The sequence below is a fragment of the Coleofasciculus sp. F4-SAH-05 genome (assembly GCF_040222985.1).
GTDB classification, from domain to species: Bacteria; Cyanobacteriota; Cyanobacteriia; order Cyanobacteriales; family Coleofasciculaceae; genus Coleofasciculus; species Coleofasciculus chthonoplastes.
The window spans coordinates 1-40,654 of sequence record NZ_JAVKBY010000162.1 but is presented as its reverse complement, the minus strand read 5'-3'; the positions used below and the strand labels follow the sequence as shown (position 1 = coordinate 40,654).

Below are 40,654 nucleotides of genomic sequence, written 5' to 3'. Positions count from 1 at the left end.
AGGGGCGGGTTTAGGGATTAAATCATGAGACAACACCTCAAACCAAACAACGAAACCCGCCCTATCCCCACCGCTAAACCACGAAATACCGCCTAATATTTCACGCGATCGCATCCATTAATCGAATGTTTTCGGTGACGCTGGGCGGGTTTTGTCTGAATGTTATTAGTTTTCCCTTCAATTTTGCCCCTAAACCCGCCCCTACAGATTAATCGAATGTTATTGGTGGGAACGGGCGGGTTTTGTCTGAATGTTATTAGTTTTTCCATCAATTTTGCCCCTAAACCCGCCCCTACAGATTAATCGAATGTTATTGGTGACGCTGGGCGGGTTTTGTCTGAATGTTATTAGTTTCCCCATCAATTTTGTCCCTAAACCCGCCCCTACAGATTAATCGAATGTTATTGGTGGGAACGGGCGGGTTTTGTCTGAATGTTATTGGTTTTCCAGTCAATTTTGTTCCTAAACCCGCCCCTACAGATTAATCGAATGTTATTGGTGACGCTGGGCGGGTTTTGTCTGAATGTTATTGGTTTCCCCATCTATTTTGTCTCTAAACCCGCCCCTACTTATTCATTTATTGAAAAATTCCACCTTTCTCTATAAATTCTGGGATAATTAAACGATGCCAATCCAATTTTATTAACTCCGTATTCCCAAATCTCTGACTCAATACATCCACAGAACTGGTATTTTCCGTAATAATACTAACCAGAATCCGGATTGAACCAATGTGACTAAAAATTAGCACTTTATTCACGTCGCTCGTTTGTGTCACCTGAGCCAAATCAATCAAAAAAGAGAAAATACGTTGAGCTAATTGGGCATAACTTTCGCCATTTTCGGGGGCATAGTTTAAATCACCAGCGGCATATTCGGGAATAAATCGCAGTTTACCGCATTCTAATACGCCTAAGTTCCGTTCATTCAGTCGCTTATCTTTGCGGATACTACCCACACTGATATTGCCGCTAGTTATAGCAATATCTAACGTTTTATAGGCACGTTTTAACCCAGAGGCAAAGGCTAAACTGTACTCTGGATCAAGTTGAGTTCCTAATACTCTAGCTTGTGCTTCGCCTTCAGGCGTTAAGTCTACGTCTTGAGAACCCGCAATTCGCTTTTGGGCATTGACGGTGCTTTGAGCATGGCGGCATACGTGTAAGGTTACCGGAGTTGCTAAAATCAAGGGTTGCTTTAGGTGTTGGCGAATGTCTTGCCAACTGAGAATTTTGTTATTCGTCATTTGTCACTTGTCCGGGGGTCATCGGAGCAATCGCGCGATCGCAGAGCTATTCTTCGGTTTCTGGTGATTTTAAGTATAAGGGGGATGAGACGGAGGGTTTGACGTCTGGAGAGAATTCAGGAATAACCCTTTCCCAAAATTCTGTTCCTTCAAGACTGGCAGATACCACGCCAGCGACGATGCCAACTACCCCTAAAATTCCGACAACCATCGCCCAACGGGGTTGTTTGGCTAATCCAGAAATCACACCCTCTCGCTGTAGTCCCAACAATTTTAACCAATCCAGCACCGACTTGGGACGTGCTTCGGGTTCAAGTTTCATTCCCGCCAGAATCGCTTTATTAACACGTTTAGAAATGTGAGAATTAATCTGTTTTGGGGGAATTAAATCCGCCTTACCCTTTTGGCGATCGCTAGAGGTGGCGGGTAGCTTCCCGGTTAAGAGTACATACAGCGTTGCAGCCAGAGAATAGACATCCGTAAAGGTGCCGCGCGATCGCGTCTTCGACTTGAGTTCAATCGGGGCAAAGACTTCATCTTGCCATCCCAAGGTTAAGGGATACTCAAATTTCCCGCCCAGGTCAAAATCAATCAGTACCGCCTGATATTGACCCGCCCTCACCATAATATTGGCAGGTTTTACATTCTGATGCAGCAATCCCTGCTGATGGGCGGCAATCAGCGCTTCCCCCATCTGCTGGATATAACTCAACGCTTCCTTTTCGGGTAACACTCGTTGAGACAGGTTCCCTAGAGTCTTTCCCCGAATGTACTCCATCGCCAGACAAAAAAACTGTCCTTCAACGAACGTCTTGTACACCTTGACGACATGAGGATGCCGACAGCCTTCTAGCCGCCGCGCCTCATTGACAAACTTACATTTGAGACTTTCCCGACGTAAAGGAGTAAGCTTTTTGAGTCGATCCTCATTCAGCGTTTTGATTACCAGTTCGTTTCCTTGTGCATCTGTCGCTAGGTAGGTAATACTGAAACCCGCCTTGCCTAATGTTTTCTCAATGGTGTATTGACCATTGTGTAGTTTCTGCCCTATTGTCCACGCCATCGCCTGTGCATTTAAACCCTTTGTTCCTATTTTGGCAGATTTATTATTCGTTATTTGTCATTTGTCATTCGTTTCCCCCATCTTCCCCATCTCCCCATCTCCTCCATCCCTACTGCACCAAGGGAATCGCCACGATAAACTGAGTTCCCTTTCCATCCTGGGAAATACATCGGATTTGACCCTGGTGCTTTTCGACGATGATATTATGGGCGATGGATAACCCTAACCCTGTCCCCTTCCCCGTGGGTTTGGTGGTAAAGAAGGGATCAAATAAGTGATCCTGAGTCGCTTTTGGCATTCCGGGTCCATTATCGGCAATGGTAATCACCACCCACGGCGTCTGAGAAGCGCGATCGCACTCTGAAAGTATCCCCTGCTTCTGCCAATATTCCCCGCTTTGTACGGCTGTATAAATCGTAATTTGTCGCGGTTCCGGCTGATTCTCAAAGGCGTCAATTGCATTAGCAATCAGATTCATAAACACTTGATTAAGCTGACTGCCATAACATATTACAGGTGGCAACTCCCCATAGTTTTTAATCACCTGAATTTCCGGGCGTTCAGCTTTAGCTTTTAATCGATTGTGCAGAATCAATAATGTACTCTCTAACCCTTGATGAATATCAACCGGTTGCATCTGTTGCTCATCCAGACGTGAGAAGTTCCGCAACGACAGCACAATGTCTCGGATGCGGTTGGCTCCGATTTGCATAGACGACACCATTTTGGGTAAATCTTCAACAATAAACTCGATATCCTCGTCCTCGATAACGGCTTCAATCTCAGGTATTTCCACGGGACAATGTTTCTGGTAAAGCGCCAAAACTTGTAACACACTATTAACATACTCGCGAGTATGAACCAGATTGCCGTAGATAAAATTGACCGGATTATTAATTTCGTGGGCAATTCCAGCCAGCAGTTGACCCACGCTTGACATTTTTTCGCTTTGAATCAGTTGACTTTGGGTTTGTTTAAGCTTCTCCAATGCCTCTTCGAGTTGTTGTGCTTGTTGTCGCGCCTTCTGTTCTGATCGTTGCAAGGCTTCTTCTACCTGCTTGCGCTCGGTGATATCAAAGCGAATCGCTAAATATTGGTAGATTTCCCCCTGCTCATTCAAAAAGGGAACGACTGTAGTATCTACCCAATAATAGGTTCCATCCTTGGCTTTATTCTTAATTTCGCCTTTCCAGACTTTGCCCGATGCGATCGTCGTCCAGAATTCTTTAAAAAATGCTGGCGGATGATGACCCGATTTGATCTGGCGATGGGTTTTGCCAATTAACTCTTCTCGACGATATTGTGATATTTCGCAAAATTTATCATTGACATAGTGAATCACGCCCTGTTTATCGGTAAGCGCCACAATTGCGGCTCTATCTAACGCAAATTCTAAATCGGATAATTCCTTAAGTGTTCGCTCCAAATTCCTATTCACAAAGTTTTGCTGCCCAATCCCTAGATTCGCTAAAGTCTCTATACCTACAGCGTCTTTTAATCCTGTATTCATCCGTTCATTGGTTTGATAATTATAAGAACTCTCTTGCTGATGAAGCTTTTTGGCTGTCATTTTAGGTTTCCCTTTACTTAAGTAAATATATTTAGATTTACGGATTAACCACCGCTTTGAGGATATTTTAGGCGTTTGTCAATCAGTAAGATGTGATTTACTTCACCAATTGGGGGTATTTATCGTAAAAAAAATCGAGGAAATTTGAGTTTTGTATCAAATAGTATGGGATTTATTACAAACCGTTTGCAAACTTAATCTTTCCTTAAAATTTAATCAATCTTCCGGGTTGATGATTCATCGTTCAAGCTCTAATTTAATTTTTTCTCCCCCGGCTCCCAGACGTGCCATGGCACGTCTCTACATTGGCTTCCCCAGCGTTCGACTGAGCGCTCACGCCGAAGTCTTCGCCAGCTCCCCCAGCTTCCCCAGCTTCCCGGTGTCTCGGCTATTTGACTTGGCACGAAACTCTGGATTAGGCGCGTATACTGGTAAAATTTGTAGAAAGGCAGACACTATTGCATCATGCCTATAGCATCGGATTGATGGATTAGGTCAATTCTGTCCCACATTGCTGCAATTGATAATTGAGCAATAATACTTACTGTCTGTTTTGAGAAGAGGAGAACTACATTGAAGAAAATTCTGTCCATCATTTTACTTGCCGTCGCTGTGTTTGGTTTGGCATTCAGCCGTCCGGCTCTCGCTGCTGACACCGCAAAGGGTGCCACAATCTTTAGTGCTAACTGTAATGCTTGCCATATAGGGGGCAACAACATTGTTATGGCACAGAAGACCCTGAAAAAAGATGCCTTGGAGAAGTATGGCATGGACTCCATGGATGCAATTGTCTACCAGGTAACAAACGGAAAAGGGGCTATGCCTGCTTTTGGCGGACGCTTAAAGGCTGACCAAATTGAAAACGTTGCGGCTTATGTGTTAGAGCAAGCTGAAGCGGGTTGGTAATTCAGATCCGTCACACTGTAGAGACGTAGCATGCTACGTCTCTACATTCTTGTTTGGGGTGGGTTAATTCTTGGGAGCAGGGCGGGTTTATTCACATCTGTTGTCAGGAAACATAAGATCAATGATCATAGTCAAACCTGCCCCTACTGATACCAAATCCTGGTTAACTACCCCCTTTATGGGTGCTGAATGGGGTGTAGGGTGTGAGGAATAGCAGCCAAGGAATAAAGGGGGTGACAAAATCGTCAAGTTTACACCCATGGCGCTCCTACAAGTCTTCAAAAAACCAATCTTCCTTTAACACATCTTCACTCGATGCGGGAGGAGCTTCTGGGAAAAATTGTATGGGTTTATCCATTAAACGCGATATGACTTTTTTGGCATCCTGATACGTGTTAGGGAAAATTTCTACTAAGTAAGGTTTTAAACTGGGACTATCTGACAATTCATCTCGAATCTGTTGCCGAAATGTAGTGATTTCGGATTTCCACTTATTTTTATTGTATTCTTTTTCTGATTCCCAGTAACGCAGCTTGAGCAAGTGTTCCCAAAGTCGGGTCAAGAGACTTTTAACCGCTCTTCTGTTATTTTTTCCCATGCTTTCCAATTCATCCAATAAATTTTCCCAATCAACATGGGTAAATTCTCTGGAGCGGAGTTGTTGTATCGTTGTCTCTAGCCAGAGGTGATAATCTTTATTGTATAAGGTTGAGGTATTTTGCTCTGTTGATGTTTTCATCAGCTTTTGGCAATTATTGGGAAGGGGCGATATTAGTGGTAGAGACGTAGCCTGCTACGTCTCTACATAAATATTAAACTATGGCGCTGGGCGCGGGCGCAAAGCTTTGCGCCCCTACCTCCCCTACGGCTAACCACCAAGAGCGCTGGCACCGCCAACGACTTCCAGAAGTTCTTGAGTAATCGAGGCTTGTCGCGCTTTGTTGTACGACAGGCTGAGTGTGCCAATCAATTCGCTGGCATTATCACTAGCGTTGTTCATCGACGTCATCCGGGCGGCTAATTCGCTAGCGGCTGACTCTTGTAATGCCCGCAGAAGCTGGTTGTTCAAATACAACGGTAGTAAGGCATCCAGAATTTGGACTGGATCTTGTTCAAAGATCATGTCACGGGATAAAGCACGGTTTTCTGTCGTCACTTTTTCCCGTTGTACCTCAAAGTTACCGCCGCGAGTAGTGAGGCGGAAGATTTCATCATCTTGTGCCTCTAATCCTTGGGCGGTTAAGGGTAATAATGTTTGTACCACCGGGCGAGAACTAATTAAGGAGACAAACTTGGTGTAAACCAGTTCAACCCGATCCACTTCTTCCGATAGGAACAAGGAGAGCAATTCATCGGCAATCATTGAGGCTTCAGGTGCCGTGGGAATTTGTTCTAAGCCTGTGTATTTGGCGTCAATTGGCTGCTCCCGGCGCTCAAAATACTGGATCGCTTTGCGTCCGATTAAGACATATTTGTAGTCGATGCCTTCTTTGTGGAGTTCCTTGGCGCGGTTTTCGGCACGGCGGATCACGTTGTTATTGTAACCGCCACACAAACCGCGATCGCCAGATACGACGAGTATGCCAACAGACTTGACTTCCCGTTGTTTGAGCAAGGGTAAGTCGACGTCTTCAAATTGGAGACGGTTCTGCAACCCATAGAGAACCTGCGCCAATCGATCAGCAAAGGGACGAGTCGATGTCACCTGTTGTTGGGCGCGACGCACCTTGGCGGCTGCCACCAGACGCATCGCTTCGGTAATTTTCTGAGTATTTTTGACGGATTTTATGCGATCGCGAATCGCTTTTAAATTAGGCATAGTCTGTTTATGGTTAAGTCTTGATTGTCCAGGGTTCAGGACTTGTTACCCATGAACCCTGAACTCTGAACGAGGAACGTTACGCAGAGACTAAGAAAGTCTGCTTGTACTCAGCCAAAGCTTCCTTAAGCAGGTTTTCGGCGTCTTCGGTGAGGACTTTCTTATCCTTGATAATCTCACCAAACTGTGGCTTGCTGGTTTTTAAGTAGTCCCGCAGTCCTTTGGTAAAGGCGGTGACTTTCTCTACCTCAATGTCATCTAAGTAGCCATTGATTCCCGCGTATACCAGCGCGACTTGTTCATAGACGGCTAAGGGGGAGTATTGGGGTTGCTTGAGCAGTTCCCGTAACCGTACCCCCCGTGACAATTGGTCTTGAGTGGCTTTGTCTAAGTCTGAGGCAAACTGAGCGAAGGCTTGCAGGTCATCAAACTGTGCCAAATCCAGTTTCAGTTTACCTGCCACTTTTTTAATGGCTTTGGTTTGAGCCGCAGAACCCACCCGTGATACGGAAATACCGGGGTTAATCGCCGGACGTAGACCGGAGTTAAATAAGTCAGCAGACAAGAAGATCTGACCGTCAGTGATCGAAATCACGTTGGTGGGAATATAAGCAGATACGTCACCCGCTTGGGTTTCAATAATTGGCAGCGCGGTCATACTGCCCCCACCCAATTCATCATTCAGCTTGGCTGCCCGTTCTAACAAGCGAGAGTGGAGATAGAATACATCCCCAGGATAGGCTTCCCGACCCGGTGGACGACGCAGCAACAGGGACATCTGGCGATAGGCTTGGGCTTGCTTGGACAGGTCATCGTAGATAACCAGCGTCGCTTTGCCCTTATACATAAAGTATTCGGCAATCGAGGCTCCGGTATAGGGTGCCAGATATTGCAGGGTGGCGGGGTCACTGGCGTTAGCGGCAACGATCACCGTGTAATCTAATGCCCCTCTCTCTTCCAGGGCATCGACAACCTGAACCACGGTGGATGCCTTTTGACCCACGGCGACGTAGACACAGATAACGTCTTCTTCTTTCTGGTTGAGAATCGTATCGATCGCGATCGCGGTTTTTCCGGTTTGGCGATCGCCAATAATTAACTCCCGTTGTCCGCGTCCCACGGGAATCATCGCGTCAATCGCGGTAATTCCGGTTTGCAGGGGTTCATACACAGAACGCCGTGCAATAATACCGGGTGCTGAGGATTCAATTAGACGAGATTCGCCGCTTTGAATCTCTCCCTTGCCATCAATGGGTCGTGCCAACGCATCGACAACCCGACCAATTAGCGCCTCACCCACGGGAACCTGAGCGATTTTTCCGGTAGCCGTGACAGAACTCCCTTCCTGGATGTCGAGCCCTTCGCCCATCAGCACGACACCGACATTATCTTCTTCCAAATTCAGGGCAATGCCCACTGTACCATCTTCAAACTCGACCAGTTCCCCAGCCATGCACTGGTCTAAACCATAGACCCGGGCAATGCCATCACCGACTTGCAGGACGGTACCAACGTTAGAGACTTTGACCTCTTGGTCGTATTGTTCGATTTGCTGACGAATAATGCTGCTAATTTCGTCGGGTCTAATGCTTACCATTCAACTAATCCCTCTACTTTTTTGTCTTATGTCATTGGTCTTATGTCATTGGTCATTCGTCATTTGCCTCGTGAATTTAGCTTATGACTTATCACAGACGTAGACTGCTACATCTGGAACATGACGTTTGACATTTAAGTCGAACGACTCAAGCTCACACCAATACGACGCAGTTGTCCACGCAGACTGGCATCAACAACTTGAGACTCCACTTTAATAATCACACCACCGAGTAAATCGGCGTCAATTTGGGTATCTAGTTCTACATCTTGGGCATTGGTCATGGTGAGAACTTTCTGGCGCACCGCCTGCTTTTGGTCGTCATTGAGTTCAACGGCGGAGACGACTTCAGCTAAAACCGTCTGTTTTAACTCCCGCAAGAGTGCTTGATACTGCTTGCATACGTCTCTCAGAAACAGAATGCGCCGCCGCTCTACGAGAATCTTTAAAAAATTCACCATGTAGGGGTGAATTTGATCCCCGCTGATTTGTTCTAAGACGGCTTTTTTGTCCTCGGCTTTGACAATCGGATTGCCTAAAAATTGCTGCAATTCCTCTGATTCTTTTAACGTATCGAGCAACGCGGCAACATCTTCACCGAATTTATCCACGAGGTTATGTTCTTGAGCCACAGACATTAACGCCTCTGCATAAGGCTCAACGACTTCAGCACTAAATGAACTTCCTTTCATAACTTATCTAGCTCCTACTCGCTCGATGCTGCGGTCAACTAAGGTATGCTGTGCCGAGTCATCCAACTGACTTTTGAGTTGCGACTCGACACGCTCCATCGCTAGGGCAACCACTTGCTGGCGAAGTTGTGCGATCGCACGTTCCCGTTCTGAGTTTAAATCCTGAACGGCTGACGCTTTCATCCGTTCCACATCTTTAACCGATGCTGCCAAAACTGATTCTCTAGCGGCGTTGGCATTTTCTTCTGCTTTTGCCCGAATCTTTTCGGCTTCCGCTTGCGCTTGTGCCAGCTTTTGCTGAGCATCCGCTAACGAGGCAGCGGCGTCTTTTTGCTGCTTTTCGGCATCGCTGATGGATTCTTCAATACTGGAACGTCGCTCCGATAGGGTATTCCCTAAAAATGATCGCCCAAAGTAAATCAGTACCCCGATAATAATCACCAAATTAATTACATTGGTTTCTAAAATATCGAGGTTTAGACCAAATCCTCCTTCGGCGGTAGCTAAAATTGAAAAACTACCCATAATAGCCATATACACCTGCTTTAATTGAGAACTGCTATGTTGCTTTACTGCTCTTCTTGGGTAACGTTTAAACGGGCTAAAAATTTCGTCCGGCGTTATTTGTGATCACACCCCAGACAAAAGACTATTTGACATCTTCTGTCAACCAATTAAGTAATGTTTGCCTCGACAATGTTAAACGGGCTTTTTATGAATTCAGCACTACAGCTATAAACCTGTTCACTGATTACTTAACTGAATTCGACAGAGCATGATGCTGGCGTTCACATCAAGGTGTCGTGACCCGTCTAACGTAGACTTCAATGAGTCTTAGTCTGCACGTTCCGAGTACAGATATGCCTAAATATGCATAGTTCTGTATAGGTTTTTCAGAACGGTTAACCTCTCGCAAACCCCTGCTTCGCTACCCGGATAAAGCCGACATTACTTAACCAACTCTGGTCCAACAAGTTTTTCCAGAATCTGACGCGAAAGCGAATCCACTTCTTGTTCTAAGGATGTCATCGCTTCAGCTTTTTGTTGGTCAATTTCTTTTTGGGCTTGCTCTCGTTGTGCCTGGGCTTCCGCTTGAGCTTGAGCCATTTTATCAGCCGCTATTTTCTGAGCATCAGCTGTAGCCGCGGCAATCGTTGCTTGTGACTTGCGACGAGTTTCTGCTAGTTCTTGCTCATACTGTTTCGCCAGATTCTGAGCTTTTTCTAAGCGTTCCCGTGCTTCTAATCGGTTCTGGCGGATGTAGTCATCCCGTCCATCAATGGCGTTACTGAGTGGCTTATAAAAAACCGCATTCAATATCACCACCAAAATTAAAAATTGCAATGCCATCAGAGGTAGGGTGGCATCAAAATCAAATAACCCTCCTTCGGCTGCCTCTTCTGCTGCTTCAACAGCTAGTAAAATTGTCCAATGTATCATGATGTTTTGGTAATCCCACAGCGCACAAACAAAATTGTTAGCTTTTTAGTTGGGATGGGATAGCGTTTTAGATTTCAATAGTCCTCCAGATCAATAGCATCCAGACCTCAGTCATTGGGGTCTGAATGCTCTTGTGGCATCAAGGGTTACGAGAAGGGGTTGGCGAATAATAAGACGAGAGCAACCACCAAACCGTAAATTGTCAGCGCTTCCATGAATGCCAAACTCAGGAGTAAGGTTCCCCGAATTTTTCCTTCAGCTTCAGGCTGACGAGCAATCCCTTCTACAGCTTGTCCCGCCGCATTTCCTTGACCAATTCCCGGACCAATTGCCGCTAAACCAACAGCTAAAGCAGCAGCAATAACAGATGCAGCAGAAACTAATGGGTCCATGATATTTTCCTCGCTTTTGACTTTTTGACTAAATAACAAACAAACGTGCGTGAAACGCTTACCCTAAACCAATTCGCTAGACACAGCCGAATTTTTTGATTGTTCACGAGACGGAAGTGGCAAATCTTAATCACTAGCCTCAAATCGCTAATGATGGTCTTCCATCGCCTCCCCAATATAAGCCGCTGCTAGGGTAGCAAAGATCAGCGCCTGAATCGCACTGGTAAATAAACCCAATGCCATCACCGGGAGAGGTACGAACAGCGGCACCAACAGCACCAATACTGCCACCACCAGTTCATCTGCCAAAATGTTGCCAAACAGACGGAAACTGAGGGAGAGAGGTTTGGTAAAATCTTCCAGAACCTTAAACGGCAGCAGGATGGGAGTTGGTTGGGCATAACCAGCAAAATACCCCAAGCCCTTCTTGCTCAGACCCGCGTAAAAATACGCTAAGGAGGTCAGCAGCGCAAACGCCACTGTTGTATTAATATCACTGGTTGGTGCCGCTAATTCACCTTCGGGCAGCTCAATCAGTTTCCAGGGAACAAGCGCCCCAGACCAATTTGCCACAAAAATGAACAAAAATAACGTCCCCACAAAGGGCACCCAGGGACGATACTCTTTTTCCCCGATTTGATTTTTGGCTAAATCCCGCAAAAATTCCAGGGCATACTCCATAAAATTTTGGAGACCACTAGGAATGCGCTGAATGTTTCGGGTAGCAGCAATCGAGGCAATAATCAGAATGGCAATCACGACCCAGGAGGTAATAAACACCTGACCATGAACCTTTAAATTTCCGATATGCCAATACAGATGCTGACCAACTTCTAGTTCAGCAAGGGGGAAAGCATTATAGAACGCCAAACCATCTATCATCCTTCTTTCTTTCGCGGCTGGATACCTCGTCCATACTGTGTATGAGCGGTTAGAAAGCCGCGCCATAAACTACAATTGGAAACCCCTACCGTCTTGGATCTACTTGTTCCGGTGACATATTGATATGTATGCCAGCTTGGGCAGTTACAAGCTCAAAACGTTCAACCTGTACGATATGGGTTATTTGGTTGCCCGGTGAGGGGCGACTTCCGTTTCCGGAGTACAGACGTAGCATGCTACGTCTGTACGCCTCGCATAAGTTAACGGTCGGTACTTTCCAAACAGCACTGGCTTAACCCTTGTTTACCTGTTTAACTGCCTGGTTCTAGAGCTTGAAGCTGGCACGCACCCCAAGGTAGGAACTTTAACGCTTTCCGCTAACGTAGTCCTTACTGGACTTAGGCTGGTCAACGTAAGACTTTTTTTCAAGCCTCGTCCATAGCTAGGCTATGGGCGGGGTAGTTGACTTCCATTCCAGAGATTTCCCCAGCTATCTTCTATCTTTTGGTTGAAACGACTACACAAGACCCATTGACAATTGTCCATCGAACAATTTCTGAGTCTATTTCCTGCTTCATCCAAGGGAGTTATATCCTTTGTCCACAGGCGTTGAGTTCGGGTGTAGCCTACCCTACTGTTTGGATGCGTTGGCTGCCGTTACATAAGATTTACCCAAAGTTACCCCAAGCGTGGACATCCTTGGAACTTACTTCCTGCTTCACTCTGGCGGTGACGGCACTCAACCAGTCCACAGGCTAACACCACCTAACTGGTGGCTATCTCTCTCACCTACCTAGCTGTGGTTTTTGGCTGGATAGGTACACCAAAAAGTATACAGATTCTTGGCGGTAAATTCTATCGGGACAAATCTCTACCCAATTTTGGGCAACAATGGTTAAAGGTGTTCAGCTTTTTGGTTACAGCTACTCACCCTGACCATGGGAACTTACTTCGACGTAGGCAACAAGGTGCTTTGGAGCATATAAGCGATAAGCGCAGCTTTATACGTCAGAAATCCTAAAAATATGGGCAGAATGCGTAAACTCTGCCATTGACTGGCAACGACTAATAGCCCAATCAATAAAGCTAACCGAGTTGAACTCGGACGCCTCTTTTGGACACCTAACCGCTCAACGTCTTTCGCCAACATTCTCAAGTAAACCACACCAACGCACGCCCCGATCAAATAATTCAAGGCGATGTTGAGTGAGTAAGCAATCCAGACAGAGACAAAAATGACCCCTGTCATTGCCAGAGTGACCGACAACAACGCTTGTTTAAGTTGGTAGTACTCTTGCATTGAGGAATTTTCAGGGTAAGTCTGAGAACTCCCTGGTGGACTTTCCTCCGGTGTGGGCTTGGGTTGTACAGAGTTGTCTGACAAGTTCACAGGCAGCAGCAAACGCTAGTCCATCTAAATTTGGCTCGATCGCATCTAGCCATAGGCGATCATACCACGCCAAAGTAACAATACTTAAAGTATTTTTAATCGTTATTGGTCATTGGTCATTGGTCATTCGTCATTCGTCATTCGTCCTTTCCTTGCCCATCTCCCCCTACATAAGAAATGGGGTTTGGAGACCAAACCCCTACAACCCCATCTCCCTCATCTTCCCTATCTCCCCAATCCCCCACCCCCCATTCTCCTTTCCCTACAATAGATGTAGACCGTTACATAAGATCTACCCAAATCTGTCCACTTATGGACACATCTGGAACTTACTTCCTGCTTCACTCTGGCGGTGTCGGCACCTTCCCAGTCCACAGGCTAACACCACCTAACTGGCGGCTATCTCTCTCACCTACCTAGCTGTGGTTTTTGGCTGGATAGGTATACCAATAAAGTATACATACTCTTGGCAGACCCATTCTCTCAGAACAAATCTCTACCCAATTTTGGGCAATAATGGGTAAAGGTTTCCAGCCTTTTGGTTACAGCTAATCACCCTTCAGGATTCAAAACGTAATGCCAAAACTCGCCTACCTAGACTGTCAGAGTGGAATTGCTGGTGATATGTGCTTGGGAGCACTCGTGGCAGCAGGAGTGCCGTTAGAGTATTTAAGTGAAAAGTTAAAAGGGTTGGGAATTGACCATGAGTATCGGTTAGGGGCAGAATCAGTTCACCGCCAAGGTCAATTAGCTACTAAAGTCCATGTGAATTTGCTCACTCAAGCCCATCACCATGATCACGCTGAACCGTCAGACCATGAGCATAGCCGACATTTAGCAGATATTGAACATCTAATTACAACCGCTGGATTACCCTCACAAGTCGTCGATTGGAGTTTGGCAATCTTCCGCAACTTGGCAGAAGCAGAGGCTGAAGTTCACGGGATGACACCTGAAACCGTGCATTTCCATGAAGTGGGCGCGACAGATGCCTTAGTGGATATTGTCGGGACGTGTTTAGGGTTGGATTGGTTAGGGATTGATAGACTCTACTGTTCTCCCTTACCCACAGGAGGCGGTACAGTACAAGCTGCTCATGGTCGATTGCCTGTTCCTGTTCCTGCTGTTTTAAAATTGTGGGAATCTCGGCAAGTCCCTATTTATAGTAACGGCATCGATCGCGAATTGGTCACGCCCACGGGTGCAGCGATTGCTGTCACCCTTGCTACTCAATTTGGATCTCCTCCGGCAATGATTATTCATAAGATTGGTCATGGTGCAGGAACCAGTGAATTGGCGATTCCGAATATCCTGCGACTTTGGATTGGAGAAGCTTCAGAGTTGGGGATTCAGTTTCGAGGACAAGACGGCGCTAATTTTATCAGTGATTACCCTTGCCAAGAAACAGTTTGTGTGATAGAAACCCAAATTGATGACTTAAATCCCCAAGTGATTGGGTATGTCTTCGAGGTGCTATTTAATGCTGGGGCTTTGGATGTATTTACCCAAGCCATTGGCATGAAAAAATCTCGTCCTGGGGTATTACTCACGGTGATTTGCCCACCGGAAAAATTAACCGTTTGTGAAGATATTTTATTTAGAGAAACGACAACCCTTGGTATTCGCCACTTTACCCAGCAACGCACAATTCTGCAACGGGAAATTCGGCGAGTTGAGACCAAGTATGGCAAAGTGCGGGTAAAAGTTGCCAGTCGCGCTTCAGGAGTTCAAAACGCCATCGCCAATGTCCAACCGGAATATGAAGACTGTGCCGCGATCGCACGAGACTATAATTTATCCTGGCGGGAGGTGCATCAACTAGCACTCGATGCCTGGTATCGTGCTAATAATCCACCATTGCCATGATGTGGGGTGTCGGGTGTTGGGTGTCGGGTGTTGGGTGTCGGGTGTCGGGTGTTGGGTGTTGGGTGTCGGGTGTCGGGTGTCGGGTGTGGGAAAGCTGGGGTTGTAGAGACGTTCCGGTGGAACGTCTGGAAGCTGGGGGAGATGAGGGAGAACATTTAAAGTCGTTTAGAGTAAGCTGTTCGGCGTTTAAACCTTAATGTAAAAAATGGCTCTCATCCTTGTAGTACGAGCATCTTGCTCGCTACTAATATCCCATTTAAATGCATGACAGCTTAGAGCTTATCCGAGTAGTATGACACGTTGCTCCGTCTGAGTCCTTTAAACTGTAATTAATTGTTGGGTTCGGAAAGAAGTATGGCAGAGTATCAAAAGATCGAATATCGCATTGGCAAAGATGGCAAAATCACCGAAACCGTCATCGGTGCTACCGGATCAAGTTGTACCGAAACCACCAAAGGGATTGAAGCGGAGCTCGGAGATGTAGAAACCCAAGAATTGCTGTCAGAATACTATGAAGGTGACGAAACCATAACTACGGATCAAACCACGAGCCTAAATCAATATTAAGGGGAGCAGTAACATGGCTCATGATCCTAACCTATTGGGGCTTGGTTTACTGCTGTGGTTTGTCTTCACCACTTTCCTCATTAGTCGCTTTGGTCCCAAAAAAAGACCTGAAAACCATTCTGCCTCAATTTCAGTTGCTGACTCCACTCAAATCGCGGAATTAGAGGCACAATGTCAGCGGCTACGGTATGAACTCGAAGCGCGATCGCAGCAACTATCCACAGATATCCAAGATACCACCTTTGAACAACTACGCCCCCTACTGACCAATTATCCCACCGCTTGCCGGATGATTGAAGAACGCCCGGATTTACCGGCTAAAAATTTAGTCGCACTCTTGACTCCATTAGAAAATCTAATTCAGAGTTGGGGATATGAACCCATTGGTCAACCTTGGGAACAGGTTCCCTTTAATTCCCAACTACACCAACCTGATGTTGACGATATCACAGAAGGAGAACTCGTTTATATTCGATTTGTCGGCTATCGAGATCATGATCGAATACTTTGTCCCGCTAAAGTAAGTCGTAACCTACCCAGGGGAGTGTCACATTAATGAGTGTGTAGGGGCGGGTTTAGGGACTTTGTTTCGCTGTTAATGATAACTTTTGTGCAAAACCCGCCCTGACTAACTTTTGAGTGCGATAACTATTTGACAAATGACAAATGACCAATACAGTTGCCATTGACTTCGGTACGAGCAACACAGTCGTCAGTATACTCGAACCCGATACCAACAATCCCAAAACTATCCGACTCGGTTCACTCTCTCGCCTGTTTAAAACGAACTCAAGTGAATCGGATATCCCCGTCATTCCTACCCTAGTTTTTATCAAAGACAATAACCAAATACTTCTGGGAGAACAAGTTCGTTCCCAGCGCTTAGGACAATCTCAACCGACTCGCTTTTTCAAAGGCTTTAAACGAGATTTAGCGGCTGATTTTCAACCGCCTCCGCGTCTCATTAATGGTGAAGCTTACACCGCTGAATCAGTTTCCGAACAATTTATTCAAGCTATCTGGCAGCAACTCAAAGCCCAAAAAATTAACCCCTCTCAGCTTATTTTAACTGTACCTGTGGGCGCATTCGAGCGCTATTTAGATTGGTTTCGCGAGGTGGCACGTCGCCTGGATGTGGAGCAAATTAAGCTGGTGGATGAATCCACAGCAGCGGCGTTAGGCTATGCAGTACAGCGTCCCAGTTCCTTAGTATTAGTGGTGGATTTTGGTGGCGGGACACTGGATTTAAGTTTAGTTCGTACTGCACCCCAATTGGATGCAGCCAAGCACGAACGCGAAACAGTATTACGGGCAGAAGTGTTAGCGAAATCCGATGCATACATCGGCGGGGAAGATGTGGATAGTTGGATTGTTGAAGACTATTTGCATCAGCAAGGATGGTCAAGGGAAGAGATTGGTGAGGTGGGGTGGCAGAATTTATTAGAGTTAGCTGAACGATTGAAAATTCGCTTATCCAATACTCAGGAAGCGAAGGAGAGTTGGTTAGATGAGGAAACATTTACCTCATATAACTTGCAACTGTATCGGGATAAGTTAGAAGAGATTCTGGAAAATCGCCAGTTTTTGGAACAATTGCGGGAAGCGTTGGATGAAGTTTTGACGATTGCCCTAGGGAAAGGAATTAGTAAGAGTGATATTGAACAGGTGTTGTTAGTGGGGGGGAGTTGTTTAATTCCGGCTGTCCAGCAGTTGATCCGATCCTATTTTGGCAAGACAAAGGTTAAGTTAGATAAGCCCTTTGAAGCCGTGGCATACGGGGCGTTAGCGTTAAATCAAGTGGTGAGTGTGGATGATTATTTGCGCCACAGTTATGCCATTCGCTTATGGGAACCGTATGCTAAAAGTTATTCCTATTTCACCTTATTTGAAAAAGGGATGCAATATCCCTGTGAACGGGGAGAACCGTTAACCTTACAAGTCGCCATTGAAGGACAACGGGAAATACGTTTGGATATTGGCGAAGTGGCAGAAATGGCACAATCTGAAGTGACCTATGATAGCTTGGGACGGATGACCAGTAGTCAGTTATTCAAGCAAGCGGCGTATCGTTCCTTGGATAGCGATCGCGAACAGGTTTGTGTGGCACATTTAGATCCACCGGGACAAGTGGGAGTTGACCGAATTTCCGTTCAATTTGAGGTAGATGAACGACGGGTGCTAGTGGCGACAGTTAAGGATTTACAGACGGGGAAACTGTTAGTAGAAAAAGGCGCGATCGCGAAATTACAATAGGGCGTTTATTGGTATAATGTATAATACTAAATCCCGGTTAACTACCGCCCTCATAACCCAGACTACAGCGTGGCGGAAATACTGTAGGGGCGGGTTTAGGGACTAAATTCGGCTATTCACAAATAAATAAACAACAAAACCCGCCCTACCTTACAAATGACGTAGCTTGCTTCTCGATGAAAGCGAGTATGACAAATGACGAATGACAAATGACGAATGACGAATGACAAATGACGAATGACGAATGACAAATGACGAATGACGAATGACAAATGACAAATGACAAATGACAAATGACGAAAGTCAGTTATTGGTATAACGGTAAACTTATTCTAGGCGATCGCATCGAACTCGCCATCACTGATCCGGGTTTGATTTACGGCGCGACAACCTTTACCACCCTGCGCGTTTATCACCAGTCCCTCACCCACCCCTTAACTCATTGGGACGCCCATTGTGCGCGTTTACGTCACAGCTTGCAGGTGTTTGGCTGGCAATTCCCCGACTGGGAACGCATCCGCCACGGTGCAGAACAATTACTCCCCTCATTTCCGGTACTGAGAATTGTGGTTTTCCCGGATGGGCGAGAATGGATTACGGGGCGTCCTCTCCCCGCTGATTTAAGCGAACGCCAACAGCACGGAATAATTGCCTGGTTAGCGGAAGCGTCACACTTGCGCCGTTCTTTACCCACCTATAAAACTGGAAACTATCTGGGCGGATGGCTGGCGCTGCAAAAGGCTCAACAACTCGGCGATCAGGAGGCTATATTAGTTGATGATCAGGGGAATTGGTTAGAAACGAGTACAGGGAATCTTTGGGGCGCTAAAGACGGCTGCTGGTGGACACCGCCGATTGATGGGGGGATATTACCGGGAGTGGCGCGATCGCACCTGATTAGTCGCCTTGAACAACAAGGATTAAAAATTTGCCAAGTTCCCTGGAATCAGAAATTGGTGCAGGAGTTTGACGCGATCGCTTATACCAATAGTGTCATGGAAATCATCCCGATTCACACCGTTATCACGGCAGAGCAACGGTTTGGGTATCGTTCCCTTTCTGGTGGTTTAGCACCGTTGCAGCGTTTATTTGGGGAGTCTCAAAAATAATTACAACCTTTAATTATACCACATCAAGAGGAAATTTGCTAATTCCCCCAGTTGACCAAGAACCAACTTCGCCAAATAGTCTGATAGACGTTAACATTAGTTAATATAATCAGCCGATTCGACGCCATCACATCACATCCTAAGTCTTAGGAGGAAATCAGTAGTGAATAAGAAATGGAGAAATGCGGGGCTTTATGCACTACTAGCGATAGTAGTCATCGCCTTGGCAACAGCATTTTTAGACCAACCGTCCCAAACGCGGGAAACCTGGAGATACGACCAGTTCATTGATAACGTTAATAGCAATAAAGTTGAGATCGTTCAACTCAGTTCTGACCGCACTCAGGCAATGGTAACCACTCAAGACGGTTCCCAGTACCAGGTCAACCTGCCTAACGATCCAGAACTAATCAGTATTCTCACCAACAATAACGTAGATATTAAAGTTCGCCCTCAGAGTGATGATGGGTTCTGGTTCAGAACCCTGAGCGGACTCTTCTTCCCGATCCTGCTTCTGGTGGGTTTATTTTTCTTACTGCGGCGGGCGCAAAATGGTCCGGGTTCTCAAGCGATGAACTTCGGCAAATCTAAAGCCCGAGTCCAGATGGAACCGCAAACCCAGGTCACGTTTGGCGATGTGGCGGGGATTGAGCAAGCCAAGCTGGAACTCAACGAAGTAGTTGACTTCCTCAAAAACGCCGATCGCTTCACCGCCATTGGTGCAAAAATTCCCAAAGGGGTGCTGCTTGTTGGACCTCCGGGAACGGGTAAAACCCTCTTAGCGCGTGCTGTTGCTGGGGAAGCTGGTGTACCCTTCTTCTCCATTTCCGGGTCTGAATTCGTGGAAATGTTCGTGGGTGTGGGTGCGTCTCGTGTCCGTGACTTATTCGAGCAAGCCAAGAATAGTGCCCCTTGTATCGTATTTATCGATGAAATTGACGCCGTAGGTCGTCAACGGGGTGCTGGCTTAGGCGGCGGTAACGATGAGCGGGAACAAACCCTGAACCAGTTGCTGACGGAAATGGATGGGTTTGAAGGCAATACGGGTATTATTATTATTGCCGCCACCAACCGTCCTGATGTTCTGGATTCAGCATTATTGCGCCCTGGTCGGTTTGACCGTCAGGTGGTCGTGGATCGCCCCGACTACGCCGGACGTTTGGAAATTCTCAACGTTCACGCTCGCGGCAAGACCTTATCTAAGGATGTAGACTTAGAGAAAATTGCCCGTCGGACTCCTGGCTTCACGGGTGCCGATTTATCGAACTTGCTCAACGAAGCCGCGATCTTAGCCGCACGGCGCAACCTCACCGAAATCTCCATGGATGAGGTAAATGACGCCATCGACCGGGTATTAGCCGGACCTGAGAAGAAAGACCGGGTGATGAGCGAGAAGCGCAAGCGGTTAGTCGCGTATCATGAAGCGGGTCACGCCTTGGTCGGTGCGTTAATGCCCGATTATGACCCGGTGCAGAAAATTAGTATTATCCCACGCGGTCGGGCCGGTGGATTAACTTGGTTTACGCCCAGTGAAGACCGGATGGATTCTGGGTTGTATTCCCGTTCCTACCTGCAAAATCAAATGGCGGTGGCGTTGGGGGGACGAATCGCTGAGGAAATTATCTTCGGTGAAGAAGAAGTGACGACAGGGGCGTCGAATGACTTACAGCAAGTCGCCCGCGTCGCCCGCCAAATGATCACCCGCTTCGGAATGAGCGATCGCTTGGGTCCTGTGGCATTAGGACGGCAAAATGGCAATATGTTCCTAGGACGGGACATTGCCTCTGATCGCGATTTCTCCGACACCACCGCCGCGACGATTGATCAAGAGGTGCGTCAGTTGGTGGATGAAGCCTATCATCGGGCGAAAGATGTCTTAGTGGGTAATAAACACATCCTGGACAAATTATCTGCCATGCTGATTGAGAAAGAAACCGTCGATGCAGAAGAACTGCAAGAACTGTTAGCCGAAAACGATGTGAAGATGGCCGCGATCGTTTAATCCTCAGGTCGGTAATAATAATCTTTAAGGCAGCGTCAGCATACGCTGTCTTTTTTTGGTAACAACGTTCCAGACGTGCTAAGCCAAAACCCCCTCTCCCCCAGCCCCTCTCCCACGAGGGGAGAGGGGAGCAAGAAGGAAGAAAAAAGCGGTAGGGAAGCGGTATTCTAGATGTGATGACAGAAGCGTCTTTATGTGATAGTTCCCCTTCTCCTATGCAACAAAAGCGAAGCATCCTCTGTCCTCCCCCCTCTTCGTAGGGGGGAACGAGGGGGGTGGGAGAAGGGGTTAGGGGATGAGGGTGAAAAGCTGCCCCTGTCGAGCTTTTCACCTTAAGTTGACACAACCAGCCCCTACAATTCCGCTCCTACAATTGATGTATATAGCGCTTCGCACTGGTCTAGTTACACTTTGTTTGCACGAACATCCCATCTGGACTCAGCTTCAGAGAAGGGAGTTGTAAATACACCAGCGCGACCTGCTATAACTTATGATGAGTAAAGAGAAAATTATTTTTAGTACCGATTGGATTACGGTTAAGGAAACAGCTTGGGGATATCATTACCTAGAACGCAAGGGACGAGATTCTGTGGCAATATTTCTGATCAGAAAAAGTCAGAGTAACACCGGAGACTATGAAGTTTTGATTAGACAGCAGCCACTTTGTATCCATATTCCCGATATTAATCAAGAGCATAAACTCTATCCCTGTCCCATTACTGGGGGTATTGATGCAGGGGAGTCGCCAGAGGAAGCGGCGATTAGAGAGGTGCATGAAGAAGCGGGATTTTCGGTTCAGGTTCTGCCGTTGGGAAAGTATATTGTCGGAACTCAAACCAATGAGATTTGTTATATGTATTATGCTGATGTAACGGGTGTAGAACCGGAAAAAGCCCAGCAAGATGGCAGCTATTTTGAATCGATTAGCCATAATGAATGGCATCCGTTAGGTTACTTGAATCAATGCGATTATTCAGCTTGTCAGATTGGGTATTTTCGGCTCAAATCTATTCTTGGATAAGATACCGGGTGGTGGATTAGAATCGTAGGGGCGCACCGACGTGCGCCCTTTTACCGCACGCAAAAAAAGGGCTTTGTTTGTAGTAAGCACTTTAGTGCTTCAACGCCTAGCTTTAGTGGTTTAAACCAGGGTAAGCCAACCTAAAAAATCCCTTAACAGCCCTCATAACGTCCCCTTACGCTTGCGATTAAAATAAACGCTTAACCCCTCACCCCCAGCCCCTCTCCCACGCCGGGGAGAGGGGAGCAAGAAAGGTGGTATATTGCAGGCGTAGCCACCTACATTTTTTATCATTAATTGTTCCAATTCCCCTTCTCCAAGGAAACAAAAGCGAAGCATCCTCTGTCCTCCCCCGTGCAACAAAAGCGAAGCATCCTCTGTCCTCCCCCCTCTTGTAGCAGGGGGGAACGAGGGGGGTGGAGAAGGGGTTAGGGAATGAGGGGGAAAATATCGAAAAACCTCTACAACCCCATCTCTCATTCCTCCACTCCCACAATCGCCGCCAACGCCTCAGCATATTGCTGTAACTCCTTTCCCAGTATTAGCAACTCCTCATGCATCTGAGGTTCTAAAGACCAATTTTTCTCATGTTCTTTAGGACTCGTTGTGGCAGGTTTCTGGGCTTCCCAGGTTTGTAATAACGGATGCCATTTTGATAGAAATGGGCGCAATCCTTGATTAAGAACCGCAATGGCAATTCCGCCAACGGATTTAGAGGATATGCCAACATCGGGACCCGCGTCTCTGAGGATTTGCCGGGTAATCCCTGAATATTACTTCCAAGTGTAAATGCATCCTCAAATTGTCCTGCTGTAACCTGTCCTTTAATAATTTCTATCAGCGCTTCATCTTTATCAGTTTGATTATCGGGAATAGCAATTATGTTAGCCGTTGCAATCGCTTGGTCAAACCATCTCAGCCTAGTTTGCGCTTTAACTATTGTTAACAGAGATTGTGCTTTGCAGCGTTTGTCCTTAATTTGCAGTGCTGTTGTTATAGCATCGGTAAAATTTTCTTGCCATCGCTCAGCTTTCTGTGCCTGTACTGCTACAATCTCCTGGAGAATAATATCTTTATAATAGTAAGGGCTATTATCATAAATTCTATTTGCAGTTTCGAGGACAGAAATAAAATATATATCGTTACACTCTTCTTGGGTTACTATCCACGTCAAAAGTCTTTCTATAGATTTAGGGTTAAGATTTGCCAGTTCTTCAGTGGTCTTAAGGGCATCAGATAATTCACCAATCTCTGCTTGCTTACTAGCTATTCTAGAGAGGTAAATATACTTAACGTTGTCTTCAATGTTCCATGCAAATTGTTTAGCTTGACTAAATGAGATTCGTGCTTGCTCTCTATCCCCAATTTTTGCTTGCGCCTTGGCAAGATACATCCAGTAGTCTTCTAAGCCGCCTTGAAACTCAATTCGTTGCAGGGTTTCGCGGGCATCAGAAAATAGCCCTGTTTCTACCTGGTAATTGGCTATGTCAATCAAGACAGTCGTTCGAGTCTTTGGATTTTCAATCTTGTGTGTTGCTTCGAGAGCTTCGCTAAAGGTGGCTCTTGCCTCCTCCCTCTGTCCCAGTTTAATTTGCGCTTTGGCTATATCACCCATCCACCATACCCACCAACAGCTTGGAAAGGTTTGTCTTGTAATTTCAAGGACTTTGGCAAAAACAATTTGTGTTTCTTGACTATTCCCTTTTTCTAATTGCGCCTCTAGTATCTCTCTGAGTGGAAAAACTTGCTTGTGTTCTAAAATAATCCATTCTGCAATTGTAAGGGCGGCTTGCACCTTACCAACTTCGATGAGAAACATACAAAGCAAACCCGGAGCAGAATATTCAAAAAGCCTTTGATGCAAAGCGAGACAGGTTTCCTCACTCACTTCAAAAATATGAGCAAGGAAATATGCAGCATACTTGTGTTGCCAATCAGTAGCCCAATTGAGTTGAAAATGGGGCAAACTTTTCTGTTGTAATCTCTCCAACGCCTCCCGTGCGTCATCTAGCTTGCCCTGATCTTTCAATTCCCAAGCCAGGAGTAGATACCAAAGAATACAGCGCTCAATCTCATACTGATCCGCCAGTATCCATGCCCTTTTGAGACTGCCCGATCGCAACGCATCTAGTGGTGACTCTTGAGCATTTGTCTGCCCCAGTCTATGTGCGTGTACCAGCACAAACTCAGCCATTCTCTCTGCCTTGTCTTCCTCCGCAGCACTGAGCAAGGCAGCCTGCACCGTCTTTAGAGGTAAATCCGGTTCATCAGGCAATTGTTGCTGTTGGGCAGATGCAAAGTATGGGTTACGTGCGATCGCATACAACTCCTCCCACCGCTTCGCCTTTCCCAAGTGTTCGGCATAATGCCGCAATGCATAAGAACTAAGGTTGTCCTGCCATTTGGCACAATAGTCAATTAACTTAGCTTCCGCCAAACCAGCCTGACGCCCCAGCGCCCCTTTAAACTCCTGGGCGAGTAAGGGGTGAGCAAAACTATAACAACCCGTTTGAATACTAAACCACCGTGTCGCCTGCCAGGGTAAATCGGCTAAATCCCAGGCATTCAACTTAGTCAATTCCTGAATATCATCCTCGGATAACGCTCCCAACGCCACTGACAGCAACGCAAACAACTCCCGCACTTCCCGTTGTCGCTTAATCTCCTCAACTTGGGCAAGTTGGCGAAACTGTTCTTTCACATAAGCTTTGAACCCACCGGGACTATTCCGGAGTACCCCCTGCACATCCTGACACTTTATTGCCGCCTGTCTCAATTCATCAATCAGATAACGCAGGTAAAGCGGGAATCCCCCGGTTATCTCATCCAGCCGTTTAACAAAATCCTGATTCTGGCTATACGTCACTAACTCGCTGATTTGCCTTAGCCACTTGGGAATTGCTTCACGGCGTAACCGCTTCAGATACAATCTCTGAGCATTATCCGTCCAATTCCGCAGGTATTCCGGCTCATCCTCTGACTCGGCGCGTGCTGAAGCAATCACAAACACGCCATCCGGGAGCCAAGTAAAAAACGGCTCCAATGTTTCTGACGCCTCATCCAACCCATCCAACACAATCACCAGACGCTTACCCTCTGGCGAGACAGGTTTCTCCAGCATCCCTACCAGGATATCCCGCATCCGATTTGGATCATTAGGAAACTGCCCATTCCTAATGTTGTGATACAGATAGAGTTGTTTGAGTAAATGGCGATAGGCTTCAGACACCGAGCGCGTCTTTTGGTAACGATAACTAAAGCAGTGATAGGCAATGAAACAATTTTCCTGCTGAGTTTGTTGCCAATGGGACAACAGAGCCGATTTGCCAAAACCCGCCGCACTGGTTACTAACAGCACCCCCCTAGAATTGTGCTGCACAAAGTCATCAAGCTGACGCTGCTCCTCCTCCCGCCCTTCAAAGGGCTGCTGAATATACTCATGAACAATTCCCTTAACTTGAGCTTCTATCTCGTAGCCGATATATTGCTCACCAATAATCGAAATCGCAGATTCAGCCAGGGTTTGATTGAGGCGTGCAAATCCCTCTGACTCTTGCTCCAGCCGTTGAATAACTCGGATAGCTCGCAGCGATTGCTCAGCAAAAGGGCTAGGAATAATCGCCGGGTCAATTCCCAACCGGAACAGCACTTCCTCAAATTGAGCCGGATTCAGCCTTTTCAGACGCTGTAGTAGTTCGCCTCGACCATCCATTCAACCCTATCCACCTGATACCAACTTACCTTCTATCATGTCATGCTGAGTGTTTTATCATGTCATGCTGAGTGTTCTAAGCTGTCATTCTGGGTGTTCTATCCTGTCATTTTGGGCGTTCTATCATGTCATGCATTTAAATTGGGAATGGGTAGCGAGCAATTGGGAATGAGTAGCGAGCAAGATGCTCGCACTACTGGCGTGACCCAGCTAAAATGGTGCAATAGATTGGGTACGTAGTGAGGGCTTTAGCCCTCTACAGCTAGGCGTTAGAGAACTAAAGTTCTCACTACAAACAAAGTCCTATTTTAGCTGGGTCAGTCCACTACTGGCGTGACACACCTTAATTGATGAATTAACCATTAGCCCGGAAACCGTAGGGGCGCACCGACGTGCGCCCAATTTCACGGTCAAATCTATTCCACAATTTTAGCTGTGTCGTACCATTCACCTTAGACAGCACTATCCAACTGTAAGTATTAGGACTTACGCAGCTACACCATCTATCTATCGTTGAAATGGTGCGTTATGCTACGCTAACACACCCTACAGATAGAGACTATTAGTAAGTCCTAAGTATTCAACCGGACATGACATCATCCTAAGCTGTTCGGCATTTAAACCTTCATGTCAATAATGACGAAATCCTTGTAGTGCGTTAAGCGAAGCCATGCCGCAGGCTTTGCATCTTGCTCGCTACTAATACCCAATTTAAATGCATGACAGCTTACCTCTTCAAATGTGGAGCCGCTTGATAAATCGAGTCTAGCAGTCCAGACAGCGACTCGCCGTCTTTTTGACTCGCCAATTTAATAATCTCCTTGGCTTTTTGCACCTGTGCCACATTCATTGGCAGTTGAGATTCATCTATTTCATAGTAAAAAATCACCTCATCAAACTGAGCCTGAAGGAGGCATTTGAGCAGCTTAAACGCCAGGATTCTCGGTGCAACGCCGGATGACACCTGGGCTGGGGGTGAAGCCGGAACAGGTGCAGGCGTCGTCTCACCCTTCAGTGGCGGCTTCCCTGACTCTCCCCGCATCCCATTCACCAGTTGTTGAAATTCTGCCTCATAGTTATCGTCATTAATACTAATGTGGGGAAAAGATTGGAGAAAAAATGGCTTTTGGCAGTCTTTATAGAGAACCGGAATCAGGCGACGGCTGGGAGTCCGTGACTCAAGTTTAGCCCGTTTTTCCTCCTCAACTTGTGCCATTAGCCATGCGTCTTTTTCATAACTCACCCACTGGGAATTAACACTATCTGGGGAGAGAACCAAAACCAGAATATCTGCATTAGATAACCCTTCTTCCAACTTATCCGGTATTCTATCACCAGGGAGAATCTCCCATTTATCTAACCAAGCATCAATCCCTTCGCGGCTGCGTAAATCCGTTGCCAGACGCTCAACAAAGGGTTTGTCGATACTGCTATGACTAATAAACGCTTTCATTATTCTGTATTATTAATAGTGGGACTATTATAAACTTCTCTTGGAGATTGACACACCATCCAGCTCACCTAAACCTGGTAAGCCAGATGAGCTTTTCTTACCCCCTTTTGAGGAGGCGATTGAAATCGCTGCTACACAAACAAAGCCTGCCTCCGCAGGCTGAATTGATTGAGTCCGCGCAGGCGGACTTGGTTTGTATAGCCCCAGACTTCTAGTCTGTGGGCGATTTGCTGCGGAATGCTCTACACTATTTTGTATCAAATCAGCTAATCGCAGATGTAGTGGAGTGGATACGGGCGATCGCAACAAAACAATCAATTAAATCTTGATGTTTACCAAGAATAGAGTAATCCCATTTGAGTTAAGTAGGTGAACACAATAAAAGTTAACGGTGGAGATTGTCATTCGTCATTTGTCATTTGTCATTCGTTTACTCCCTCTGCTCCCAGACGCGCCATGGCGCGTCTCTACATCGCTTCCTCATCTTCCCCTGCTTTCCTTAACGGTACTTAGACAAAAAATAAGGTAAAAATTGTGCCAGAAACTGTCTAAGTACCGCCGTGAGGGTGTCAATTACAAATCACCAATATAGGTGTCGAGGGCTTTAGCGGTTTCCACTAGGGGATGATGACTATCCACTAAAATCGGACTGTTGCTGGTCACCTCATCAATGGGAATGTTGACAACAACTCCATTTTGCCAAGCGACCATTTTTTGATAGTCATCTTGGGCAATTAAATCGACAGCCGCTTTGCCAAAGGAGGTAGCCAGCAAACGGTCTAACGCCGAGGGCGCACCACCCCGTTGAACATGACCTAAAACCGTCACCCGTGCTTCAATTTTATCCCCGCTGAAGTGAGAAATCTGATCCGCGACATAATCTCCAATCCCCCGTAATCGAATCTCACCCTGGGAGTCTGTGTAGTAGCGTTCTTGACCCTCAATGGTTTTCGCCCCCTCAGCCACAACCACGATCGCAAAGCGGCGATTCCAGCGATCGCGTAGTTCGGTGATATGTTTACAAACACCACTAATGGAATAGGGAATTTCCGGGATCAGGATGACATCAGCACCGCCAGCAATCCCGGCATTTAGGGCTAGATGTCCGGCTTCGCGCCCCATCACCTCAACCACCATCACGCGATCGTGACTGGCGGCTGTATAGGAGAGGCGAGATAGGGCATCAACAATGGTGTTAACCGCCGTATCAAAGCCAACGGCTAAATTCGTGAACGCCACATCATTATCAATCGTCTTGGGGACGCCCACAATATTCATATTCCCTTTATGGGCAAGCTGGTTCATAATCGCCAGACTCCCGTCACCACCAATAACAATTAGGGCGTCTAGACCTAATTTCTGATAACCAGCGATAATCTGATCGGCTTGAGCCTCGGTATCCCCTTTATTAATTGAACCAAGGATAGTACCACCAGTACTCAGGAGTGGGTCGATTCCCCGACTATCTAAACCATGAACATTCAGTGAGACTGCTTTGCCTTCCAATAAACCTTGGGTGGCATAGGGAATACCTAAAACTTCCCAATCATAGCTCAGGGTAGCATGTCTAACCGCAGCGCGAATGACCGCATTTAATCCGGGACAGTCACCGCCACTGGTGAGTAGACCAATCCGTTTGCGAGTTTCCATAGGTCGATCTCAAGTTGTGTTCTATTGTAGATGTGGATGGTTTGAACGAAGGCTGTTTGATACATCAAATCCAGATTTACTCCCCAGACAGTCTGACAGCACCCTGAAACCACAACTACGGTTTTGCCTTTACGGGATGAGGATCAAGCAAGCTGAATTAGGATTGAGCGCAAGTCCGATTGAGTGATGCAGTTGTGGCACTCGTCTTTTGAGAGTCGTTTGCCTCAAAAACGCTTGATCAGCGGTAAGTCTAGGGTAGTCAGCGTCAACCCCTGTTGGCAAACATGGTTCTAGATCCCCTCATGGCAAAAAACCTCAACCCTTGCTGGTCTGTAAACATCTAGTCCAAGATAGCCAATTTTCTTTGATCTGAGAGTATCAAGCAGCACTGCGGCTTTAGAAAATGCTGATTGAGAAGTCGTGATTGGTGATGGGCAAGACCAATATCTTTTCTCCACCCAGGCTGGTATCATCATTGTTGATTCTGACGTCAAGGCTTTTGAGTCCCTGGTTTCCATGAATGAGCTACGCGGCAAACAAGCATTTATCTGTGATATGGATGGCGTGATTTACCACGGCAACCGCTTACTGCCAGGAGTGGAGGCATTTTTGGACTGGTTGAAGGTGTCGGAAAAAAAATTTCTGTTCCTGACTAATAGTAGCGAGCGATCGCCTCGGGAGTTGCGGGAGAAGCTCAAACGGTTGGGCGTAGAAGTCCCGGAGGAGAATTTCTACACCAGCGCTTTGGCAACGGCGGCATTTTTGGCTCAACAATGTCCCGGAGGAAGTGCCTTTGTGATTGGGGAAGCCGGGTTGACAAATGCGCTGTATAATGATGGGTTTTCCATGAACGATACCAACCCAGATTATGTGGTGGTAGGTGAGACGCGCAGTTATAGCTTTGAGAAATTAGAACAGGCGGCGCAATTAGTGATTAAAGGGGCAAAGTTAATTGGCACAAATCCTGACTTAACTGGACCGAGTGAGAAAGGAATTGTGCCAGCGACAGGGGCGTTAATTGCACCCTTGGAACTGACGACGGGGGCAAAAGCCTATTTTGTTGGCAAGCCAAATCCCCTAATGATGCGCCATGCTCTCAAGAAGTTAGGCTGTCGTCGCGAGGATACCGCCATCATTGGCGATCGCATGGATACGGATATCATTGCCGGGATTGAGTCAGAAATCGAGACGGTGTTGGTTTTATCCGGAGTCACCCGCCAAGAGGATTTAATCCATTTTGCCTATCGTCCCCACTATATTTTGCCAGGAGTGGGGGATTTAGTTCCTTGACCCAGACACGATATAATATTATGTCCGGTTGAATACTCACATTTAGGTGGAGACAAGGCAGTGGTTCGACAGGCTCACCAACCAGGCTCCAAGGCTCCAAGGGAAGGAGTAAGGTTGCAAGGAAGAAGGATATTACGGTTATTTCGGCGGACATGATATAGTAACAAATCAGGGTTAGCTACCCCCGTTATAATCCAGTCCGCGCAGGCGGACTTTGTTTGTGTAGCCGCGATTTCAATCGCCCTAGCTCAGGTTGAACTGAATCCCATCACCTCAGCGACGGCGGTGGTGGTTGGCTCAATTCCTCGCTGTAATTGATTGTTGCAGTGTTGAATCGCCGTATCCGGATCTTTTAACCCATTCCCTGTCAGCACACAAACCACTGTTGCTCCCGTGGGAACTTGATCTTTCACTTTCAATAACCCCGCCACCGATGCAGCGCTAGCGGGTTCACAAAATATTCCTTCTTTTGATGCTAAAAGGCGATAAGCTGCCAGAATTTCCGCATCGGTAACGCTATTAAATTCTCCCTGACTGGCATCTTTTACCGCAACAGCTTTCTGCCAACTGGCTGGATTGCCAATCCGAATCGCGGTGGCAATTGTTTCCGGATGCGCCACGGGTTCACCCAGAATCAGTGGTGATGCCCCAGCCGCTTGGAATCCCATCATCCGAGGTAAGCGATCGCACAACCCATGTTGATGATACTGGCAAAAGCCCATCCAATACGCGGTAATATTCCCGGCATTTCCCACCGGAATACACAGCCAATCTGGGGCATTCCCTAAATTATCAACAATTTCAAACGCGCCCGTTTTTTGACCTTCCAATCGATAGGGATTGACCGAATTCACCAACGTTACCGGATAATTTGCCGCTAACTCCTGGACAATCCGCAAACAGTCGTCAAAATTTCCCTCAATTGCCAATACCTGCGCCCCATAAACCAATGCCTGCGCCAACTTCCCCAGGGCAACATACCCATCCGGAATTAACACAAACGCTTGCATATCCCCCCGAGTCGCATAAGCCGCCGCCGAGGCAGAGGTATTCCCGGTACTGGCACAAATAACCGCCTTCGCTCCGGCTTCCTTTGCCTTAGAAATCGCCATAGTCATACCCCGGTCTTTAAAGCTACCCGTCGGATTAAGACCATCATATTTAACCAATACCTTGACTCCCTTACCCACCGCTTCTGAAAGGGCAGGGGTGGGGATCAGAGGAGTATTTCCCTCCAAGAGAGTCACTATGGGAGTTGAGGCGGTGACGGGTAAATAAGACCGATAAGTCTCAATTAAACCCGACCATTGACAAGGCAAGGCATTGGTATCTGTAGTTTGAGGGATATGATTGGTAGCAGACAGAGTCATGTGATTTCTTACTGAATTTTGGTCATGACAAATGACCCGAAAAAACTTTTGAGTGACCAGACATGCGATCGCACATCTGTAGGGGCGGGTTTAACTATTATCGCGGCTTGCCACCCAGATGTCACTAAACCCGCCCTAACTCTTCGACATAAGACGAATGACGAATAACATAAGACAAATTCATCCCACGCCTATTGGTCATGGGATGAACTCAATCAATTACCGAGAACGGTTATGAGTAACCGATTCTTTGGATTGGTTATTACGACGCTTCACCAGTTTCGGACGTTCTACTTTGTTATCCACCTCGATGGCGGCTAACTCCGGTTGCGTGTGGTCATAGACCATTTGCAAGGCGGCGGCAGCGATCGCGTGGGGGTCGTATTCTTCACTCAACTCCCGTACAATCGGCAGGAATGATGCCATCCGTTCGCCAGCCAGTGCCTCGCGTAACTCGTCTTGTAGTTTCTCCAAGCGCCGCGCTTCGATTTGCGATCGCGTAGGAATCCGGGACACCTGTAAATTCTGCCGGACTTTCCGTTCAATCTGGTGAAGTTTGCGCCGTTCAAAGGGTTGAATCAAGGAAATCGCGGTTCCGGTTTTCCCGGCACGACCCGTACGACCAATCCGGTGAATATAACTCTCCACCTGATCCGGCAGGTCGTAATTAATCACATGGGTGAGATGATCCACATCCAGACCCCGTGCAGCAATATCCGTTGCCACTACCCAGCGCACCTGACTCTGGCGGAATCGGGACAACAAGCGCTCCCGTTGGCTTTGGCTGAGGTCGCCATGATACTCATCCACACTATGACCAGCCGCTTGTAACTGACTGGTGAGTTCCGCTGCTGACCGCCGCGTCCGCACAAAAATTAATGCGGCTTCGGGGTCTTCCAGTGCCAAAATTGGCTGTAGGGCTTTGGACTTTGAACACCCACGGGGGATCATATAAACCCGTTGCTCAATCCGTGCTGGGGTGGCTTTGGGTAGTTCCACGGTTACCGTCACCGGGGATTTGAGGAACTGGTTGACTAAATCCCGAATCGCCTTCGGCATTGTTGCCGAAAAACAGGCAGTCTGGCGTTCTTTCGGGGCTTGCTTGAGGATTTTTTTGACATCATCGATAAAGCCCATGCTCAACATTTCATCGGCTTCATCTAAGACCACCCATTGGACTTGATCTAATTTCAGATCTCCTCGATCCAGCAAATCGATCACTCGTCCTGGCGTCCCGACAACCATTTGGGCATTACGTTGTAAGAGACGAATTTGGCGATCAATAGATTGTCCGCCGTAGACGGTGACTATACCGACACGGCGATTGCTGGTCAAGTCCCGAATCGCATCTGCCACTTGTCGGGCTAATTCCCGTGTTGGGGCAAGAATTAAGGCTTGTACCCCTCGGACATTGGGATTAAGCTGTTCCAAAATCGGCAAAGAAAAGGCAGCGGTTTTCCCTGTACCGGTTTGAGATTGAGCGACCACATCTTGCCCTGCCAACAGTTCCGGAATGGCTTGAGATTGAATGTCCGTTGGTGTATCAAAACCTAATTTTTCCAGTTGATGGAGGCACTCTTCAGATAAGCCCAGATTATTGAATGAAAGGGTCATAATTTAACGGTTGTTGTGAGTTTTTCGTGATGGTTAAGGTCAGTCGTCAGTGATCAAGAGTCTGGGTTAAGGACTTAGCAATCGCCAATACTCCCTTACCCTGAATCGACTCTAGTTAACCAACAACTAACAGTGGACTAGGGACTACAGAACCATAGAGGTCATAGATGCCAGCATCGGTGATTTCTACTTCCACGATGGTCCCCAAGGGGGCTTCGCCTTGGACGTAGACTAATCCATCGACCTCGGGGGCAAATCGAGCTGAGCGACCGATCTGTTTTCCGGTTGAGGGGTTCTCTTGCTCAATCAGAACGTCAACGATCTTGCCCACTTCACCTTGGTTTTTCTTCAACGTAATCGGCTGTTGAACTGCCATCAGCGTCTGGCGACGCTCCTCCATGACGGCTTGGGGGACCCGATTGGGCAAGTTGTAGGCTGGTGTACCCTCTTCGGGAGAAAAAGTAAAGACACCAACGTGGTCAAACTCGTGATGCTGGACAAATTGCAGCAAATGGTTAAAGTGCTGCTCTGTCTCGCCAGGAAACCCGACGATAAAGGTAGTCCTCAGCACCGCATTCGGCAAGGCGGCTTTAATGTGATCAATAATCTGATCATTCACTCGCCCCTGCCAAGGACGGTTCATGGCACGCAGGACTTCTGGATGGGAATGCTGTAGGGGTAAATCCAAGTAAGGCAGAACATTAGGCGTTTCCTGAATTGCTGCCATCACTGGCTCGGTTAAACCGGTAGGATAGGCATAGTGCATCCGAATCCAGGGGATATCCACCTTACCTAATGCCCGCAACAGTTCAGCTAACTTGGGTTCTCCATACAGATCGACGCCATAGTTGGTTGTGATTTGAGAAATGAGGATTAATTCCTGCACGCCTTGGGACGCCAATTGTTCAGCTTCCGCCACAATTGATTCAATCCTTCGCGATCGCTGGTTTCCCCTCAGATACGGAATAATGCAGAAGGCGCACCGATAGTTACATCCTTCTGCTACTCGCAGGTAAGCGACTCCTTCTGAGGTTGTGCGATAGCGCGGCGTTGTTTCATCCGCAATATAGGTGGGTTCGGCTGAAACGGCTTTGACCCGTTCTCCTGCTTCTACCCGTTCTATCACTTCGACGATGTTCTGATAATCGCCCGTTCCGACTACAGCTACAGCTTCTGGCAATTCTGCCAACAATTTCTCTTGGAAATGTTGTGCCATGCAGCCAGCAATAACAATTTTCTTATTGGCTTCTGCTAGCTCAACTAATGTGCGAACCGATTCTGTTCGCGCTGCCTCTATGAAGCTACAGGTATTTACAATAACATAGTCGGCTAAATCTTCGTTGCTATCGACTGGGTAGCCCGCTTGAACCAGCAGACCCAGGATATGCTCTGTATCAATGCGATTTTTTTCACAGCCTAAATGAGAAATGGCAATGGTTGGCTTGTTGCCCATGCGGTTATCTACTACAATCGGCACTAGAGTGGAGTAGCGCTTGATTTCCAGCGCTCCTAATCAGTAAGCATGAGTCGTGAGCAGTTCCCTGTAACCGTTCTGGAGAGAATGTCTCCAGAGTTCAGGCTGATTCAATCCTGATCACTTGATTTGTTCCCAGCTTTACTTGATTCATAGGGGCATAGTCTTAGAGTTTACCCACGCTCCACCAGTCCGGATGTTCTTTGGTTGCTCTAGTTTAACCCCGTTACTTATTTATATAAAATTTTATTAATATATGCAATACACTCGGTAACTTAATCTAACTTGACGCTTGACTGGGGGAAGGGCGACTATTAGCGAGCGTCGGCTGACGTTACCCTGCTTAGCGGTTAGTGCTTAAGAATTAGGCGATGGTTAGGATTCTGAGAGATTTATGCTGTCATGTACCATGGCATATTCCATTTGTCAATCCATCGAATTAGTTAGATAGAGAGTCTCTGTGGTTGTCAAACCTGAGTATATTCAAATTCTTGTGAACGGTTTTCAGGTAGATACGTGAACTTACAACAAATTTTCAAGACACCCAATCCCATCATTGGCGTTGTGCATCTGTTACCCCTGCCAACGTCTCCCCGTTGGGGAGGGAGTTTAAAAGCGGTGATTGCTCGAGCCGAACAAGAGGCGACAGCACTGGCATCAGGAGGAGTTGATGGGGTAATCGTGGAGAATTTTTTTGATGCTCCCTTCACCAAAAACCAAGTCGATCCCGCCGTCGTCAGTGCGATGACCTTAATTGTGGGACGGTTGATGAATTTGCTCACATTACCTGTGGGGATCAACGTGTTACGCAATGATGCCCAAAGCGCGATCGCGATCGCCAGTTGTGTCCAAGCCCAGTTTATCCGGGTGAATGTTCTCACCGGCGTCATGGCAACGGATCAAGGGCTGATCGAAGGACAAGCTTACGAACTGTTGCGGTATCGCCGAGAACTCAATAGTGATGTGCAAATTTTAGCCGATGTCCTAGTCAAGCATGGACGCCCCTTGGGATCACCGAATTTGACCACGGCGGTACAAGAAACCATCGAACGAGGGTTAGCCGATGGCGTCATCCTCTCTGGATGGGCAACAGGTAGTCCTCCCAGTCTAGAAGACTTAGAATTAGCATCAGCCGCCGCCAATGGAACGCCTGTATTTATCGGCAGCGGTGCCAACTGGGAAAATATTCCCACCTTAATGCAAGCCGCCGACGGGGTGATTGTGTCCAGTTCCCTGAAACGACGGGGGCGAATTGAGCAACCCATTGACCCGATTCGCGTCAGTCAATTTGTGGAAGCGGTACGACGGGGTGTTAACACGACAGCATCGCCGCAACCCATGTCTTCGGTCAAGTTACATTCTAAGTAAGAGTGAATCGTAACGTTTTCGATTGCTCCTGAAATTCCTAGCGCTGATTGATAAATATGAGACGCCGACGTTCTACTCCCTGGATTCATCGCCAATCCCGCCCAATCATTGGTGCGATCGCAATTCTTGGTGCTTTAGATACGGCTTACCTTACCTTGGTGGAAACTGGGGTATTTAAAGAAGCCGTATGTCCCACAGGCGGTGTAATCAACTGTCAAGCTGTCTTAAGTAGTAGTTATGCTTTCCTCTTGGGTGTACCCCTAAGCTTGTTTGGCTTTTTAGCCTATACTGCGATCGCGGTATTTGCCTTTGCCCCCCAACTGGTTAAATCCTCCGATAACAAAGACTTTCGCCGACAAGTAGACGATTTGAGTTGGCTGCTGATGTTTGCTGGCGCAACCGCCATGGTTATCTTCAGCGGCTACCTTGTCTATCTCATGTCCGTTGTCATTGGGGCATTTTGTATCTATTGCCTGGTATCCGCCTTCTGCTCAATCGCCTTATTTGTGCTGACGATTATTGGGCGTGAGTGGGAAGATGTGGGACAACTGTTTTTCACGGGCATTGTTGTCGGCATGGTAGCGCTGATTGGCACTTTGGGTGTCTATGGCATGAGTGGTGAACAGACAACGGCTGGCGGAGTAGACAGCGGCGTGATTCCCCCGATAACCACTGCGCCCACAGCCCCCTACGGCTGGAAAATCACCACCACCTCTGGCGAAGCGGAAATAGAACTCGCTCGTCATCTTACCGCCGTTGGTGCCAAAAAATATGGTGCGTATACTTGTCCCCATTGCCACGATCAAAAGGAGTTATTTGGCAAGGAAGCCTTTAGCGAAATCGATTATATCGAGTGTAATCCGGCGGGAAAAAATCCGCAGCCTCAAGTGTGCCAAGAGGTAGGAATACAAGGGTATCCGAGTTGGGAAATTAATGGTCAGTTGTATCCTGGGGTTCAGAGTTTGGAAAAATTGGCAGATATAACCGATTACCAAGGAAAACGCGACTTTAAGTACCGATTGCGTTGACCCTTCGACTTCGCTCAGGGTCAACTGTAGAGACGTTGCATGCAACGTCTCTACACTATTGATACCAATCAACTAATCCGACGACGCAAATAAATCGAGGGGAAGATGACCATACATTTCATTAATTCCCCCTTCAAAGGAAGATTGACAAGATACTAAAACACCGCGATGCTCACCCGTATAGGAATCGATATAACACAATCCGGAATTGCCGTTATATTTGATATAGACAGCGCCCTCAATCGGAGTGAGATCGAGATTCGGTTGATACCCTAACGCTTGAGCATAGGTTTTGAGCGCTGATAAGCCTTGAGCGGCTGTATCCGCGCAAATCCCAAAGATTTGATAATCTGACTGCTCGGCAAGTAACCCTAAGGCTTGCCGCAGTTTCTCTTTTTCGGCATCTGAAACCACAGGCTGAGTCTCAATGCAGTTAAAGGGGGCGAGGAGTGCTTGAGCGTCTGAGAGGGTGAGAGGGGTAGAGTTTGAGGTAGACATAACTGGTGGTTATCAAAAAAACTTGAGCTTTCCGATGATAAAACATCTGATAGGGCGGGGAGTGTCAAAAAATCATAGCCATAACCGGAACGAGAACCTGGCTCAATCGTGACGAGTTGGCTTAAGGGATTGGTCAACGGATAGGCATGGTAATACCCCTCTGATAAGAATGCAAATAAATTAAGATTTGACCACGGATATCACACCCATTAAGGATAAAATAAACACCTGTAATATCTGTGTAGGGGCGCAGGTTGTGCGCTCAGAAAATCGCCAAAATCCATCCTACAATTTTAGCTGTGTCTTTGGTATTACTTTAATATGATAGTGATCACTCAATTTATGTAAACTGAATCACATTTATTTATCTTGATTATCACAAGCTCTCAGAGATATCGATCAAGATTTAGTAAACATTTTTACGTAAAAATAATATTTATACATAAAAAAACATCAAAAGAAAAAATCTGCAAGATTTATGCATACTTGTCCCTGCTGCTCCCATCCCTTACTTCGGCACATTAGCCACCATCGCCTCTACTGGTTCTGTTCACACTGCTGGCAGGAAATGCCCACCGTTGATACCACTCGTCGTCAACCTGTCCAAGAACTAGAGCGGCTATTTAATCTGCCGACTGTCTCCAGTAAGACTAAATTAGTCAGTTGTCTGTAGTACATGTTTACTGAGTTTATGCCCACCCGTCGCGGTAATATTGACAATTTATAGCATATTACCGCGAAACATTAAGGGTATAGATCTCCGCAGAGGAGTTCTGGAATTATGGATTACTTACCAATCTGTTCATCAATTGCCGAAAACCTAACCACTTTTTTAGACACAATCCCTCACCAAAATCAGTCAATCATCAATGGAAAAGCTAAACATGAAATTAATCGCCAAGCGGGTGAAATTATCTGTTCTTGTTTAGCCGACTATCCCATCAACCTTTATCTCCAAGGAGAACACCCGAAGCTAAATCCTTACGCTAGCTATTCTATATTTGTCGATCCAATCGACGGGATATCTAACTGGTTACGTCAAGTGGGTGACCCGTCTTTAGTGATTGCCATCACGTCAAAAACATTGGATGTGACTTTAGGAGATTTAGAATTTGCTTACGTACAAGGATTACGCACAGGAAACTGCTATTATGGAACCCTGAGCGCTGCCTATTTCAGAAGCGATCACAGTCAAGACTACACTCAGATTTACTGTCACTCTCAAGTCTCCCTAGAAGACGCGATCGCATACTTACGTCCCGGCTATAATCGGGCAAAAGAAGCTTTGAGCGGCAGTTTCCCCTTGTGGTTATGCTGTCGGGATATTCGCTCGATCGATAACTCAGCCATGGAATTTTGTGAAATCGCCCGAGGCGCTGCTGATTTTATGGTCGAATGTCGTCATGCTTCGGAAAATTATAATTTGCTCGCCTATCCAATTTTAAAAGCAGCCGGTGGTTATCTGGTTGATTTTCATGGCAATTCTCTGGCGTCTCTCAGTCTAGAATCTGAATATGTTGTCGATTATGTTGCCTGTGGTTCCGGCTATTTATTACGAGAGATTCTCCATATCATTCAGCGCTGGGAGCAAAACCACGAAAAAACATTTTGTAACTTTTTAGGGGAAATTGAGCGAGAAAACCAAGTGTGGGGAAGTCAAATTGCTTGATTAGTCATTAGTCATTAGTCATTAGTCATTAGTCATTAGTCATTAGTCATTAGTCATTAGTCATTAGTCATTAGTCATTCGTTGTTCGCCAACAGTCAGCTAGATGAGTTCTGATAGTTGCAGGGATAAATCTTGTACGGGAGTGTAGTAGAGGTTAAATTAGGAAGCTATAATTAAGAACTCCTAATTTTTATATAAAATGATCAAACCCCTTTCTTGGACAACTGTACTATCCCTAACTCTCCTAACCTTTACCGTTGGATGTTCCCCTCAATCTAATCCCTCCCAACCTTCTGCCAACGAAAACGAGATCGATAGTGTTTCAGTGGCTGAAAGTCCAGCAGCAGCGGAATTGACGCAAAAACCAACCATTCCCTCACTCGCTTCTCCAGATAATCCCGATCCGGCGATCCAGGCGCAAATCGAGCAGTACATGAATGGTTTAGCCGCCAAAGGATTTGCCAAGGAAAATCATGGGATCTGGATTCAAGCGGGAAATACTCTGCTAGCGAATTATCAAGGTACCGTTCCCTTACCTGCGGCTTCTATCACCAAAATCGCCACCTCCCTCGCCGCTTTGCAAACCTTTGGTCCCGATCACCAGTTCATCACCCTCATCGGCGCAACGGGTGTAGTAGAAAACGGCGTTCTCCAGGGAGACTTAGTGATTGAAGGGGGAGAAGATCCATTCTTTGTGTGGGAAGAAGCGATCGCGATCGGTAATCTCCTGAATCAGATGGGTATTCAGCAGGTGGCAGGTAATTTAATCATCACAGGCAAATTTTACATGAACTTTGAGTTTGACCCATTCAAATCAGGGACACTGCTCAAACAAGGCTTAAATGCTCAACAGTGGACTCCTGAAGCCCAAACCCAGTATCAAACCCTACCCCCAGACACTCCCAAACCTCAAGTTGCGATCGCGGGTTCGGTACAAGTCTCCCCCACCCCTCCTAGCAACGTCCAACCCCTGATTCGCCACTATTCCTTCCCCCTGGCTGAACTGATCAAAAAAATGAATCAATATAGCAATAATAAAATGGCAGAAATGCTCGCCAACTCCGTCGGGGGAGCAAATGTTGTCGCCCAACAAGCCGCCGCCGCCACAGGCGTTCCTCAAGCGGAAATTACGTTAGTTAATGGTTCTGGATTAAGCGATCAAAACAAGATTTCTCCCCGTGCGGCTTCTGGTTTATTTCTCGCCATTGCCCGGTATCTTCAGCCCTATAACATGACCCTTGGTGATATATTGGCGGTTGTTGGACAAGATGAAGGGATTTTAAATGAACGTCCGCTTCCCCCATTCGCCATTGTTAAATCCGGAAGTTTAAATAATGTCAGCGCTTTAGGCGGAGCTTTACCCACGCAGCAGCAGGGAATTATCTGGTTTTCGACGATGAATAGGGGTTACAACCTAGAAGGCTTTCGCACTCAACAAGAAGCACTGCTGCAAAGTTTTATGAGTCAGTGGGGAAGCGTTCAATCATTACCCGAAACCTTACAACCCAATCCCGAACGAACTAGTAAAACCTCTAGTAATGAAGTCCTCAATCCTGGTTAATCTGTTTGGCATTTAAACTGAAGTTCCCCTTTGACAAATCGCTACACCGTATGCATGTCCCGGCTTAGGGCGATTTGTCTTTCGGCTTCACTGGGTACAAATCAGGCTGACACCCAATAAATCTAAAGCCTTTCTTTGTACTGGAGTAGGTT

Annotated in this window: 40 protein-coding genes and 2 pseudogenes; 20 read left to right on the top strand and 22 right to left on the bottom strand. The window is 46.8% G+C overall.

Going from position 1 to position 40,654, the window contains the following annotated elements; translation table 11 throughout:
• Nucleotides 1-577 precede the first annotated feature (577 nt).
• The 3 genes from RIG27_RS19840 to RIG27_RS19830 all read right to left on the bottom strand — a co-directional run bounded on the left by RIG27_RS19840 (nucleotide 578) and on the right by RIG27_RS19830 (nucleotide 3,879).
• Nucleotides 578-1,246 carry a histidine phosphatase family protein gene (locus tag RIG27_RS19840; protein ID WP_446347979.1) on the bottom strand — a complete coding sequence of 223 codons (669 nt, stop codon included), beginning with the start codon at nucleotides 1,244-1,246 and terminating at the stop codon, nucleotides 578-580.
• A gap of 46 nt (nucleotides 1,247-1,292) precedes the next feature.
• Nucleotides 1,293-2,309 carry a serine/threonine protein kinase gene (locus tag RIG27_RS19835; RefSeq protein ID WP_446347977.1) on the bottom strand — a complete coding sequence of 339 codons (1,017 nt, stop codon included), beginning with the start codon at nucleotides 2,307-2,309 and terminating at the stop codon, nucleotides 1,293-1,295.
• 109 nt (nucleotides 2,310-2,418) lie between these two features.
• Entirely contained in the window at nucleotides 2,419-3,879 is a 1,461-nt protein-coding gene (locus RIG27_RS19830) for a PAS domain-containing sensor histidine kinase (RefSeq protein ID WP_446347975.1), read from the bottom strand.
• Between the two features lie 151 nt (nucleotides 3,880-4,030).
• Here RIG27_RS19830 and RIG27_RS19825 point away from each other — a divergent pair, with 151 nt between their 5' ends.
• Nucleotides 4,031-4,354 carry a hypothetical protein gene (locus tag RIG27_RS19825; RefSeq protein WP_446347973.1) on the top strand — a complete coding sequence of 108 codons (324 nt, stop codon included), beginning with the start codon at nucleotides 4,031-4,033 and terminating at the stop codon, nucleotides 4,352-4,354.
• A 98-nt stretch (nucleotides 4,355-4,452) separates the two neighbouring features.
• On the top strand, nucleotides 4,453-4,785 hold the full coding sequence (gene petJ, locus RIG27_RS19820) for a cytochrome c6 PetJ (RefSeq protein WP_446347971.1): 333 nt from the start codon (nucleotides 4,453-4,455) through the stop codon (nucleotides 4,783-4,785).
• 268 nt (nucleotides 4,786-5,053) lie between these two features.
• On the opposite strand, the gene RIG27_RS19815 is transcribed toward petJ, so the two are convergent.
• From RIG27_RS19815 to atpB, 8 genes are all read right to left on the bottom strand, one after another.
• Nucleotides 5,054-5,524 carry a DUF29 domain-containing protein gene (locus RIG27_RS19815; RefSeq protein WP_446347969.1) on the bottom strand — a complete coding sequence of 157 codons (471 nt, stop codon included), beginning with the start codon at nucleotides 5,522-5,524 and terminating at the stop codon, nucleotides 5,054-5,056.
• 129 nt (nucleotides 5,525-5,653) lie between these two features.
• Nucleotides 5,654-6,604 carry a F0F1 ATP synthase subunit gamma gene (locus RIG27_RS19810; protein ID WP_446347967.1) on the bottom strand — a complete coding sequence of 317 codons (951 nt, stop codon included), beginning with the start codon at nucleotides 6,602-6,604 and terminating at the stop codon, nucleotides 5,654-5,656.
• Between the two features lie 79 nt (nucleotides 6,605-6,683).
• Nucleotides 6,684-8,201, bottom strand: a complete 1,518-nt coding sequence (gene atpA / locus RIG27_RS19805; RefSeq protein ID WP_446340730.1) for a F0F1 ATP synthase subunit alpha — start codon at nucleotides 8,199-8,201, stop codon at nucleotides 6,684-6,686.
• Between the two features lie 134 nt (nucleotides 8,202-8,335).
• Nucleotides 8,336-8,893 carry an ATP synthase F1 subunit delta gene (gene atpH / locus RIG27_RS19800; RefSeq protein WP_446347965.1) on the bottom strand — a complete coding sequence of 186 codons (558 nt, stop codon included), beginning with the start codon at nucleotides 8,891-8,893 and terminating at the stop codon, nucleotides 8,336-8,338.
• Between the two features lie 3 nt (nucleotides 8,894-8,896).
• Entirely contained in the window at nucleotides 8,897-9,418 is a 522-nt protein-coding gene (locus RIG27_RS19795; protein WP_446347963.1) for a F0F1 ATP synthase subunit B, read from the bottom strand.
• 423 nt (nucleotides 9,419-9,841) lie between these two features.
• On the bottom strand, nucleotides 9,842-10,333 hold the full coding sequence (locus RIG27_RS19790) for a F0F1 ATP synthase subunit B' (RefSeq protein ID WP_446347962.1): 492 nt from the start codon (nucleotides 10,331-10,333) through the stop codon (nucleotides 9,842-9,844).
• Nucleotides 10,334-10,479: 146 nt separating this feature from the next.
• Nucleotides 10,480-10,725, bottom strand: a complete 246-nt coding sequence (atpE, locus tag RIG27_RS19785; RefSeq protein ID WP_446338636.1) for an ATP synthase F0 subunit C — start codon at nucleotides 10,723-10,725, stop codon at nucleotides 10,480-10,482.
• Between the two features lie 147 nt (nucleotides 10,726-10,872).
• On the bottom strand, nucleotides 10,873-11,607 hold the full coding sequence (gene atpB / locus RIG27_RS19780) for a F0F1 ATP synthase subunit A (RefSeq protein WP_446347960.1): 735 nt from the start codon (nucleotides 11,605-11,607) through the stop codon (nucleotides 10,873-10,875).
• A 462-nt stretch (nucleotides 11,608-12,069) separates the two neighbouring features.
• Between atpB and RIG27_RS19775 the strand changes: the two genes are divergently transcribed.
• Nucleotides 12,070-12,366: a hypothetical protein gene (locus RIG27_RS19775; protein ID WP_446347958.1), complete on the top strand. Its 297-nt coding sequence runs from the start codon at nucleotides 12,070-12,072 to the stop codon at nucleotides 12,364-12,366.
• A 187-nt stretch (nucleotides 12,367-12,553) separates the two neighbouring features.
• Here RIG27_RS19775 and RIG27_RS19770 read toward each other — a convergent pair whose 3' ends face one another.
• Together RIG27_RS19770 and RIG27_RS19765 are read right to left on the bottom strand one after the other, a co-directional pair.
• Nucleotides 12,554-12,991, bottom strand: a complete 438-nt coding sequence (locus RIG27_RS19770) for an ATP synthase subunit I (protein WP_446347983.1) — start codon at nucleotides 12,989-12,991, stop codon at nucleotides 12,554-12,556.
• Entirely contained in the window at nucleotides 12,918-13,070 is a 153-nt protein-coding gene (locus RIG27_RS19765; protein ID WP_446347985.1) for a hypothetical protein, read from the bottom strand. Before RIG27_RS19765 ends, RIG27_RS19770 begins: the two co-directional genes overlap by 74 nt.
• Nucleotides 13,071-13,109: 39 nt before the next feature.
• Here RIG27_RS19765 and RIG27_RS19760 point away from each other — a divergent pair, with 39 nt between their 5' ends.
• The 6 genes from RIG27_RS19760 (at nucleotide 13,110) to RIG27_RS19735 (ending at nucleotide 17,683) form a co-directional block, all read left to right on the top strand.
• Complete coding sequence (locus tag RIG27_RS19760; protein WP_446347956.1) at nucleotides 13,110-13,268, top strand: hypothetical protein; 159 nt, start codon at nucleotides 13,110-13,112, stop codon at nucleotides 13,266-13,268.
• A 305-nt stretch (nucleotides 13,269-13,573) separates the two neighbouring features.
• A complete protein-coding gene (larC, locus tag RIG27_RS19755; RefSeq protein ID WP_446347954.1) occupies nucleotides 13,574-14,863 on the top strand; it encodes a nickel pincer cofactor biosynthesis protein LarC in 1,290 nt (429 codons plus the stop codon).
• The gene (locus RIG27_RS19750) at nucleotides 14,860-15,060 is read left to right on the top strand and encodes a hypothetical protein (protein ID WP_446347952.1); all 201 of its coding nucleotides are present in this window, start codon (nucleotides 14,860-14,862) and stop codon (nucleotides 15,058-15,060) included. Before larC ends, RIG27_RS19750 begins: the two co-directional genes overlap by 4 nt.
• 157 nt (nucleotides 15,061-15,217) lie before the next feature.
• On the top strand, nucleotides 15,218-15,430 hold the full coding sequence (locus tag RIG27_RS19745; protein WP_446347951.1) for a DUF2997 domain-containing protein: 213 nt from the start codon (nucleotides 15,218-15,220) through the stop codon (nucleotides 15,428-15,430).
• Nucleotides 15,431-15,443: 13 nt separating this feature from the next.
• Nucleotides 15,444-15,986, top strand: coding sequence for a nucleotide exchange factor GrpE (locus RIG27_RS19740; RefSeq protein ID WP_446347949.1), 543 nt, complete (start codon nucleotides 15,444-15,446; stop codon nucleotides 15,984-15,986).
• Nucleotides 15,987-16,096: 110 nt separating this feature from the next.
• Nucleotides 16,097-17,683 (top strand): Hsp70 family protein, encoded by a 1,587-nt coding sequence (locus RIG27_RS19735; protein ID WP_446347948.1) that lies wholly within the window; start codon nucleotides 16,097-16,099, stop codon nucleotides 17,681-17,683.
• A gap of 116 nt (nucleotides 17,684-17,799) precedes the next feature.
• Here RIG27_RS19735 and RIG27_RS19730 read toward each other — a convergent pair whose 3' ends face one another.
• Nucleotides 17,800-17,976 (bottom strand): hypothetical protein, encoded by a 177-nt coding sequence (locus tag RIG27_RS19730; RefSeq protein WP_446347946.1) that lies wholly within the window; start codon nucleotides 17,974-17,976, stop codon nucleotides 17,800-17,802.
• On the opposite strand from RIG27_RS19730, the gene RIG27_RS19725 reads away from it, so the two are divergent.
• The 3 genes from RIG27_RS19725 (at nucleotide 17,977) to RIG27_RS19715 (ending at nucleotide 21,815) form a co-directional block, all read left to right on the top strand.
• The gene (locus RIG27_RS19725; protein ID WP_446347944.1) at nucleotides 17,977-18,792 is read left to right on the top strand and encodes an aminotransferase class IV; all 816 of its coding nucleotides are present in this window, start codon (nucleotides 17,977-17,979) and stop codon (nucleotides 18,790-18,792) included. It abuts the gene before it with no gap.
• A 163-nt stretch (nucleotides 18,793-18,955) separates the two neighbouring features.
• Nucleotides 18,956-20,794, top strand: a complete 1,839-nt coding sequence (ftsH3, locus tag RIG27_RS19720) for an ATP-dependent zinc metalloprotease FtsH3 (RefSeq protein WP_446347942.1) — start codon at nucleotides 18,956-18,958, stop codon at nucleotides 20,792-20,794.
• Nucleotides 20,795-21,284: 490 nt separating this feature from the next.
• Nucleotides 21,285-21,815, top strand: a complete 531-nt coding sequence (locus tag RIG27_RS19715; RefSeq protein WP_446347940.1) for an NUDIX hydrolase — start codon at nucleotides 21,285-21,287, stop codon at nucleotides 21,813-21,815.
• 476 nt (nucleotides 21,816-22,291) lie between these two features.
• Here RIG27_RS19715 and RIG27_RS19710 read toward each other — a convergent pair.
• From RIG27_RS19710 to RIG27_RS19700, 3 genes and pseudogenes are all read right to left on the bottom strand, one after another.
• Nucleotides 22,292-22,582, bottom strand: a pseudogene (locus tag RIG27_RS19710) (hypothetical protein); the annotation flags it as partial.
• Between the two features lie 2,270 nt (nucleotides 22,583-24,852).
• Nucleotides 24,853-25,527, bottom strand: a pseudogene (locus RIG27_RS19705) (ATP-binding protein); the annotation flags it as partial.
• Nucleotides 25,528-26,254: 727 nt separating this feature from the next.
• Nucleotides 26,255-26,980 carry a toll/interleukin-1 receptor domain-containing protein gene (locus tag RIG27_RS19700; RefSeq protein WP_446347938.1) on the bottom strand — a complete coding sequence of 242 codons (726 nt, stop codon included), beginning with the start codon at nucleotides 26,978-26,980 and terminating at the stop codon, nucleotides 26,255-26,257.
• A gap of 369 nt (nucleotides 26,981-27,349) precedes the next feature.
• Between RIG27_RS19700 and RIG27_RS19695 the strand changes: the two genes are divergently transcribed.
• The gene (locus RIG27_RS19695; RefSeq protein ID WP_446347936.1) at nucleotides 27,350-27,493 is read left to right on the top strand and encodes a hypothetical protein; all 144 of its coding nucleotides are present in this window, start codon (nucleotides 27,350-27,352) and stop codon (nucleotides 27,491-27,493) included.
• A 60-nt stretch (nucleotides 27,494-27,553) separates the two neighbouring features.
• Here the strand turns inward: RIG27_RS19695 and RIG27_RS19690 are convergent, their stop codons facing one another.
• Complete coding sequence (locus RIG27_RS19690; protein WP_446347934.1) at nucleotides 27,554-28,630, bottom strand: ATP-dependent 6-phosphofructokinase; 1,077 nt, start codon at nucleotides 28,628-28,630, stop codon at nucleotides 27,554-27,556.
• Nucleotides 28,631-29,146: 516 nt separating this feature from the next.
• Here RIG27_RS19690 and RIG27_RS19685 point away from each other — a divergent pair.
• Nucleotides 29,147-29,920 carry an HAD-IIA family hydrolase gene (locus tag RIG27_RS19685; RefSeq protein WP_446347932.1) on the top strand — a complete coding sequence of 258 codons (774 nt, stop codon included), beginning with the start codon at nucleotides 29,147-29,149 and terminating at the stop codon, nucleotides 29,918-29,920.
• Between the two features lie 248 nt (nucleotides 29,921-30,168).
• Here RIG27_RS19685 and thrC read toward each other — a convergent pair whose 3' ends face one another.
• Nucleotides 30,169-31,290 (bottom strand): threonine synthase, encoded by a 1,122-nt coding sequence (gene thrC, locus RIG27_RS19680; RefSeq protein ID WP_446347930.1) that lies wholly within the window; start codon nucleotides 31,288-31,290, stop codon nucleotides 30,169-30,171.
• A 24-nt stretch (nucleotides 31,291-31,314) separates the two neighbouring features.
• On the opposite strand from thrC, the gene RIG27_RS19675 reads away from it, so the two are divergent.
• Nucleotides 31,315-31,458 (top strand): hypothetical protein, encoded by a 144-nt coding sequence (locus RIG27_RS19675; RefSeq protein WP_446347928.1) that lies wholly within the window; start codon nucleotides 31,315-31,317, stop codon nucleotides 31,456-31,458.
• A 51-nt stretch (nucleotides 31,459-31,509) separates the two neighbouring features.
• Here the strand turns inward: RIG27_RS19675 and RIG27_RS19670 are convergent, their stop codons facing one another.
• The gene (locus RIG27_RS19670) at nucleotides 31,510-32,904 is read right to left on the bottom strand and encodes a DEAD/DEAH box helicase (protein WP_446347926.1); all 1,395 of its coding nucleotides are present in this window, start codon (nucleotides 32,902-32,904) and stop codon (nucleotides 31,510-31,512) included.
• Nucleotides 32,905-33,019: 115 nt separating this feature from the next.
• Nucleotides 33,020-34,357 carry a 30S ribosomal protein S12 methylthiotransferase RimO gene (gene rimO, locus RIG27_RS19665; protein ID WP_446347981.1) on the bottom strand — a complete coding sequence of 446 codons (1,338 nt, stop codon included), beginning with the start codon at nucleotides 34,355-34,357 and terminating at the stop codon, nucleotides 33,020-33,022.
• 537 nt (nucleotides 34,358-34,894) lie between these two features.
• Between rimO and btpA the strand changes: the two genes are divergently transcribed.
• Nucleotides 34,895-35,746: a photosystem I biogenesis protein BtpA gene (gene btpA, locus RIG27_RS19660; RefSeq protein WP_446340710.1), complete on the top strand. Its 852-nt coding sequence runs from the start codon at nucleotides 34,895-34,897 to the stop codon at nucleotides 35,744-35,746.
• Between the two features lie 56 nt (nucleotides 35,747-35,802).
• Complete coding sequence (locus RIG27_RS19655) at nucleotides 35,803-36,774, top strand: vitamin K epoxide reductase family protein (protein WP_446347923.1); 972 nt, start codon at nucleotides 35,803-35,805, stop codon at nucleotides 36,772-36,774.
• A gap of 72 nt (nucleotides 36,775-36,846) precedes the next feature.
• Here RIG27_RS19655 and RIG27_RS19650 read toward each other — a convergent pair whose 3' ends face one another.
• Nucleotides 36,847-37,272, bottom strand: a complete 426-nt coding sequence (locus RIG27_RS19650) for a DUF1824 family protein (RefSeq protein ID WP_446340708.1) — start codon at nucleotides 37,270-37,272, stop codon at nucleotides 36,847-36,849.
• A gap of 478 nt (nucleotides 37,273-37,750) precedes the next feature.
• Here RIG27_RS19650 and RIG27_RS19645 point away from each other — a divergent pair, with 478 nt between their 5' ends.
• The 3 genes from RIG27_RS19645 (at nucleotide 37,751) to RIG27_RS19635 (ending at nucleotide 40,502) form a co-directional block, all read left to right on the top strand.
• Nucleotides 37,751-37,945 (top strand): hypothetical protein, encoded by a 195-nt coding sequence (locus RIG27_RS19645; RefSeq protein ID WP_446347921.1) that lies wholly within the window; start codon nucleotides 37,751-37,753, stop codon nucleotides 37,943-37,945.
• A 108-nt stretch (nucleotides 37,946-38,053) separates the two neighbouring features.
• Nucleotides 38,054-38,941, top strand: coding sequence for an inositol monophosphatase family protein (locus tag RIG27_RS19640; RefSeq protein WP_446340706.1), 888 nt, complete (start codon nucleotides 38,054-38,056; stop codon nucleotides 38,939-38,941).
• Nucleotides 38,942-39,140: 199 nt separating this feature from the next.
• On the top strand, nucleotides 39,141-40,502 hold the full coding sequence (locus RIG27_RS19635; RefSeq protein WP_446347919.1) for a D-alanyl-D-alanine carboxypeptidase: 1,362 nt from the start codon (nucleotides 39,141-39,143) through the stop codon (nucleotides 40,500-40,502).
• Nucleotides 40,503-40,654: the final 152 nt, after the last annotated feature.

Bases quoted from the DNA above. Each gene is read 5' to 3' on its own strand.
- RIG27_RS19725 (WP_446347944.1), top strand. From the start codon at position 17,977: ATGACGAAAGTCAGTTATTGGTATAACGGTAAACTTATTCTAGGCGAT.
- RIG27_RS19740 (WP_446347949.1), top strand. From the start codon at position 15,444: ATGGCTCATGATCCTAACCTATTGGGGCTTGGTTTACTGCTGTGGTTT.
- RIG27_RS19690 (WP_446347934.1), bottom strand. From the start codon at position 28,630: ATGGAAACTCGCAAACGGATTGGTCTACTCACCAGTGGCGGTGACTGT.
- atpB (WP_446347960.1), bottom strand. From the start codon at position 11,607: ATGATAGATGGTTTGGCGTTCTATAATGCTTTCCCCCTTGCTGAACTA.
- larC (WP_446347954.1), top strand. From the start codon at position 13,574: ATGCCAAAACTCGCCTACCTAGACTGTCAGAGTGGAATTGCTGGTGAT.
- RIG27_RS19635 (WP_446347919.1), top strand. From the start codon at position 39,141: ATGATCAAACCCCTTTCTTGGACAACTGTACTATCCCTAACTCTCCTA.
- RIG27_RS19650 (WP_446340708.1), bottom strand. From the start codon at position 37,272: ATGTCTACCTCAAACTCTACCCCTCTCACCCTCTCAGACGCTCAAGCA.
- RIG27_RS19685 (WP_446347932.1), top strand. From the start codon at position 29,147: ATGAATGAGCTACGCGGCAAACAAGCATTTATCTGTGATATGGATGGC.
- RIG27_RS19835 (WP_446347977.1), bottom strand. From the start codon at position 2,309: ATGGCGTGGACAATAGGGCAGAAACTACACAATGGTCAATACACCATT.
- RIG27_RS19795 (WP_446347963.1), bottom strand. From the start codon at position 9,418: ATGGGTAGTTTTTCAATTTTAGCTACCGCCGAAGGAGGATTTGGTCTA.
- RIG27_RS19810 (WP_446347967.1), bottom strand. From the start codon at position 6,604: ATGCCTAATTTAAAAGCGATTCGCGATCGCATAAAATCCGTCAAAAAT.
- RIG27_RS19700 (WP_446347938.1), bottom strand. From the start codon at position 26,980: ATGAAAGCGTTTATTAGTCATAGCAGTATCGACAAACCCTTTGTTGAG.
- RIG27_RS19675 (WP_446347928.1), top strand. From the start codon at position 31,315: ATGACAAATGACCCGAAAAAACTTTTGAGTGACCAGACATGCGATCGC.
- atpE (WP_446338636.1), bottom strand. From the start codon at position 10,725: ATGGACCCATTAGTTTCTGCTGCATCTGTTATTGCTGCTGCTTTAGCT.
- thrC (WP_446347930.1), bottom strand. From the start codon at position 31,290: ATGACTCTGTCTGCTACCAATCATATCCCTCAAACTACAGATACCAAT.
- atpH (WP_446347965.1), bottom strand. From the start codon at position 8,893: ATGAAAGGAAGTTCATTTAGTGCTGAAGTCGTTGAGCCTTATGCAGAG.
- RIG27_RS19790 (WP_446347962.1), bottom strand. From the start codon at position 10,333: ATGATACATTGGACAATTTTACTAGCTGTTGAAGCAGCAGAAGAGGCA.
- RIG27_RS19645 (WP_446347921.1), top strand. From the start codon at position 37,751: ATGCATACTTGTCCCTGCTGCTCCCATCCCTTACTTCGGCACATTAGC.
- RIG27_RS19670 (WP_446347926.1), bottom strand. From the start codon at position 32,904: ATGACCCTTTCATTCAATAATCTGGGCTTATCTGAAGAGTGCCTCCAT.
- RIG27_RS19830 (WP_446347975.1), bottom strand. From the start codon at position 3,879: ATGACAGCCAAAAAGCTTCATCAGCAAGAGAGTTCTTATAATTATCAA.
- RIG27_RS19715 (WP_446347940.1), top strand. From the start codon at position 21,285: ATGATGAGTAAAGAGAAAATTATTTTTAGTACCGATTGGATTACGGTT.
- RIG27_RS19640 (WP_446340706.1), top strand. From the start codon at position 38,054: ATGGATTACTTACCAATCTGTTCATCAATTGCCGAAAACCTAACCACT.
- rimO (WP_446347981.1), bottom strand. From the start codon at position 34,357: ATGGGCAACAAGCCAACCATTGCCATTTCTCATTTAGGCTGTGAAAAA.
- RIG27_RS19840 (WP_446347979.1), bottom strand. From the start codon at position 1,246: ATGACGAATAACAAAATTCTCAGTTGGCAAGACATTCGCCAACACCTA.
- RIG27_RS19735 (WP_446347948.1), top strand. From the start codon at position 16,097: ATGACCAATACAGTTGCCATTGACTTCGGTACGAGCAACACAGTCGTC.
- RIG27_RS19655 (WP_446347923.1), top strand. From the start codon at position 35,803: ATGAGACGCCGACGTTCTACTCCCTGGATTCATCGCCAATCCCGCCCA.
- RIG27_RS19815 (WP_446347969.1), bottom strand. From the start codon at position 5,524: ATGAAAACATCAACAGAGCAAAATACCTCAACCTTATACAATAAAGAT.
- atpA (WP_446340730.1), bottom strand. From the start codon at position 8,201: ATGGTAAGCATTAGACCCGACGAAATTAGCAGCATTATTCGTCAGCAA.
- RIG27_RS19745 (WP_446347951.1), top strand. From the start codon at position 15,218: ATGGCAGAGTATCAAAAGATCGAATATCGCATTGGCAAAGATGGCAAA.
- RIG27_RS19750 (WP_446347952.1), top strand. From the start codon at position 14,860: ATGATGTGGGGTGTCGGGTGTTGGGTGTCGGGTGTTGGGTGTCGGGTG.